Origin of the sequence: Actinoallomurus purpureus (genome assembly GCF_024055795.1) — a bacterium.
GTDB lineage: Bacteria > Actinomycetota > Actinomycetes > Streptosporangiales > Streptosporangiaceae > Actinoallomurus > Actinoallomurus purpureus.
Window position 1 is genome coordinate 171,913 of record NZ_JAMXMY010000009.1, and the last position, 57,671, is coordinate 229,583.

Genomic DNA, 57,671 nt, shown 5'->3' on the forward strand with positions numbered 1-57,671 from the left:
AGACCGCGCGAGGGATCGTTGTAGTACACCTCAGGGCTGCCGGAGTAGGGGCTGCCCGCCCAGTAGGAGCGAGTCGGATCCACCTGGGCGACGACCTTGGGCAGCACCGACAGGTAGTAGGTGTCTCCCCAGGGGCGGCCGTCGAGCCGCTCCTTCCAGTCCCAGTCGGTCCAGCCAAGGAAGGTCTCGTTGTTGCCGTTCCACAGGGCGAGGCTGGCATGGCTCATGAGGCGCTCGACGTTGTCGCGGGCCTCCAGCTCCACCTCGGAGAGCAGCGGCTCGTCCTCACGATAGGGCGCACAGGCGAACAGGAAGTCCTGCCAGACCAGGATGCCGAGCTCGTCGCACGCGGTGTAAAAGTCGTCGCTTTCGTAGATACCCCCGCCCCAGACACGCAGCAGGTTGATGTTGGCGCCCCGAGCCTGTGCGAGCCGCCGGTCGATTCTGGCCCGGTCGACGCGGCTCGGAAAGCAGTCGTCCGGGATCCAGTTGGCGCCGCGGATCGGCACGTCGACGCCGTTGACACGGAAGACGAACGGGATACCGGCGTCGTCAGGTGTGGTGTCGACGGTCAGGGTACGGAAGCCGATCCGCCGTTTCCACGAATCCAGTGGCTCGTGCTCGTCCGAGAGGCCGACTGCGAGGTCGTACAGCGGCTGCGGGCCGAGCTCGGCAGGCCACCACAGCTGCGGGTCGTCGACCTGGACCTCGATCAGGGCGCTGGTCTCGCCGCCGCGTACCGTCGCGGCGGCAGTGATCCCCGCGACGGTCGCCTCGACCCGCAGCGCGGCGGCATCGGAGGTCCGCTCGATGTCGACCTCCACGATGACGCTGCCGCGCCCGTCGGACACCGACACTGTCGGGCGCACGGCGGCCAGCCGTGCGGTCGACCAACGCTCTAGCCGCACCGGTCGCCAGATCCCGGAGGTGACGAGCGCGGGGCCCCAGTCCCAGCCGAAGTTGCAGGCCATCTTCCGCAGGTGGGTGAACGGAGAGTAGACGTCGGGCAGCCCGTCCGCTGCGGCCTGCTCCGACGGGCCCCATGGCGACGCGAACTCGACCGAGAGCACGTTCGTGCCCACCCGGAGATGGCCGGCCACCGGGAACCGGTATCGCCGGTGCATGTTCCGGGTCTGGGCGATTTGCCGCCCGTTGAGCGTGATGCTGCTGAGAGTGTCCAGGCCGTCGAAGACCAGGTCGACCCGCTCGTCGATCGGTCCGCTGACCTCGAACCGCGTGGTGTAACACCAGCCCGTGTGGCCGATCCACTCCAGCTCGGCCTCGTTGCTGTCCAGGTAGGGATCGGGGATCAGCCCGGCCGCCAGCAGGTCGGTATGTGCGGCACCGGGCACCGTCGCGGGAACCGGGAGTGCGTCGAGCACCCGGGCGTCGGAGCCGTCGCCCGGCGCGGTCGCCGTCAGGGTCCATCCGTCGTGCAGGAAGGTCGTGCGCTGCGCCATTGACGTCTCCAAGCCCGCTGCTCATCCAGGTCCACCGAAGACCTTATATAACTTTCTGCAGGAATGAAACCAGATGATGCTCTCCATGCATAGCCTGTGTACTGCAGCTTTCTGGCCTCGCCTCTTGTGGTGAGCTCGCATAAAAGTTGATAACATCAATTAAAGACTACGGCGGCTGCGCTGGCACCGTAGTCTGATCGCCCGCAGGGGGACCTACCTACGCGGGCGCCCCGGTCGTCCCTCAAGACGGCCGGACATCCGTGCGGCAGTGTTGCGGATGGCTCGTGAGAGCCCGGCGTGGGGCTATGCGCGGATCAGCGGTGAACTCGCCGGAGCCGGCGTGCGGGTGCCGCCCAGCAGCGTCCGCGACATCCTCAAACACGCCGGCCTGGGGCCGGCTCCACGTCGCAACGGCCCGAGTTGAGGGCAGTTCCTGAAGGCACAGGCCGAGGGGATCATCGCCTGCGACCTGTTCCACGTCGACACCGTGTTCGGCAAGCGGATCTATGTGCTGTTCTTCATCGAACACGCCACGAGGGTCGTGCACATCGCCGGTGCCACGGCGAACCCGACCGGTGTGTGTCGGGCCCCGAACTCGCCAATATGCGCCAGTTCAGACCGCAGCAGCCCAAGAAGGCTAAATAGTCCTTCATATCGCGGAATAGCCCTTGATCATATTAGGGGAGTTCGATGTCGGCGAGGTGGGCCCGCTAGCGCTCGATCGCGGTCGGCCGGAAGGTCGTCGTATCCCAGCTCGGGCTCGACCGATCCCGCTTCTGTTTGGCTGTTGCTTTGTGAGTCTTTACCTGCGCGGAAGACTCGCAGCACCAAGTGGTAAGTATGCCACGACCTCCCGTGACTACATTCCGTCATGATAAAACTACGGAGTGTGAATGAAGTCAGAATAAAAAGCTAACCTCGCCTCGCCTGGAGTTAGAGCTGAATTTGAGCCAATTCGCCCGGCAATTGCCCGATGGCGACCGTTTTTTAGCGAAAGGAGCAGATGTCCAATGCGCCCACGCTTGGGAACCGATGTGGGTTTTATTGAATTGGAGGATGGGGGTGTGTATGTCCACGGCGATCTGGGGGCGTGCACGATCGTGGGAAAGCACGCCGGTGCGTGGATGTCGCGGTTGGCCTCGTATCTGACGCGCCGCCGCCGCACTCATCCCGGCCGGCGACCCCTTGGCGGGGACAGGCCGGTTCGGTGATGCGTGGTACCGGCTCCAGCAGATCGAGACCGGGCTGGTCATCCACCGTGCCACCCTCGCCGCCACCGCCCTGGGCGCGACCGTCCGCATCCACTCCGAGGCCACCAGCCCCGCCACCGACACCGCCCTCGGCCTGACCGGCACGCCGTGGCGGTCACTGAGCTTTTGCCCACACCAACGTGCCGACGCGAACCACCCTGGCCGCGTCGGCCCGGCCGGGCGGGGCACACCGCCCACCGCCAACTCCAAAACACCCAGAAGGGAGGGAAAACCCATGTCCACCGCCAGCGACCTGAACAACCTGCCTGTCGACTCCATCGACGTGCTGCCCGCGGAATCACTGGAGGCCCTGGAAACCGGTCATGGCATGACCGAGACCGCCGCCTCCTGCGGCGGAATCGTGAACAGCTGCATCAAGGCCGAGTTCGACGAACTGGCCTGACCGGATCACGCACAAGCGGGGACGCCCTGCTGTTACCGGGCGTCCCCGCCCCACGGGGAATCGGGCACGAGCCGATCGAGGGGTCGCATGGAGGTGTTCGGGGTCCGGGTGGCCGGACTGACGGTCGAGGACCTGGGCCGACTGCGATGCGTGAGTGCCTGGGCGCTGGCTGAGGAGCTGATCGGTGAGGAGACATGGCTGGCAGCTGAGGGCTGGGCACTATCGGAGGTGCTGTATGAACTGATCGGGCGCGGAATCCCGCCCGAGGCCAAGGGATCGCTGGTCGCGTTGCGGCGTGCGGTGCACGCGGGGCGGCGGCCACCGAACCAGGCACTGCAGTTCGTGCCGGACCAGATCGCGGCCCGAGTGGGGGCCTGGCTGGTGCGGCTGGAGCGCTGCGAGGAGCTCACGGCACGGCTTCCCGAGGTGCTGGCCGACGACGTGGCCGCCAGCATGCACGCTGCGGGTGTTGGCCGGTGATGAGGGATTTTGGCGTGGTCTGGCGTATGCCAGCCCGTGCCTGCGCGAGGCCGTAACCGTGCGGCTCAACCCGAGCGTGGACAACCGTGAAGGCCGGTGGTGGTTTCTGGGGCCCGGCCCACGCGAGGCCATCACCAGCATCCCGGACTCTCCCGCCGTACGAGAACTCCTCGCCCATGTCGGTGAGTGCGACCGCCTCGGGGCACTGGAGCAGGCCGCAGGCCAGGATCTGGTGCACCGAGCCTCGATGCGGGACTGATCGAGCGGTGCCGCCCGCCGCGTCCCGCGTAACCGGCAACGGATACGACCTCTTCGACGACCCCGGCTTGCCCAGCGATCAGTGCCGGCTCAGGCATGCGACGGCGTCACCCGTTGGGGCCTGTTCGCCCATGTTTCACGAACCATCGGGCGCCCCGGTCTCCATGAGCCGGCCTCCGGAGAGCCGGAGCCAGCGGTTCACCTTGATCTCGGCGAGGAACCGCTCGTCGTGGCTGATCACCACGAACGCGCCTTCGTAGGCGCTGAGCGCGCTCTCCAACTGGCCGACGCTCACCAGATCGAGGTTGTTGGTCGGTTCGTCCAGGAGCAGGAGCTGTGGCGCCGGTTCGGCGTACAGGACGCAGGCGAGGGTGGCCCGCAGGCGCTCGCCGCCCGACAGCACGCCGACCGGAAGGTGGATCCGGGACCCTCGGAAGAGGAAGCGGGCGAGTAGGTTCATCCGCTGCGCCTCGGGCATTCCGGGCGCGAAGTCGGCCAGATTCTGTGCCACGGTGCGGTCGAGGTCGAGCAGGTCCAGCCGTTGGGACAGGTACGCGATCCGGCCGTCGAAGCGCTTGATCGCGGCGCCTTCCGGCTCGATCTCGCCGTTCACCACGCGGAGCAAAGTGGACTTGCCGGCGCCGTTGGGGCCGGTCAGCGCGGTCCGTTCGGGTCCCTGGATCGTCAGGACGGCCCCGTCCCCGGCGAAGACGGCCCGGTCGCCGTGGCGGACCTGGATGCGTTCGCCGCGGAAGACCGTACGTCCGGCCGGGACGTTGGTGCCGGGCAGTTCCAGGGCGATCTTCTGCTCGTCGCGCAGAGCCCGGTCGGCCTTGTCGAGCCGGGCCTTGGCGTCGCTGACCCGTGCGGCGTGCGTCTGGCTCGCCTTGCCCGCAGACTCCTGGGCGCGCCGTTTCATGGTTCCGGCGAAGATCTTCGGCAGCCCCGCGCTGTCGAGGTTGCGTGCGGCGTTGCTCGCCCGCCGCTCGGCCCGCTCACGGGCCTGCTGCATCTCCCGCTTCTCCCGCCTGACCTGCTGCTCGGCGTTGCGGACGGTCTTTTCGGCGGCCTCTTGCTCGGCGCGTACGGCCTCCTGGTAGGCGGTGAAGTTTCCGCTGTAGGACCGGACCTCGCCCTGGTCGAGCTCGGCCATACGGTCCATGCGGTCGAGCAGCGCCCGGTCGTGGCTGACCAGCAGCAGGCAGCCGTTCCAGTCGTCGAGCACGCCGTAGAGCCTGTGGCGGGCGTCGAGGTCGAGGTTGTTGGTCGGTTCGTCCAGCAGCAGGACGTCGGGGCGTTTCAGCAACTGTCCGGCCAGGCCCAGGGAGACGACCTGGCCGCCGCTGAGCGTCTCCAGGCGCCGGGTGAGGGTGACGTCGCCGAGACCGAGCCGGTCGAGTTGGGCCGTGGTGCGCTCCTCGATGTCCCAGTCGTCGCCGATCGTGGTGAAGTGCTCCTCGCTGACGTCTCCGGACTCGACGGCGTCGATCGCCCTGATGATCGGGGCGATTCCCAGCACCTCGGCCACCGTCAGGTCGCCGGTGAGCGGCAGGCTCTGCGGAAGGTAGCCGAGCACGCCGTCGACGGAGACGGTCCCGCCGCTGGGCCGGTACTCACCCGCGATCAGCTTGAGCAGGGTGCTCTTACCGGCACCGTTCGGTGCGACCAGGCCCGTACGGCCTCCGCCGACCGCGCAGGACAGATCTTGAAAGACCGGCGTGTCGTCCGGCCAGGAGAAGGACAGGTTCGAGCAGACGATGAACGCATCGGACATGGGGTGGTCCTCGGGAAATAACGCGAGCGCGCCCAAGGCGCCCGGCAGGGGTTCAAGGGACGGCGAAGAACGGCCACGGCGGCGTCTCGCCTGCCAGCGGCCGATTACCTCCAGGTATCACCCGGAGATGTCGTCGTCACCTGCCATGTCCGGCTCTCCCTTGTTCCCGAGATCGTCCGTTACGGTACCAGCAGCATGCACTCGCCCCGGGCGGAGCGGCCTGCGGACGACAAGGCCCGCCTCGCGGAGATCGCCACAGGGCTCGAGGAACTCGATCCTGAGGCGTTCAGGCATCCGCACTGCTGGTGGGCGATGGTGGTCGCCCGTCGCCGGCGGAAAGCGGGCGCTGTGGACGTGGGAGAGGTTGATGAGCAGGTACGGCAGGACGGCCATGCGCCCGCCGCGCGCCCGGGCCACGATCCCGTTCATCAACGACAGCGCCTGCTCGTAAGCGGCGGGCGAGCCGTCGTGGACGTAGCGTTCGTGCGCGTCCATGGCGCGGTCGCTGAGCCGCGCGGTGTGTTCGTCCAGCGGCCCGTTCACGCCTTCCACACCCACGGCCCGCGTCGGCCTCCCACCGATGCGGTGGGTTCCCGCCGACCGCCGCGGCTCCCGGCAGGTGCGGACGCCATCGCACACGGCTGGCATTTAGTTCGAACGTCCGAAAATCCCCCTCGGGTGCGACGGCCACCCCCGGAAAGTGAGCACCACGGTGAGGGCAGAGCGGAACGGGAAGACCGACGTGCGGTTCCGCCACCAGGGCGAATGCGTCACGCTCGACCTGGCCGACTGCGGGGACCGTACAGCGGCCGACGGGCCGACCGGTTCGCCGACGAGGTGGGCACTGTGGCCGACGCCCTCAGCAAGCGGTGAGCAGTGACCCGGCGGTGCCCGCCGAGGCCATCGACTTCTATCTGCAGCCGAAGCCCGACGGTGTGGGAAAACGAGGTCACGGTGCGTTCCACCCGCGCGGCGCGCATGTACGAGCCCGGGACCTGGATCACGAGAGTCTCACCCACGCCACTGCTCATGGTGGTCGCTCTCAACGACACGGTCACCGTGACCGACCTGGCGCTCGCCGCCTACGAGCGTGCGCTGGAGCCTAAGCGGCCGCACCTGATCCCGGGCGGCCACTTCGACCCGTACACCACCCAGTTCGACCAGGCGAGCGCTGCCGCCCTCGCCTGGTTCCGCGAGCACCTTGCCTGACGAGCGAACCCGCCCCCACGGGCCGCATCGCCGACACGACCGAAGGAAGAACCATGCCCCACCTCACCTACTCCATCGACGATGGCCTCGCCATGCTGGTCCTGAACAACCCCCCGCAGAACCGCATCGATCCGCAGATGGCCACCGAATTCGCCCAGGCCTTGGAGGCGATCGGACGCAGCAGCGCGCGAGCCGTTCTGGTGCGCTCCGAAGGTCCGGACTTCAGCTTCGGCGGTGACGTCGTCGACTGGCCGGACGCGGACGTGCGGGGACTGCGAACCCTCTTCGAGCGCTACATGCAGGTCTTCAATCAGCTTGAGCGGCTGCCGCTGCCGGTGATCGCTGCCGTGCACGGACTGTGCTTCGGCGGCGGTCTGGAACTCGCGTTCCGCGCCGACAATGCCTTGCTGGAAGAAGCGACAGCCTTCGCCCGCAAGACCGCCAAGGGGCCGACTCGCGCGTACGCCGCACACAAGGCCCTGCTGCGCCGCCGGACGCGCCTGCTTCCGTTGCCGAGGTTACGGTGGTGAACAGGAAGGTGGGACACCGGAAATTGGTCTCGCCCGACACTTCTGTGACGGAGGTGACGCGATTGGGGGGCCAGGAGACCCGGGCGGCGCTGGATCGGCACTGGGCGGCGTCCGCTGCTGGAGACCAAGACGCCGAGCACGAGATCTATCACGACGATGTCGTGGTCGACTATCCACAGTCGGGTGAGCGCATCCATGGCCGCCGAAACTTGCAGGCGCTCCGCTCGCACCATCCGGCCAAGCTCGACTTCACCATCCGCCGCATTCTCGGTGTCGGTGATCTTTGGATCACCGAATATGTGATCGACTACGACGGAAAACCGGCATTCACCGTCAGCATCATGGAGTTCCGCGACGGCAAGGTCGCCCGCGAGATCCAGTACTTCGCGGATCCGTTCGCCCCGCCGGCTTGGCGCGCCCAATGGGTCGAGCCGGTGCCCTGACGGCGGATCCGTCTTGTCGGCAGCCGGTTTCAGGGCAGGCCGCCTGGCCGCCGAAAGCTGCCAGGCGGCCCGGCCAACTCGGCAGGACACCTTGACCGGCGGAGCCCAAGAGTCCGGCCCGCCACTGTGGATTCTGATTTTGCCTCTCGTACACCACGCCCATGGACGCAACCCGCGAAGAGCCCCGACGCGTCCGACGAAGCTGGGGGCGTCCGTTCAGGCGCTGGAGCATCCGCAAACTCGCCGACTACCTAGGCAGCGGCGCCGCCCGGCGAGTGCGGATCGGCCGGGAACGGCTCCGGCAGATCGTGCATGAACGCCGGGTCACCTTCGAGCGCGCCCGCACATTGGCTAACCGCTATCCATTAGCTAGCAGTTAGGTACTAGGCTGCCCGCACGATGAACGACACCGCCGCTCGTACGACGGGGCACGACACGCCCCCGCTTACGGCTCATTCCCCCCGACGCCGCCTTGGTGCCGCACTCGCCGTCCTGCTGAGCGCCATGGCCCTGCTGTTCGCCATGAGCCCCCTGGCCGAGGCGGACTCCACCGCCGGCGGCGACGTGCAGGTCGCCCAGACGCTCGGCGACTGGGAGCTGACCGTCATCCTGCGCCGGGTCACCGGTGTGCCCGGACCTCTGCATGTGGACGTGATCACCCACACGGGCACGTCCGTCGGCCGCCTCAAGCTGACGGTGGTACCCACCGGGGTCTCCACGTCCGCGTCCGCCGCCTCGGCGTCGGGCACGGACGTCGACACCGCCGTGGTCACGTTGGGTAGCCGACCGGGGTCCTACCCCGGTGTGCTGGACGTCACCCAGGGCGGCCCGTGGGAGCTGTCACTCAGCGCCGGGAAGAGGACCGCGACGATTCCCTTCGTCGTGTCGAAGCAGACTGCCTCGCCGGCGGAGACCGCTGTCTACGTGGGCTTCAGCGGCGCCGGGGTCCTCCTCCTCGGCACCGTCCTGGTCGGCGTACGCGCGCGGCGCGGCTGGTGGACGCTGGTGCCGGCCGGCGGGATGGTCGCCTGTCTGGCCGTGGCGGTCACCGGCGCGCTGCTGTCGTCCCAGCTGCCGCTGCCGCCGTCGCAGGGTGGCCAGGTCGACGCCACCATCGACGGTGTCGGTGATCCCTACGCCTACGTCGGGCAGCGGACCAGCGACTACTCGCGCCCGCCGGCCACGCTGCTGCTGTCGTCATCCACGGTTCGCGCGGGCAAGGTCGACGATCTGCGGCTGACCCTGTCCGACGCGTCCACCGGCCTGCCCGTGGACGACGTCGTCGCCCACGACGGGGCGCTGCTGCACCTGTTGGTCATCGGCCCCTCGGGACAGCTGTGGCACCTGCACCCTGTAAGGACCAGCGCCGGCGAATTCGAGGTCGCGTTGTCCCTGCCCGAGGCCGGTCATTACGCGGTCTCCGCCGAGTTCGAACGCCGGGGTGGCGGCGTCCAGCAGCTTCGCTCCGCCACCGGCATCGACGCGGTGTCCGTCTCCGGCGCCGCCGCGCGGACCACGTCCGGTGACGCTCCGACGCGCGCGGGGACCGGTTCGCAGACCGTGGCCGGCGTCCGGGTACGGCTGACGGCGTCCTCGACGGTGGCGGGCAAGGCCGCTGCCCTCACCGCCCGCGTGGGGGACACGGCGACCCTGCAGCCCTGGCTCGGCATGCTCGGACACCTGATCGTCGTCGGCCCGGTCTCGCCCGCGGCAGCGGTGGGGACGGCGACGCAGGGCGCCCCGGTGTGGGCCCACTCCCACTCCATGGGCGCGGTGTCGGACGGCGACCACGACACGAGCGGCACCGACGACACGAGCGGCATGAAGGGGATGGCAGGCATGGGGAGGATGGAGACGTACTCGTCCTCGGCATCGCCCTCGTCCTCGGACATGAACTCGATGAGCGGTCTGACCTCCGTCAACGGCGACAGCACAGCCGACGAGACCGTCGCCGCCTACGGCCCCGACATCTCCTTCGTCTACACCTTTCCGACCATCGGCTATTACCGGATCTGGATCCAGGCCGAGCGCGACAGCACCATCCTGACCATCCCCTACCTGCTCCACGTCACCGGCACTTCGGAGAAGACCCGATGAGCGGGCATACGTCGCCGGCCGGCCGGCGGTCCCTGGTAGCCGCGGTGGTCCTGGCGGCAGCCCTGCTCACCGCGCTGGCGATCCATTCCCTGTGGGCGCCGTCGTCGGGCACGGCACAGTCCGCGTCCGACTACGCCCCGGAAGGCGCGGCGTCGCTCACTGGCGGCACCGCCCACGATGTGGTGATCCTGACGGTTTCCGCGCCCGTCACCGGCACCACCGCCGTCGACGTCCGGCTCGTACCGCGACACGGTGCCGCGACCAGCGGGTCATCACCGGTCGTCGCGGTCTCCGCGGTGCTGCCCACCGCGGGCCACGCGGTACCCGACTTCACCGCGGTACGGGCCTCGGACAACCGTTACCACGTTGCCGGCCTCCCGCTGATGATGCCCGGTCGCTGGGAGTTCCTGGTCGTCGTCGATGGCAACGGCCGCCACGACCGGCTCGTCTTCCCGCTCACCATCTCCCGCTGATCGCGCCGCGCCCTTCCGCGCGCCGTCTCCGTACGTCCATCCAGAAAGGTATGCCCGATGGACTCCGTCCACGCGCCCACGCTGACCGGCCCAGGCCAACCGTCCCCGCCCGATCACCCGCCGCGGCCCCAGCCGGCCGGCGCGGCCGGCGCGTACACCGTGCTGGCCGGTACCCTGATGTCGCTGGTCGGCGTCAGCTGGGACGTGCAGTGGCACGTCGACGTCGGCCCGGACACCTTCTTCACCCTCTCCCACCTGATGCTGTATTGCGGCAGCGCCATCGCCGGTATCGCCAGCCTGGTGATGGTGCTGCGTGCCACCTTCGCGGGGCGGGTCGGACGTCCCGCCGACCCCACCGTCGGCGGCAGTCCGGTCCGGGTTTTCGGTGGCACGTTCACCGCGCCCCTGGGGTACCTCGTCGCCGGAACCGGCGCCGCGCTGTTCCTGCTGTACGGCCTGATGGACCTGTGGTGGCACTCCCTGTACGGCTTCGACGCCGTACTGAACTCCCCGCCGCACGTTGCCCTGTTCATCTCCATCAGCCTGACCATGGTCGGCAGCGTCATCGTCTTCGCCGCCGCCCGCGCACAGCGCTGGGGGCGGATCGGGCTCGTCGTCAGCATCCCCGTGCTGATCACGTTCACCCCCATCACCACCAACGCCTTCAACGGAGTGTCCCCGGCCATCGACCCCCAGCTCGCGGGCACCGTCCTCTTCGCCGTCTGCTTCATTCTCATGGGAGGGATCACCCTGCGGCGCCGGGGGGTGGCCCTGTCCATCGCGGCCGTCCTCGGCGTCATGCAGCTCTTTCTCTGGTGGTTCTCGCCGTGGGCCGCGAAGGCCTACGCAGCCCACGTCGGGCTGCCCCTGCGGGACAACCTCCGGCACATGCCCCCTCAACTCCCCTCCGGCATACCGATGTTCATGCTCGCCGCGGCCCTGGTGATCGAGGCGCTGCTCCGGCTGGGGCGCAGGCGCGGCTGGTCGGGCCGCTGGCTGCCCCAGCTCACCGGCGCCGTCGGCGGCGTGGTGCTGAGCTTCTCCATGCTTGTGCAGACGTCGATGCTTCGCGGAGGGGCGGGCGCAGGGCCGATGGGTCCGTCCACCACATCCGCGACCACGGTGCTGACCGACGCGATCCTCGGGCTCGCGTTCGGTGCCCTGGCCGGCTACCTCGCCGCCCGCTTCGCCGTCCTGCTGCACCTCAACGCCCCCGCCACCGACCAGGAAGGCCGCTGACCCGATGCACCTCCGAACGCCGCTCCCGCCACGGCCGCGACCGGCCCGCACCACGCGCCGGCCGCTGAAGCACCGCGCCCGCGTTCTGCTCCTCGCCCTGTGCACCATAGGCGCCACGATTCTGGTCTCGGCCCCATCCGCACAGGCATACGCGCCGGTCGAGATCGTCCACACCGAGCAGGTGCAGGTCGGCCCGTACCACCTGACCGTGGGCTTCTCCAAGTGGCCGCTGCGCGCCATGCAGTCGCTGGACTTCACCTTCGCCCCCGACGGAGGACTGACGGGCAAATCCGGCATCCTCAGCATGACCGGCCCCGGTATGCAGGGGGGAATGCACATGGGGGGCCCGCTGTCCCGCCATCCGCGCAAAAGGGACGTCTGGGGCCTGGACGTTCGGTCGTTGTCCACGGCCGGACAGTGGAGCTTCACCTTCACCATCAACGGTCCCCACGGCCAGGGAACGGGCACTCTCGACAACATCACCATCCTCGCCCAGCCCGGCCCACCGCTGGCACTGAGCTGGACCCTTTGCACCCTGCCCGTCATCGGACTGATCGCCTTCCTGGTCGTCGCCTGGCGACGTCACCGTCCTTCCCGCCATCTCACGGTGGTGGGCATCTGAGACACCAGACGGCTCACGCCTGGCAGTACTCCCGAGCCCAGCAACTCGTCACCCCGCGCGGTGGCGAGATCGTGGTCGAGTACTTCGACATCGACAATCCCGCTGCGGCGGCCGTAGGCCAGCGACCTGTGAGCCTGCCCGTGGACGGAGAGTCGGTGACGAAACCTCCCGTTACTGTCCGTGCTCATGTAGATACCTGCTGTGATAGTGATGGGATCACACACTTCCGAGACACCCGAGAGGGGATCCCTGTGATCAGGCGTCTTCCGCTTACCGGCCTGACGTTGGCCGCCGCCGTGGTGGCCGGTGCTGGCCCGGCCATCGCCAGCGCGGCTCAGCCCCCTGCCCCCGGTTACCGCTGCCACGTGCTGCACCCTCACGGAGACGGCGCCTGGATGGGACGCGGCAACTGCCTCCCGTTCCACGGCGCCCCGCACCGCGGCCCCATCTTCGGCACTTTCACCCTCACCGGCCATTCGCCTGAGGGAGCGGAGAAGACCGTGACCTGCCGGGCGCACGAGGGGCAGCACTCCGGCTTCGCCGAGGTCCCGGTCTGGGTCCGCGGCTTCCGCTGCGACTAGTCGTTCGCCGACGCGCATCTCGGCGCCCGCTACCCCAGACCGCAGGGTGGCGGGTGCCGAGTAGTTGACCAATTGTCGTCGTTGGGGTTCCGGTCAGCGGTCGACTTGTGTGCGGTGGTCAAATCCATCTCGCGCGCTGGCGGAGTCGGGATTGCTCGTCCCGGTCGGCGCACAGCTGTCCGGCGGTGGCGAACCAGGCGGTCGGCTTTGTATGCCCGCCGCACGCCACGGTCCGAAGACACTGGCCAGTACGGTGCCGGGAGGCGGCCAACAGCGCGCCGTAGCCGCGTTCGCCGAGGTGGAGATGCTGGGTGGCCATGGGGGAGCATCGCCTCGGTGAGGCTGACCGTGGCGATGATGGCGGCCAGGCCGCTCACGGCCAGACGCGAGTCTGTACGGAGGCCGGCGTTTTCGAGCTGGATTTCAGGATGCGGGCAGCAACGGTATGGCGGAGGCGCTCCCACCGGACATCCTTGCCGACCTGCGGCTGCTGGTACGCCCGGACACGGTGCTGCGTTGGCACCGTGATCTGATCGGACGTCGGCACGCCGCCCGGTCCAGGCCCAAGCGGCCGGGCCGGCCGCCGACTGTGCGTTCCATCCGTGTTTTGGTGCTGCGGCCTGGTCCGGGAGAACCCTGGGTCGGGCTACCGCCGCGTGCACGGTGAACTCCTCGTGCTCGGGGTGAAGGTGGCCGCCTCGACCGTGGGGGAGATCCTCAAGGACGCCGGTATCGATCCGGCACCCAAACGCGTCTCCAGCACGTGGGCCGCCTTCCTCCGCTCACAAGCAGACACCTTGCTGGCGTGCGACTTCTTCGAAACGCGGCCCCGGCCCGCAGCCGTCGCGCTCTTCGCACCGGGCTGATGAGCACGACGGCTGCGGCTGCCGAATCAGAGATGTGGTGTGGTGTCTGGTGACGGTGGTTACGCGCGCACTGCGGCGAGCGACAGTTCCCACAGGCGGTCGGCGGCGTCCGGGTCGAGCGCGTACGGGGCTACGCCGCCGGGGGAGGATCCCACGGCCTCAGGCGTCAGCGTCTCCGCCTCGTTGTTGTCCTCGAAGTAGCGGCCGCCGATGCCCTCCAGCTGGGGGGAGGTCGCGACCAGCACGCTCGTCGCGGCGCCCTGGGCGATCGTCTTGAACCGGAACGGCGCGCCTTGGATCGAGCCGAGTTCCCCGGCCGCCTCGGCGGCGCGCAGCTGTGCGGCTTGTTCCGGATCCATGTAGCGAGACAGGTTCGTCGACATGATCACGCCGGGGTGGACGGCGTTGGCGGTGATCCCGTCGGTGGCCCAGCGGCTGGTCGCTCCGACCGCGAAGAGAACGTTGGCGGTCTTGGACTGCCCGTAGGCGAGCCACGGGTTGTAGGGGCGGGAGGTGAAGTTGATGTCGTCGAACTCGACGGGCGAGGCGTGGTGGCCGCGGGAGCTCAGCGAAACGATCCGCGCGTTGCCGGCCGCCGCGAGCGCGTCGTGGAGGCCGAGTGCGAGCGCGAAGTGGCCGAGGTGGTTGGAGGCGAACTGGAGTTCCCAGCCGTCCGGTGTGCGCTCGAGTGTGGGCAGTGCCATCACGCCGGCGTTGTTGACGAGGATGTGCAGGGGCCCGGTCCAGGCACTCGTGAAGGCGGCGATCGACGTCTTGTCTGCGAGGTCGAGCCGGCCGACATGGACGGCGTCGTTTCCGGTCGCCTTGCGGATGCCGGTCGCGGTGCGCTCGCCGGCGTCCGTGTCGCGGACCGCGAGGGTGACCGAGGCGCCGACGCTGGCGAGGGCGCGCGCGGTCTCGGCGCCGAGACCCGAGGAGGCGCCGGTGACGACTGCGTGCTTGCCGGTGAGGTCGACGCCTTCGATGACCTCGGCGGCCGTCGACTCCTCTCCGAACGGGGTGTGGATGCGCGGTGTGGTTGTCATTACCTCTGTCCTAGTCATTAGTCGGTTGCTTTTCCCTCATCTGAACAGGTGAGGGAGTCGGTCCGGCGGACCAGTGCAGGTGTCAGGGGACGGGGAGGCTCACGCCTGGTGCTCGAGTGCGGCCCGCTGCCGGGCCACCGTGTCGGCGCCCTCGTGCCAGATGTTGAGGATGCCGGTGGCCAGGGCGATGCGTTCGGTGGACTCGGCCAGCGCGGCGGCGTGGTGCACACTGCTGTTGCCCCCGAGCCAGATCGCGCCGAAGCCGAGATCTTCCAGCTCGGCTGCCGCGTGTCGCCGCTGTTCTTGAAGTACCGGGTCTTCGGAGCGCAGTTCGTGGCTGAAGATTCCGAAGCCGAGCACCCAGCCGATGTTCGAGGCGAAGACGAACATGAGCATTGCCCCGAGCTCCACCAGGAGCGATCCGATCAGGACGGGTCGGCGTCCGACGTGGTCGGACAGGGAACCGGCGACCAGGAGAGCCGCCAGCAGGCCCAGCGCGTAGGACGCGAAGGCGACCGTCAGCATCCAGGCCGGGAAGCGCCACTGCTGCTCGAAGACGACCAGCAGCGGCGTGGGCGCGCCCGCGGCCACATAGAGCGCCGCGAAGACGGCGCCCGACGCGGCGAACGCAGTGGAAGGAGCAAGCAGCCTCCGGGCCCGGGCAGGCTCGGTGCTCACAGGGACCGGGCTGCGGTCAAGTGTTGATTCGATGACGCGGAACACCTCGAAGCCCCCTAAGGCCAGGATCTGTGCGTTACGGGCAGCGTAGACCCAGGGGAGGGTTATTGCCAAATCCCGTGCGTTACCTTGGGGTCCATGACTGCAGAATCGTCCCCGCGGCGCCGCACCGGCGGCCGCAGCGCCGCTGTGCTCGCGTCCATCAAGAAGGCCGTCGAGGAACTGATCGCCGAACGAGGCAGCGATGCCATCACCGTCCCGATGGTCGCGGAGCGGGCCGGGGTGAATCACTCCAGCATCTACCGGCGATGGGGTGATGCGCGGACCATGATCAACGACCTGGCGACCTATCGGCTGGACCCCGAGCGCGGCCTTCCCGACACCGGGGATGTGCGGGCTGACCTGACTGCATGGGCGCAGGAGCTGATCAGCCACTACAGCGTCCCGGTGAACGCTGCCATCCTTCGGGGCGGGGCCGCCGCAGCGGGAGAGAGTGAATCGGACTGCCTGCGCGACCGGCGGGCGGAGGCGGCTGCCTTCGCCTCCCGGTCCGGCGGCGCCTTCAGTGGTGACGACGTCATCGACCGGGTGGTGGCCCCGATCATCTACCGCGTCATCTTCCTGCCCTGGACCCTGTCCGAGGTCGACGTACACGCCTACGTGGACGAACTCTGTGGCCGGCGCCCCTGAGCCCCCTCTCCTTCATCCGCGCTCGATGCGCAGATGTTTGCGTTAAGGAACGCTCAGCGCGCATCGGCCGGCCTGATCATCTCACTGGCTGACCAGCCACTAACGGCCCCAGCGACCCCAGGAAGGAGCACCCCACGGCCCGTGGAACCGCCGCCCACCCGAGCACTCCGGGCGGCCCGCCACGAACCCGTAAACCCCGAACCAGACGAACAGGCATGAACCACCGGCCGACCGAATCGCTTGCCCAACCCGGCCGAGCCGTGAGTCATCGAGGTTGACACTGCATCTAGGTAGACTTTTAATGTCTGCCATACACCCCAGGTGGGCCGAATTCGACTCGGGTGCCCGACGAGCAAAGGCGTCGTCGGTCATGGAGAGCAGTCTGCATGCCGTTGAATAGAGAGCGTCGCTGGCGCGCTACCCGTCTCTCTCCGTGATGGGGCGCATGCTGAACGGATGGATCCCACTGTGCGGCCCCACCGGCGGCACTAGCCGGATCTTCGGTGTCACCTCACGCGAAGCGCGAGTTTCGCGTGGTCGGCCTCGGGGAGCCGGTCGCGCTGTGGTGTGTAGTCCAGCCAGCGCCGGGTGCGGCCCCGTAAACGCAGTTCTGTGCCGCGACAGAACATTAGACACATCAAACGCACTTTAGGTTGATGGCTCGCCCGACCGCAGGCGTAATTGGTTCGACCTGGCGGATGGCATTGCTCCCAATGGCCGTGCGTTTAGCGATCCCTCTGTGAACTGGGCCACATCTTAGCGATCTGGTGCACAGGATTTTGCCTGCTCGGCGTGCACCCACCAAGCCGACGTGCATGGCTCCGACCTGGCTAAATGCTCCTAACGCATGGTCGTTGGCCTGACGAGTAGTTGCGCAATGGCCGTTCACTACGAATCCCGGGAGTTCCCATGCCGCTCCGTCAAGTCCCCGAGCCGGTCGGGAAACTGGCCGACCTGCTGCACGCCCGCAGAAACACCACGCCCGTCGGACCACAGAAATGAGCGGGACGATCTCGGCGGCCGACTACCTCGTCGGCTCCCCTGACCTAGGCGACTCGGCACACCATCGCGGCCTGCCGGAGGTGTTCGCGGCGGCTGTGAAGGCCCACGGCGACGCCCCGGCCGTCCTGGCGGCCGGCGGCGAGCGGTGGACGTGGAACCAGTGGCGGGCCGAGTCGCGGGCGCTGGCGGCCGGTCTGCGCGGGCTGGGCATCGGTGTCGGCGACGTCGTCGGGGTGCATCTGCCGAACTCGTGGGAGTTCCTGGTCGCTCACGTCGCGGTCGCCGAGCTCGGCGCTGTCATGCTTCCCCTGCACATCGCCTACGGTGAGCGGGATCTGGTCGCGTTGGCGCGGCAGGCCGGGGCTCGGCTGCTGATCCTGCCGGCGGCGCACCGGCCTCGTCTGTCTGATGTGGAGTCACTCGAACACGTCGTGGTCGTCGGTGACGTCGACAGCGAATCGGCGGGCCGGCTGTCGTTCGGTTCGTTGGTGCGTGATCACCGTGATGTGGCATCCGTGGCCGTCGAGTCGAACCCGGACCTGCCGTTCGTGGTGTTGCCGTCGTCGGGCACGACGTCGGGCCGCCCCAAGCTGTGCCTGCACAGCCATGGTGCGTTGCTGTCGAACGCGGCGCGGGTGGCGCTGGACGGCCGGGCACGCGGCGACGACACGATTGTGAGTGCCAGCCCGTTCACCCACCTGTTCGGGCTGCTGTCGGTGCACCTGTCGCTGCTCACCGGTGGCCGGCAGGCGCTGCTGCCCCGGTGGGACGTGGCGGCCTGCCACGATCTCGTCGGCCATACCGGCGCGAGCGTGTTGTTCGCGGTGCCGGCGCAGCTGCGCGACCTGGTGCAACGGCTGCGAGGTGACGCGGCGGCCGGGCCGTTGCAGCTACGCGAGGTACGGACTGGTGGCGCGGCCGTACCCGGCTCGCTGGTGGCCGACGTGCGGCAGCTGACCGGGGCGACCACGATCGTGCAGTGGGGCATGTCCGAACTCGGCGCCGGCACGGCGACGCGGCCGGACGACCCGCCCGAGGTCGCGGTACGCAGCATCGGCCGACCGTTCACCGGGAGCGCGGCTCGCGTCGTGGACGAGGCCGGTCGAGCGTGCCCGAACGGCGAGGTCGGGGAACTGCAGTACCGGGGGCCGCATCTGTTCCGGGGCTATCTCGGCGATCCCGAAGGCACCCTGGCGGCGATCACCGCGGACGGCTGGCTACGTACGGGTGATCGGGCCAGCCGCAACGCGGACGGCACCGTCAGCTACGCGGGGCGCGACGCCGAGGTGATCAATGTCGGCGGGCTGAAGTTCAACGCGTCGGAGATCGAGGGACTGCTCAGCGATCTGCCGCAACTGGCAGCGGTGGCCGTCGCGGGCCGTCCGGACGCCCGGCTTGGCCAGTATCCGTGTCTCGTCGCCGCCGTACGCCCCGGCGGGACCGTCGACCTGCCCATGATCCACGCCCACCTCACCGCGAAGGGCACGGCGGAGTACAAGCTGCCGGTGGAGCTGGTCCTGGTGGACGAGCTGCCGCTCACGCCCACCGGCAAGATCGCGCGCGGTGGCCTGGTCGAACTACTCGCCGGCGAGACGCGGGGACCGGCCGATCGGTGGCCGGCCCGGCTGGCGGCGCTGAGCGAGGCGGAACGCGGCCGCGTGGCGTTGGCGTTGGTGCGCGAGCGGCTCGCCGGGCTGTTCCCGGACGACGCCGCCGGGGCCGTGGACCGCACGTTCCGGGAGCTGGGCGTGAGTTCACTCGGCGCGGTGCGTCTCGCGGTGGACCTGGCCGCGGTCACCGGGTTGCCGCTGCCGACGACCGTGCTCTTCGATCATCCGACGCCGGGGGCGCTGGCGCGACACCTGGTGGACCTGGCCGCCGGCGAACACGTGACCGTCGGTCATCCGACGCCATTGGCTCTGGCTGAGCATCTGAAGGTGGAGTCGTTCGGTGGGGGCGCCGCCCTTGCGACACCGCGGAGCCCGGTGGTAGTGGGTGATGCGGTTGCGATTGTGGGGATGAGCTGCCGGTATCCAGGTGGGGTTTCCTCGCCGGAGGATTTGTGGCGGCTTGTTGCCGACGAGGTGGATGCGGTGTCGGAGTTCCCCGATGATCGCGGCTGGAACGTGGAGCGGCTCTACGATCCCGATCCGGATCGTGCGGGGACGTCGTATGTGCGGCGTGGCGGGTTCTTGCATGACGCGGCCGATTTCGATGCTGGTTTCTTCGGGGTTTCGCCGCGTGAGGCGTTGGCGATGGATCCGCAGCAGCGGTTGTTGCTGGAGTCGTCGTGGGAGGTGTTGGAGCGGGCGGGTATCGACCCGGAGTCGCTGCGGGGCAGCGACACGGGTGTTTTCGCCGGGGTGATGTATCACGATTATGCGACGCGGCTGGACCTGGTTCCGGAGGATATGGAGGCGTATCTGGGGCTCGGTAGCGCGGGAAGTGTGGCTTCTGGCCGGATCGCGTACACGTTCGGTTTCGAGGGGCCGGCGGTGTCGGTGGATACGGCTTGTTCGTCGTCGCTGGTGGCGTTGCATCTGGCCGCGCAGTCGCTGCGGTCGGGGGAGTGTTCGCTGGCGTTGGCGGGCGGAGTGGCCGTGATGGCGTCGCCTGCCACCTTTGTGGAGTTTTCGCGGCAGCGGGGATTGTCGCCCGATGGCCGGTGTAAGGCTTTTGCGGCGGGAGCGGATGGCACCGGCTGGGGAGAGGGCGTCGGCGTGCTCTTGCTGGAGCGGCTTTCCGATGCCCGCCGTCATGGGCATCCGGTGCTGGCCGTGGTGCGGGGTTCGGCGGTGAATCAGGATGGTGCGTCGAACGGTCTCACCGCGCCGAGCGGTGTTTCTCAGGAGCGGGTGATTCGGCGGGCTCTTTCCGTTTCCGGTCTTGGTGTGTCCGACGTGGATGTCGTGGAGGCGCATGGGACGGGGACGGTACTGGGAGACCCGATTGAAGCAGGGGCTCTTTTGGCGACATATGGGCGCCGCGATCCGGGCACGCCGTTGTGGCTGGGTTCGTTGAAATCGAATATCGGTCATACGCAGGCCGCGGCCGGCGTCGGCGGGATCATCAAAATGGTCGAGGCGATGCGACGCGGGATCTTGCCGCGGACGTTGCATGTCGACGAGCCGTCTCCGCATGTCGATTGGTCGTCGGGCGCGGTCGAGCTCCTGACCGAACAGCGGCCATGGCCGGAGCTGGGCCGGCCGCGGCGCGCGGCGGTGTCGTCGTTCGGAGTCTCCGGAACCAACGCGCACGTCATCCTCGAGCAGGCGCCGGCCGCCGAGGAGCCAGTCCAAGACCGGTCCGGGTTGCCTGTGGTGCCGTGGCTGCTGTCCGCGCGAAACAGTGCCGCCTTGCGGGCGCAGGCGGAACGGCTCCTGTCCTTCACCGACACACAAACCGACATCGACGCACTCGATATCGGCTACTCCCTCGCCACAACCCGATCCCGGCTCGACCATCGAGCCGTAATTCTCGGCACCAACCGGCAAGAACGCCACACCGCCCTCGAAGCAGTGGCCGGTGGTGCGCCTGCGGCGAAAGTGATCGAGGGAACCGCGGCCGGAGCACCCGCGGTCGCCTTCCTGTTCAGCGGTCAGGGCAGCCAGCGTCCTGGAATGGGCCGTGAACTGTACGACACGTATCCCGTGTTCGCCCGCGCTTTCGACGAGGTGTGCGCGAAGCTCGCCGATCGGCTGCAGAAGAACGTCCGCGACGTGGTGTTCGCCGTCGCGGGCACGGCGGAGGCGAAGTCACTGGACCAGACCGTGTTCACCCAGGCGGCTCTGTTCGCGATCGAGATCGCGCTGTTCCGGCTGGCCGAGTACCTCGGCGTCCGGCCGGCCTACCTGATGGGGCATTCGATCGGTGAGCTCACCGCCGCGCATCTCGCCGGTGTGTTGTCGCTGGACGACGCGGTGGCGCTGGTCGCGGCTCGTGGCCGGTTGATGCAGGCCTTGCCTGCCGGTGGGGCGATGATCGCCGTCGAGGCGGCCGAGGAGGAGGTCCGGCCGCGGCTGCGGGCTGGAGCCGGGATCGCGTCCATCAACGGGCCGAGGTCCGTCGTGCTCTCCGGTGACGAGGACGCGGTGATCGCGATCGCCGGGCAGTTCCGGGCGGAGGGCCGCAAGACGAAGCGGCTTCGGGTCAGTCATGCCTTCCACTCGCCCCTGATGGAGCCGATGCTGGACGAGTTCCGCCGGGTGGCCGAGGAACTGTCGTACCGGCCACCGGTGATCCCCGTGGTGTCGAACCTGACCGGGGCGGTCGTCGACGGGGACGACCTGCGCACGCCGGACTACTGGGTGCGGCACGTGCGCGACGCGGTCCGGTTCAGCGACGGTGTGCGGGCCCTGCGCGCGGCCGGGGTGACCGCGTTCCTCGAGCTGGGCCCGGACGGCGTGCTCACCGCCACGGCGCAGGAGTCGTTGCTCGAACCGTCCGATGTGGACGCTCTCGTGCTCACGTCGGCACTGCGTCGTGACCGGGACGAGAACGTCGCGTTCCTGACCGCGCTGTCCGAGCTGCACGTGCACGGCGTGCCGGTGGACTGGGCCCGGCCGTTCGCGGACCGCGGTGCCCGGAAGGTGGAGCTTCCGACCTACGCCTTCCAACGCCGTCGCTACTGGCTGGAACGCTCCGGGGCGGCCACCGCGGCCGGGCCTGCCGCGTCGCCGGACGCGGCGGAAGACGGAGCACCGGTGCGGTTCGCCGAACTGCCGGAGGCCGAGCGCGGCAGGGCCTTGATCGAACTCGTGCGCGTCCACGCGGCGATCGTCCTCGGACATGACGGGCACGGCGACATCGAGCCCGGGCAGGCGTTCAACGAATCCGGCTTCGACTCGGTGACCGCGGTCCAGCTGCGCAACCGCCTGGTGGCGGCGACCGGAGTGGTCCTGCCGGTGACCGTGCTGTTCGACCATCCGACTCCCTTGGCTCTGGCTGAGCATCTGGGGGTGGAGTTGTCCGGCGGGCGCTCGGCGGAACCCACCCTGGTGACACCGCGGAGTTCGGTGGAGGACGACGCGATCGCGATCGTGGGGATGAGTTGCCGGTTTCCTGGTGGGGTTTCCTCACCGGAGGGTTTGTGGCGGCTCGTCGTCGACGAGGTGGATGCGGTCTCGGAGCTTCCCGAGAATCGCGGCTGGGACGTGGAGCGGCTCTACGATCCCGATCCGGATCGTGCGGGGACGTCGTATGTGCGGCGTGGCGGGTTCTTGCACGACGCGGCCGATTTCGACGCGGGATTCTTCGGAGTCACCCCGCGTGAGGCGGCTGCGATGGATCCGCAGCAGCGCCTGTTGCTGGAGTCGTCGTGGGAAGTGCTCGAGCACGCGGGTATCGATCCGGTGACGCTGCGCGGCAGTAGAACAGGCGTGTTCGTCGGCGTCGTCCACCACGACTACGGCGCCCGGCTCTACGGCAACCTGCCCGAGGCGGCAGAGGGCTACGTCGCCATCGGCAGTGCGGCCAGCGTGGCTTCGGGCCGAATCGCGTACACGCTCGGTTTCGAGGGCCCCGCGGTGACGGTCGACACGGCGTGTTCGTCGTCGCTGGTGGCGTTGCACCTGGCCGCGCAGTCGCTGCGCCAAGGGGAGTGCTCGCTGGCGATCGCCGGCGGCGCGACCGTGATGTCCGCCCCGCTTCCCTTCATCGAATTCAGCAGGCAGCGGGCGTTGTCGCCGGATGGCCGATGCAAGGCCTTCGCCGCGGGGGCGGATGGCACCGGGTGGGGCGAGGGCGCGGGTGTGCTCCTGCTGGAGCGGCTGTCCGATGCCCGCCGTCACGGGCATCCGGTGCTGGCTGTGGTGCGGGGTTCGGCGGTGAATCAGGACGGCGCCTCGAACGGTCTCACCGCGCCGAGTGGTGTTTCCCAGGAGCGGGTGATCCGGCAGGCGCTCGCTGTCTCCGGTCTCGATGTGTCCGATGTGGACGTTGTGGAGGCGCATGGGACCGGCACCAAGCTGGGAGACCCGATCGAAGCGGGAGCGCTCTTGGCGACGTACGGCCGCCGGGATCCGGATAATCCGTTGTGGCTGGGTTCGCTGAAGTCGAATATCGGTCATACGCAGGCCGCGGCCGGCGTCGGCGGGATCATCAAAATGGTGATGGCGATGCGGCACGGCGTACTGCCGAAGACGTTGCATGTCGACGAGCCGTCGCCGCACGTGGATTGGTCATCGGGCGCGGTCGAGCTGCTGACCGAGCAGCGGGAGTGGCCCGAAGCAGGGCGGCCGCGACGGGCGGCGGTGTCGTCGTTCGGCATGAGCGGAACCAACGCACACGTCATCATCGAACAGCCGGAGCCGATCGCCGAGTCCGGCCAGGGGCGGAAGGCACTCTCCGCGATACCGATCGTGGTGAGCGGCCGGGGCGAAGCCGCCCTCTGTGCTCAGGCGGAACGCCTGGTGTCTCATGTGGACACCGATCTTGTCGATCTCGCCTACTCGTCGATCGTGACGAGGTCCGCGTTCGCCGACCGCGCGGTCGTCATCGCCACCGGTACGGACCAGGCGCGGCAGGCATTGAAGGCGCTGGCGGCCGGAGAGCGGCGCGACGATCTCATGCGAGGCACGGCGAGCAGCGACCCGAAGACCGTTTTCGTCTTCCCCGGTCAGGGTCCGCAGTGGTTCGGGATGGCCTCGGAGCTCCTGGAATCTTCGCCGGTGTTCGCGGAGCGGATGGCCGAGTGCGCGGCTGCGCTGGCGCCGTTCGTGGACTGGCGGCTGCACGAGGTCATCGGTGACGAAAACGCTTTGGCGCGAGTGGATGTCGTGCAGCCGGTGCTGTGGGCAGTGATGGTCTCACTCGCCGAGGTATGGCGTTCGTTCGGTGTCGTTCCCGCCGCGGTGGTGGGGCATTCGCAGGGTGAGATCGCGGCGGCCTGTGTCGCGGGAGCGCTCACGCTGGAGGACGGGGCGCGGGTGGTGGCCCTGCGCAGCCAGGCGATCACCGCGCTGGGGGGCAGCGGCGGCATGATGTCGTTGAGCCTGCCCGCCGAGCAGGCCGAGAACCTGGTGGCGCCCTGGGACGGGCGGATCCAGGTCGCCGCGATCAACGGGCCGGCCTCCACCGTGGTGGCCGGAGATCCGGACGCACTTGACGACCTGCTGGCCACCTGCGAGGCCTCGGAAATCCGGGCGCGGCGGATTCCGGTGGACTACGCCTCGCACACCTCGCACGTCGAAGCGATCCGCGACGAGGTTCTGGAGGCACTGGCCGGTGTCAGCCCACGATCGTCCGGAATCGCCTTCTATTCCACGCTGACCGGGCAGCGCATCGACACCGCGGAACTCGGCGCTGGATATTGGTACGACAACCTGCGCGGCACCGTCCAGTTCGAGCAGGCCACCCGGCGGCTGATCGAGGACGGGCATGACCTGTTCGTCGAGACCAGCGCGCATCCGGTACTCACCACCGCGATCCAGGACAGCCTCGACACAGACGGCCTCGATGCGCTGCGCGGCGGGACGGCCGTCGGTTCGCTGCGCCGGGACGAGGGTGGCTGGCAGCGTCTGCTCACCTCGTTCGCGGAAGCGTACGTGCGGGGGGCTCCGGTCGACTGGAGCCTGCTGTTCGCCGGGGCCGGCGCGCGCCGGGTCCAGCTTCCGACCTACGCGTTCCAGCGCGATCGATACTGGCTCGACGCGAGCCCGGCGACCGGCACCGCGTCCGCGGTCGGACAGACCAGCCCGGAACATCCGCTGCTCGGCGCGGCGATCACTCTGGCCGGGGGCGACGGCGTCCTCTTCACGGGCAGGCTGTCGTTGGCGACCCACGCATGGCTCGCGGATCACGGTGTATTCGACATGGTGATCCTGCCCGGCACCGCGTTCCTCGAACTGGCCCTGCGAGCGGCCGAGGAGGTGGGCTCCGACCTGGTCGAAGAGCTGACCATCGAGGCCCCGCTGGTCCTGCCGGAGAACGGTGCCGTGCAGCTGCAGGTCTCGGTCGGTGGTCCGGACCAGGCGGGACGGCGTCCAGTGAACGTGTATTCCCGTCCGGAAGGGGACGCGACCGAGGAGTGGACCCGGCACGCGAGCGGCATGCTCGGCTCGGGTGGCGGTGCGGGCGCGCCGGCGTCCGACACGTGGCCGCCCGCCGGTGCCGAGGAGATCTCCGTCAGCGAGCTTTACGACGACTTCGCCGCGATCGGCTTCGCCTACGGCCCGGTATTCCAGGGCTTGACGGCGGTCTGGCGCCGGGGCGGCGAAGTCTTCGCTGAGGTCGGTCTCGGCCAGGAGGGCCGGAACGAGGCCGCCCGGTTCGGCATCCATCCGGCGTTGCTGGATGCCGTACTGCACGCGACTGTCGCGGGCCGCCTCGTCAATGCCGACGACTCCGGCAGGCTGCCGTTCTCCTGGACCGGAGTGTCCCTTCACGCCGCCGGCGCGTCCGAGCTGAGGGTCCGGCTGACTTCGGCGGGAGACGACGCGATCTCGCTGGCGATCGCCGACGGTACCGGCAGGCCGGTGGCATCGGTCGAATCCCTTGCGGTCCGCCCGGTTTCGCCCGAGCAGCTGACGGCCGCGGGCGGGGCCGCGCACCGGTCGCTGTTCCGCGTGGACTGGGCCAAGACGGCCGTTCCGCCAGTGGACGCCGGAGAACCTCTGACGCCGCACGCGGATCTGACCTCGCTTGGCGATTCGCCGCCTGCCGTCGTCGCGGTGTCCGCTGAGCAGGGCTCCGGCGACCTCGCGGTGCGGGCGCGTTCGGCGACCCAGTGGGCGCTGGCGCTTGTCCAGGAATGGCTCGCCGATGAGCGTTTCGCATCCTCCCGGCTGGTCGTCGTGACGCGCGACGCGGTGGGGACGGACATCGCGGCCGGGCTCGATCCGGCCGGCGCGGCCGTCTGGGGGCTGGTGCGGTCGGCACAGTCGGAGAACCCGGACCGGTTCGTGCTGGTCGACGTCGACACCGACCAGCACGAGGCCGTCCCGCCGGAGCTGCTGTCGGCCGCGGTCGCCACCGGTGAGCCGCAGCTGGCGATCCGCGGGGGCTCGGTGCTGGTGCCGCGGCTGATCCGGCCGGCCGCCGCGGGCACGGAGAAGACGGGCCCGGAGAACCAGCCTTGGGATCCGGGCGGAACGGTGCTGATCACCGGTGGGACCGGCACCCTTGGTGGTTTGATCGCCCGGCATCTCGTCGCCGCGCGGGGCGTTCGTCGGCTGCTGCTGACCAGTCGGCGCGGCGCGGCGGCAGAGGGCGCCGGCGAGCTCGTCGCCGAGCTGACCGAGCTTGGCGCGTCCGTGACCGCCGTGGCCTGCGACGTCTCGGACCGGAACGCGGTCGCGAAGCTGCTGGCCGAACATCCGCCTGCCGCCGTGGTGCACCTGGCCGGGACCCTGGACGACGGAGTGATCTCCGCGCTGACGCCGGACCGCGTCGACGCCGTGCTGCGGCCCAAGGTCGACGCCGCGGTGAACCTGCACGAGCTGACCAGCGGCCTGTCGGCGTTCGTGCTGTTCTCCTCGGTCTCTGGCACCTTTGGCGGTCCCGGCCAGGCGAACTACGCGGCGGCCAACGCGTTCCTCGACGGCCTCGCCTGGCAGCGGCGGGCCGAGGGACTGCCCGCCACGTCGCTGGCCTGGGGGCTGTGGGCGCAGGACAGCGGGATGACCGGTCACCTCGGTGAGCTCGATCTGGCCCGGATGGCCCGCAGCGGGTTCCGGCGGCTGACCTCGGCCGAGGGGCTGGAGCTGTTCGACGTGGCGCTCGGGTTCGGCGACTCCGCTCTGGTCCCGGTCCCGCTCGATACCGCGGCTCTGCGAGCGCAAGGTGATTCGATCCATCCGCTGCTGCGCGGGCTGGTCCGTGTCCCGGCCCGGCGCAAGGCCCAGGACGCCGCTTCCGGGGAAACGCTTGCCCGCCACCTGCGTGGACTGGCCGCGACGGACCGCCGGGAGTTCCTGCTCACGCTGGTGCGCACCGAGGCCGCCGGCGTGCTGGGCCTCGCGGGCCCGGCGCCGGTGCCGGCGGGCGGCACCTTCGCCGCCGCCGGGTTCGACTCGCTCACCGGGGTCGATCTGCGGAACCGGTTGTCGGCGGCGACGGATCTACGGCTGCCCGCGACGTTGATCTTCGACCACCCCAGCCCGGCCGCGCTCGCCGGCTTCCTCCTCGACCTGCTCCTCCCGGACGACGGCGGCGAGGCGGGCGAAGAGGAACGGCCGGACTTGGTCGCCGAAATGGACGCCGAGGACCTGGTCCGGTACGTCCTCGGTGATATCGAAGCCTGATCCCCAACGCCGACTGGAAGAGGAGACCAAAGCCGATGGCCGCGTCCAACGAGCAGCTTGTCCAGGCCTTGAGAAAATCGGTCCAGGACAACGTGCGGTTGCGCGATCTCGTCGCACATTCGACCGAGCCGATCGCCATCATCGGGATGGGGTGCCGGTTTCCCGGTGGCGTGCGGTCACCGGAGGACCTGTGGCAGCTGGTGGCCACCGGCACGGACGCGGTCGGCGGATTCCCCACCGACCGTGGCTGGGATCTTGACCGGCTCTACGATCCGGATCCCGAGCGGCCGGGCACCTGCTATGTCCGTGAGGCCGGTTTCCTCTCCGACGTCGCCGAGTTCGACCCGGTCTTCTTCGGAATCGCGCCGCGCGAGGCGGCGGCGATCGACCCGCAGCAGCGGCTGCTGCTGGAAACCGCATGGGAGGCGGTGGAACGCGCCGGCATCGACGCGCTGTCCCTGCGGGGCAGCCGCACCGGCGTGTTCGCCGGGGTGATGTACGACGACTACGGCTCCCGGCTGTCTCCGGCCATCCCGGAGGATGTCGAGGGCTACGTCGGTATCGGCAGTGCGGGCAGCGTGGCGTCAGGTCGGATCTCGTACACGTTCGGGTTCGAGGGTCCCGCGGTGTCGGTGGACACGGCGTGTTCGTCCTCGTTGGTGGCACTGCATCTGGCTGTGCAGTCGCTGCGGCAGGGGGAGTGTTCGCTGGCGCTCGCCGGCGGTGTCGCGCTGATGGCGACTCCGGGCGTCTTCGTCGAATTCAGCAGGCAACGGGGTTTGGCGCCCGACGGCCGGTGCAAGTCCTTCGCCGAGGGTGCGAACGGCACCAACTGGGGCGAGGGCGCCGGCCTGCTCCTGCTGGAACGGCTCTCCGACGCCCGCCGTCACGGACATCCGGTGCTGGCCGTGGTCCGCGGTTCGGCGGTGAACCAGGACGGGGCGTCGAACGGGCTGACCGCGCCGAACGGCCCTTCCCAGGCCCGGCTGATCCGCTACGCGCTGGCGAACGCCGGACTGACCGCGGCCGAGGTGGACGCGGTCGAGGCACACGGCACCGGAACCGCGCTGGGCGATCCGATCGAGGCACAGGCCCTGCAGGCCACCTACGGCCAGGAGCGGACCGGCGGCAGGCCGCTGTGGCTCGGGTCGCTGAAATCGAACATAGGCCACGCCCAGGCCGCGGCAGGCGTCGGGGGCGTGATCAAGATGGTGCAGGCGATGCGGCACGGTGTGCTGCCACGGACGTTGCATGTGACCGAGCCATCGCGGCAGATCGACTGGTCCGCCGGCGAGGTGGAGCTGCTGACCGAGCCGCAGCCGTGGCCGGAAACGGGCCGGCCGCGCCGCGCCGCGGTGTCGTCCTTCGGGGTCAGCGGCACCAACGCTCACGTCATCGTCGAGCAGGCACCGCCCGAGGACGAAACCGAGCGGTCGGCCGAACGCACGGTCCCGGTGGTGCCGTGGCCGCTTTCGGCGCGCGGGAAGGCCGCGTTGCGCGCGCAGGCGGCAAGCCTGCTGTCCTTTGTGGACGCCGAGGCCGAGCTGAGCCCGCTGGACGTCGGGTATTCACTGGTGACCACGCGCGCCGCGTGGGCGGACCGGGCGGTCGTCGTCGGCACGGACCGCGATGGCCTGCGCGCTGGTCTTGCCGGACTGGCGGCAGGCGAGCCGGCGGAAACGGTGGTCACCGGCACCGCCGACGTCGAGGGCAAGGTCGTGTTCGTCTTTCCCGGCCAGGGCGCGCAGTGGGTGGGCATGGCGGCCGAACTGCTCGAGACCGCACCGGTTTTCGCGGAGCGGATGCAAGAGTGCGCGACGGCCTTGGCGCCGTTCGTGGACTGGGACCTGTTCGTGGTGCTGCACGACGAAGAGGCGTTGCGGCGGGTGGACGTCGTCCAGCCGGTGTGCTGGGCGGTGATGGTCGCCTTGGCCCAGCTGTGGCGCGCGTACGGTGTCGTGCCGTCGGCGGTCGTCGGGCATTCTCAGGGCGAGATCGCGGCGGCCTGCGTCGCCGGGGCACTGTCCCTGGACGACGCGGCGCGGGTGGTCGCGCTGCGGAGCCGGGCGATCCGCGCGCTGGCCGGCACCGGCGGGATGGCTTCGGTGCGGGCGTCGGCGGAGCGGGTCGCGGAGCTGGTCGGTGATCGTGTCGGACAAGTGCGCATCGCCGCCTTCAACGGCCCGTCCGCGACCGCGGTCTCCGGCGAGCCGGACGCGGTGGAGGAGGTGGTGCGCCGGGCCGAGGCCGCCGGGCTCAGGGCGCGTCTGATCGCGGTGGACTACGCGTCGCACTCGCCGCAGGTCGAACGCATCGCGGGTGACCTGCTGACCGCGCTCGACGGCATTCGGCCGATGTCCGCGGAGATCCCGTTCTTCTCCACTGTGGATGAGAAATGGCTCGACACCGCCGCGCTCGACGCCGAGTACTGGTACCGCAACCTCCGCCAGCCGGTGCTGTTCTCCTCCGCCTGCCGTGCCCTCGCCGAAGAGGGCCACAGCGCGTTCGTCGAGGTCAGTCCCGCTCCGGTGCTGACGACCGCGATGGAAGAGGAGCTGGAGGACCTGCCGGTGCCGACCGTGGTGACCGGCACGCTGCACCGGGCCGACGGCGGCTCGGCTCGTTTCCTTGCCTCGCTGGCTCGGCTGCACGTCCGGGGAATCCCTGTCGACTGGCCCGAGGTCTTCGCCGGAACGGGTCCGCGGCGGGCGGACTTGCCGACGTACGCCTTCCAACGCCGGCGTTACTGGTTGGACGCGGCGCGATCGGTGGCCGATCGCGCGTCGGATCACCCGCTGCTGGACGCACCGATCAGGCTCGCGGGTGGGGACCGCGTGGTGATCACCGGCCGCTTGTCCGCCCAGGCGTCGTACGGCTCCGCGGTGTTCATCGAGCTGGCTGTGCGTGCCGGTGACGAAGTGGGCTGTGACCTCCTCGAGGAGCTGACGATCTCCGAACCGCTGGTGCTGCCGGAGGACGAGGGGCGGCACCTCCAGGTGGCCGTCGCGGAGCCGGATGCGCGGGGCAGGCGAGTCGTCACCATCCACTCGTCTCCCGCGGGTGACGACACCTGCTGGACCACGCACGCCACCGGGATGCTCGCCACTGGAAAGCCGGGCGAGCCGACCTCAGCGCAGGGCGAGCGGCTCGCCGAAGTATCGCTGCCCGAGGCCATGGTGGCCGAGGCCGGCCGGTTCGGTCTCCATCCGGCGTTGCTGGACGCCGCACTGCGCGCCGTGACCGACACGGAGTACGCCGTTTCCTGGCGAGGCTTCTCCCTGCTCGCGACCGGGGCGACGATGCTGAAGGCCCGAGCGTTCCCAGCCGGACCCGGTGCGGTGTCCCTGCTGCTGTCCGACGGCGCCGGCTTGCCGGTGGCCGTCGCGGAAGCGGTGGTCCCGGGGCAGGCTCCGCCTCGGCGCCGTGAGCCGGACGCATCGGGTCCGCGTGCTCGCGCGTCGGCCAGGCGGGCAGCGCAGTCCACTGAGGACAGTGAGGCCGGCGCCGAACGGCTGCGTGGACTGCCCGCCGAGGAGCGGCATCGGGCGCTGGTCGAGCTGGTCCGGGCCACCGCGGCGAAGGTGTTCGGGCACGCCGGCATCGAGGAGCTCCAGGCGGCCAGTTCGCTTTCCGAATTCGGCCTCGACTCACTGTTGTCCGCCGAGCTGCGTGACCGGCTGGCCGCGGCGACCGGGCTTCGACTTCCCCTTGCCGCCATCTTCGGCAACGACACCCCCACCGCGCTCGCCGGTTTCCTGGCCAGGCAGCTGGAGGGTGAGAGGACGGACGCCGCGGTCGACTTCGAGGCCGAAGTACGGCTGGCCTACGACGTGCGGCCGGCGGCGGAGATCGTGCGGAGCGCCGCCGACCCCGAACACGTCCTTCTCACCGGCTCTACGGGCTTTCTCGGCGCGTTCTTGTTGCGCGACCTCATGCGGGAGACCGCGGCGACCGTGCACTGCTTGGTGCGTGCGGAATCGGAGTCCGCCGCCATGGACCGGCTCCGGGCCAACCTCCAGTGGTACGAGCTCGCGGACGCCGTGGACTTCGGTCGCGTTTCGGTTGTCCGCGGTGATCTCGGCCTGCCGGGACTCGGACTGTCCACTGAGGACTACGACGTCCTGGCACGCACCGTCGACGCCGTCTACCACGCGGGCTCCGTCGTCAACCATCTGCAGCCCTATCACCTGCTGAAGCAGATCAACGTCATCGGCACCGAAGAGGTGCTACGCCTGGCCGCGAGGCACCGCAGTGTGCCGGTGCACTACGTGTCGACCATGGGCGTCTTTGCGCACAGGGTGTCCGACGGCTCGCCACTTCGCACGAGTTCCGTGACCGGCCCGGCCGCCGCCCTGAAGACCGGGTATCAGCAGAGCAAGTGGGTCGCGGAGGAGATCGTCCGGCTGGCCGCCGAGCGTGGCTTGCCGGTGAGCGTCTATCGCCCCGACTTGGTGTCCGGCGATCGGACCACCGGTGCGTGCCAGACCAGCAACTTCGTCTGGCGGAGCTTGAAGGGCTGTCTGCAAGCGGGCGCCGTGCCGGAGGACGCGGCGGCGCTGTTCCCCGTGACGCCGGTGGACTACATCAGCGCGGCGATTGTGGCGCTCTCCCGCAGGCCACGGTCCTGCGGTACCACCTACCATCTGAACAACCCGAACCCGCTGAGCCTGCGCGCCATGGTGGAGCGGCTGCGCTTGCTCGGGTATCGCCTCGACGAGCTGCCGAGGCAAGCCTGGAACGCACTCGTCGAGTCGGACCGGGACAATGCGGCCTTCCCGCTCCTGGATGTTTTCAACGAGCTCACAAGCGCAGGCGAGGTTCAACGTCGCATAGTGGACGTCACCGAAACCGAGCGGGCTTTGGCGGGCACTGGCGTCGGCAGCCTGCCTGCCGCCGAGGAACTGTTCGACGTTTGCGCCAGGTTCTTCGTGCGGATCGGTTACTTTCCCGGGTCGGGCCTGGGGTATTCACCACTTAAAGCCTGATTGAGCACCGTCGTGACCGGTAACCGTGCGTACGCGGGCCCGGCTTGAGGTCGGCGGTACCGAGACACCTGGATCCACGCAGAAACGCAGCGGTCACTCCCGTTCGCTTGGCATGCTCATCACTTGGGTCTGGCCACCTCCCCTGGTCGCCTCAAGCACGGAATCCGAAGGCACGCTCCGCACGCATTGCCTGCCCATTGGTCTTCGGTGAGCCCCGCTACGGTGACGCTATGGACGCGGGTCCGTCGGCCGTCCTAGATTCGTCCTAGTGCGAGGTCGGCCGGGGGATCGGCGCTGATCGTCAAGTGCCGGGGGGAACATGAGATTCGGCGTGCTGGGGCCGTTACACGCCCAGATCACCGGGCGCGAGGTCCGGCTCGACGGACCGCGGCAGGCCAAGATGCTGGCCGCGCTTCTGGTCGATGCCAACAACCTCGTCGCCATGGAACGGCTCGTCGCCGTGATGTGGGACGGGAAAGCACCCGCCACCGCGGTCCGTCAGGTCCAGGACGCTCTCTCCGGGCTGCGCCGCAACCTCGCCGCGTGCGGAGCACTCGGCTCCTTGATCAGCACGCGGCGCGGCGGCTACCAGATCCACCTGACCCCGGATCAGCTCGACCTACTGGAGTTCGACCACGAGCGGCACCTCGCCGAACGACACAAGGCCCCGTTCGAGACAGCTGTCGCGCTGCGGCGCGCGCTGACCTGCTGGCGCGGTAACGCCCTGGTCGACATCTCCAGCCGGGTCCTGGAGCTCGATGCGGCACGGCTGAACGAGAAGCGCGCGGCCACGCACAAACTGTGCCTGAGCATCGAACTCGACCTGGGGCGTCATCGTGAGGTCATCGAGGAGCTGACCGCCCTGCTACGCGAGCACCCCTACGACGAGCAAGTCGCAGAACACTTGATGGTCGCCCTCTACCGGTGCCGGCGACAAGGCGAGGCGCTGCAGGTGTACGAGCGGCTGCGCCGGACGCTGGCAGGCGAACTCGGCGTCGACCCCACCCCGCCGATCCAGGCGTTGCATCTGCGCATCCTGGCCGCCGATCCCGCCCTGGCGGTCCCTGTCCCGGTGAGCGGTCCCTCGGACACGCGACCGGAAAGTCCTGGCACGGCGGCCACCGAACCGGTTATGGCGATGCCGGTGCGCCAACTGCCGCTCGATGTACCCGACTTCGTGGGTCGAGCCGACGCGCTGGCCGAGGTCGCCCGATTGCTCGACGGGTCGGCGCCGAACCGGGCCCCGGTGGCCGTCATCGTGGGCGGTCCCGGTGTCGGCAAGTCCTGTCTGGTGACGCACGCCGCGCGGCTGGCGAGCGCCACCTTCCCCGACGGCCAGCTCTACCTCAACCTCGCCGCGACATCGGACGAGCCTCGAGACCCGGCGCTGATGCTGGCCGAGGCGCTGCGTGCACTTTCGATCGCCGGCAGCGCGATCCCGAACGGCCTGTCTGAACGGGCGGCGCTCTACCGTTCGTTGCTGGTGGACCGCCGGATGCTCGTGGTGCTGGACGATGCCGGTCACGCCGATCAAGTGCTGCCGTTGCTGCCCGGGGCCGACGGCTGTGCCGTGTTGATCACCAGTCGCACTCTGCTGACGCAACTTCCCGGCGCCCGGCACATCGACCTGGACGTGCTGAGCCCGGCAGAGGCGCGGGAGTTGTTCACCGGCATCGTCGGGCGGCGGCGGGTCGAGCGGGAACCGGCGGAGGCCGACGCGATCCTCGACTGCTGCGGCAACCTGCCGCTGGCGATCCGGATCGCCAGCGCCAAACTCACCGGCCGCCCGGCCTGGTCGCTGCGGGTGCTGCGGGAACGGATCGAGGATGAGTCCCGGCGGCTGGCCGAGCTGAGGATCGGGGATCTCAGCGTGCGAACCAGCGTCGAACTGAGCTTGCGGCTGCTGCCGGCCGACGCGGTGCGCGCGCTGAGCCTGCTGGGTCTGCTCGGCGCCTACACCCTGCCCGGCTGGGTGGTCGGCCCACTGCTGGACCGCTCGGACGCCGAGGAGGTGCTGGACACCCTCGTCGACGCCAGCCTGGTGCGGCTCACCGCCACCGACGCCATCGGCCAGCCGCGCTACCGGCTGCACGACCTGATCAGGACCTGTGCAGTGGAGATCGCCGCCCAGCTGCCGGCGACGGACAAGCGGGACGCGATTGTCCGGGTGCTGTCAGCCTGGCTCGATCTGGCCGGGCGCGGCACCGATCGGCTGCCGGCCGGGCTGCTGGTCGGCGAGCCCGGTTCGGCGCCGCGCCTGTCGCTGCCCAACGCGGTCGTGGACCGGCTGATGGCCGACCCCGTCGGCTGGTTCGACGCGGAACGCGACACCCTGCTCGGCGCGGTGAAACTGGCCGTGGACTGGGGACTGGACGAGTTGGCCTGGGAGCTGGCGGCCAGCCCGGTGACCTACTACGACCACCGGTGCCTGTATCAGGACTGGGAGCACGGGCACCGGCTCGCGTTGGACGCGGCCGAGGCCGCTGGCAACGTGCGCGGCGCATCGGTGCTGCTGCGCGGTCTTGGCCAGCTGCACATCTACCGAGACGAGTTCGACGGGGCGACCCGTGCCCTGGAGTCCTCCGTCGGGCTGTGCCAGGACGGGGAGGACAAGCGCGGCGAGGCGTTGTCGGTGGCGATGCTGGGCACGGTCAGCCGGGTGCAGGGCCGTGACGACGAAGCCGTCGAGCGTGTCGAGCAGGCGCTGGCCATCGCGGTCGGTGAGGGCGACCGGCACCTCGAAGCGCAGCTGTCCTGTTCGATGGCCGTGATGCGGCTCATGCAGGGCGAACTCGACGAGGCGGAGTCCTGGTTCGGCGAGGCCTTGCGCCTGGCCAGGGCGCTCGACGACGGGCATCGGGTGGCGGTCGTGCTGCGGCGGTTCAGCCGGCTGCACGATCGGCGCGGTGATCCGGACGAGGCGCTGCGCTGCCTGTGGCAGGCGTTGGCCACCTTCGAGAAACTGGCCGACGAGCGGTGCGCCGCGTACACGCTGCTGGAAGTCGGCCGCGTGTACGCCGGTCAGCACGACCGGGACCGGGCGAGCCCGGCGTTGGAGCGCGCGGCGGACCTGTTCCACCGGCACGGCGACCGTCAGGACGAGGCCGCGTGCTGGCAACTGATCGGCGACCTGGACGCCGCCGCCGGCGTCTACGACCTGGCGCGCCAGCACCGCGGGCGGGCGCGGCGGCTGTGGCAGACGATCGGCGACATGAACCAGACGAAGGCTCCAGCGCGACCATCATCGCCGTGACCTAGCTGACGCTGCCGGCACCGACCTGGGCCGCAAGTACCCCCAAGCCGTCAAGGTATTCGAGGACGCCTGGGACCGCTTCCCGGCTACTCACCCCAGCTCAACCCTGATGAATGGGTGTGGAAGAACGTGAAGCACGACCGGATCGGCAAGACCGGCGTCACCAGCAAAGACGACCTCAAATCCAAGGCCATCTGAGCGCTCCGCCGGCTGCAGAAACTCCCACGCCTGGTCCGCGGCGGATTTCCCGCCGACCCGCACCTGAGCTACATCACGGCCTGATCAACTCAGTCGACCTACTAACGACCGCTTGGTAATCCATAGGTTCTGGGTTCGAGCCCCAGGCGCACTACCAGCCCTGACCTGTGGTTTTGCCTGCCCGGGCGGAACCGTAAGCATGGTGGTGGGGCCACGGTATGACCGTGGTGGGCCGGCCAATCTCCGCCCACCGGCCGCGGTTCACCAGTCGCGACAGCGCCGTTAGCCAGAGCCGGTCGGTATGATCCCACCGCGGCTTCTGCCCGACCTGGCGGCGCAGCACCTGGTTCTCCTGACGCAGCACGAGTAACTCGACGTCCTTGCGGGTCTTCAACACAAGATCATCTTCACACGCTGGATCCGCAAGATCATCTTCTTGGCCCACGCTCCTACTGGGAGATTAGGGGCGGTAGGCGGCTTCGAGGCCGCCGGCCGCAGCGAGCAGCGTCTGCCCGCAGGTGGTGCGTGCGCCGATCAGGGCGACTCCACCGTAGGTCCCCGACAGGTTGCGGAATGCATCGGCAGGGCGCCTCGGGGCCGCCGCCGCTGCGCGCGGGGTTTTGATCGGGATCCGTGGGCGCTACCGCAGTTGGTCGCGGCGGCGGGTCAGGTAGGCGGTCTCGGCGGTGTTGCCCGCCAGTTCGATGGCTTTGTCGTAGGCCGCGCGTGACTGCTGACTGCGGCCCAGCCGGCGCAGCAGGTCGGCGCGGGTGGCGTGGTAGGCGTGGTAGCCGGCCAGCTTGTCTTCAAGGCGGTCGACGGCTGCCAGTGCCACGTCCGGGCCGTCGAGTTCGGCGACCGCGATGGCCCGGTTGAGGGCGATGATCGGGGAGGTGTCGAGGCGGATGAGCTGGTCGTAGAGGGCGAGGACCTGCGACCAGTCGGTGTCGCGTATGTCGCGGGCGGAGGTGTGCACGGCGTTGATCGCCGCGAGAATCTGGTAGCGGCCCGGAGCGACCCCGGCGGCGGCAGCGGCGAGGCGCTCGCGCACCAGCCGATGCCCCTCGGCGATCAGCGCCGCGTCCCAGGCCCCACGGTCCTGCTCGTCGAGCGTGACCAGTTCGCCGCCGGCCGAGACCCGGGCGGGGCGGCGGGCCTCGATGAGGAGCATCAGCGCCAGCAGCCCGGCCACCTCACCGTCGCCCGGCATCAGGGAACGGATCAGGCGGGTGAGCCGGATCGCCTCGGCGGTCAGGCCGGGACGCACCGGGTCGGTGTCGGGGCCGGTCGCCAGGTAGCCCTCGTTGAACACCAGGTACAGGACGGCGAGCACGCCGGACACGCGCGCCGGGAGATCCTCGGCGGACGGCACCCGATAGGGGATGCGAGCCGCTTTGATTTTGGCCTTCGCGCGGGTGATCCGCTGCCCCATGGTGCTCTCGGCCACCAGGAAGGCGCGGGCGATCTCGGGCACGGTCAGACCGGCGACCATGCGCAGCGTCAGCGCCACGCGGGTCTGCATCGCCAGCGCCGGGTGACAGCAGGTGAAGATCAGCCGGAGTCGGTCGTCGTCGATGGCGTCGACAGGCTCGGGCGGGTCGTCGTCGTACAACAGTTGAGCCTCCTTCTGCTTGTCGTCGCGCTTGTTCTCGCGCCGGATCCGGTCGATGGCCTTGCGGCCCGCGGTGGTGGTCAGCCAGGCGCCGGGGTTGGGGGGTACGCCGTCGGCCGGCCACCGCTCGACGGCGGTCGCGAACGCCTCGGCCGCCGCCTCCTCGGCGATGCCGAGGTCACCGAAACGCCTGGTCAGGGCGGCGACCACCCGGGCCCACTCCTCGTGGTGGGCCCGGGTGACCGCCTCGCGGACGTCGACCCTGTTCACTGGAACGGCCGCACCTCGATCTTCCGATCGCAGACCTTCGACGCCTCGGCGGCGAGCTTGAGCGCCACATCCAGATCGGGGGCCTCCCACACCCAGACGCCGGCGAGGTACTCCTTCGACTCCACGAAAGGCCCGTCGCTGAACACCGCCTCCCCGCCCCGGTTGTCGATGACCGTGGCCGCGTCGGGCGAGGCGAGGCCGCCCGCGAAAACCCAGTAGCCCTCGGCGATCAGTCGTTCGTTGAACGCGCTGATGGCAGGCTGCCTGTCCGTGCTGCCGGGATTGCTCTTGTCATCGATCACGGAAACCAGGTACTGCATCTGAAGATCATCTCCTGTGGTGTCAAGACAGCGTGGTTCGCGCCGCGCCGCAGACCTGAGTCATGGTCGTCAGCTTCATGATCGCGGTTCCCTACCTTGGCGCCGCCCCTTGTGGGCGGCCTCACCCCTGCTACGAACACCACCGCCCCGATCCGACACCGCCGACCGGCGTAGGTCACGACGTCGGCGGTTCCGGGCCGCAAGCGAATTCATGCTGCACGCGTGGCGTCCCGGTTCGCATCATCTGGCCCGACGGCGCGCGGCACGGTTGAGACGCACATACACGAGCAAAGCGGGCACCGGCCGTCGTACGGACCTGGTTGGATGATCGAGCCTCGGTCCTGGGGACCGAACGACAAGTGCCGTCAGGGAGGGCGCTGGATGGGGATTCGCAATGGGTTGGGCCGGTTTGGGGCTCGGCGGCGTCTTCAGCGGACGGCGAGGGAGGTCTTCGACTGGCGGCGGCTGCGGCCCGGGCAGACGGAGGCGATGCAGTCCCTCCTTGAGGGGCACGACGTACTCGTCGTCATGCCGACCGGCAGCGGCAAGTCCGCGACCTATCAGGTCCCGGCCCAGTTGCTCGACGGCCCGACCATCGTGATCTCGCCGTTGATCGCGCTGCAGCGGGACCAGATGCTCTCGCTCGCGGAGCGGAACGCGGGCGGCGCCGTCGTCGTCAACTCCGCGCAGCGCGCGGGCTCGAGCGAGGCCTCTCTGGAGCAGATCCGGGCCGGTAAGGCCGAGTACGTCTTCCTCTCCCCCGAGCAGCTCGCCAAGCCCGATGTCGTGGACCGGCTCGCCGCGGCGCGACCCTCGCTGATCGCGATCGACGAGGCGCACTGCGTCTCGGCCTGGGGGCATGACTTCCGGCCCGACTACCTCGGGCTCGGCCGGGTCATCGAACGCCTCGGCCACCCCCCGGTGATCGCGCTGACCGCGACCGCGTCGCCGCCCGTACGCGAGGACATCGTGGAGGTGCTCGGCCTCCGCGACGTCCACCAGGTCATCCGGGGCTTCGACCGGCCCAACATCGCGCTGCGGGTCCGCCGGTTCGCCGAGGAGAGCACCAAGAGGCGCGCGCTCGTCGCGGACGCCGCCGGACGGTCCGGGCTCGGCCTGGTGTACGTCGCGACACGCCGCGACGCCACGGCGTACGCCAAAGAGCTGACCGAGGCCGGGCTGCACGCGGAGGCCTATCACGCGGGGATGAAGGCGTCCGAACGCGAGCGGGTGCACACGTTGTTCTCCGAGGACGGGCTCGACGTCGTCGTGGCGACCTCCGCCTTCGGTATGGGGATCGACAAGCCGAATGTGCGCTACGTCCTGCACAGTGCCCCGCCCGAGTCGCCGGACTCCTACTACCAGGAGATCGGCCGGGCCGGCCGCGACGGCGAGCCGGCCGACGCGGTCCTGTACTACCGGTCGGAGGACCTCGGCCTGCGCCGGTTCTTCGCTGGCGGCCGGCCGGACGAGGAGATGCTGCTCCGGCTCGCCGTCCTGCTCCACGAGCACGGCGGCACCGTGAAGCCCCGCGCCGTACGCGACACGCTGGGCATCGGCCCGTCCAAGCTGACGTCTCTCGTGAACCTGCTCCAGCACACCAAGGCGGTGGAGGTGAGCGGCCGGGGAGACCTGCGGTACGCCGAGCGGGGGCCCGCTCCCAAGCAGGCCGCGGCCGACGCGATGGAGCTGGACGAGAGCCGCCGCCGGGTGGACGACTCGCGCATCGACATGATGCGCGGCTACGCCGAGACCACCGGGTGCCGCCGCCGCTATCTGCTGGAGTACTTCGGCGAGCCCCGTACGACGAAAACCTGCGACAACTGCGACAACTGCGTCGCGGGGGCGGTCGACACGACGCGGGTCGACAGTCCATTCCCGGTCCACTCCGAGGTGGTGCACAAGTCGTGGGGTCCGGGGACGGTCATGCGCGCCGAACCCGACCGGATCACCGTGCTGTTCGAGGAGATCGGCTACAAGACACTTTCCCTGGACGCGATCAAGCGCGACTCCCTGCTGACACTCGCACCGGAGAGCGGCACCGAACAGTGAGCAGCCCGCCTACGGGACCCCTCCCGCGTGCGCGTTTCGGGATCGACGCGGGCTCGGACGAGGATGATGGTGTGCAGTGCCCTGTTGAGCTGGCGGTCGCCGCTGCGGTTGAGCCGATGCCGGTTGGTCAGGCCAGAAGATGCCGGGATCGGAGCGGTGCCGGCGAACGCTGCGAAGGCGGCCTCAGACCGGAACCGCCCGGGATGTGACCAGCTCACCAGGATCTGCGCCGCGCTGACGGCGCCGATTCCGACCTGCTCCAGCAGCTCGGGTTTGATTGCACTGACCAGGGCGGTGATCTCCTCCTCCAACGCCTTGGCCTCGGCGCGCAGCGTCTGGATGCGCTGGGCGGTGGAGCGCAGGACACGGATGGTCATCCGGTGCTCCAGCGACTGGGCGGGCCGGTCGCGCAGCTTGGCGCAGTAAGCGACCTGGGCATTGCTGCCCAGGGCACGGATCTCAGCGCGCAGGTCATCGGGGGCCGAGACGACCAGGGCCTTGAGATGGTTGATCGCCGCGGTCGTCGCCTCGACGGCGCCCTGACGGGTGGCGAGCAGAACGCGCAGCGCTTCGCGTTCGCCTCGGCGGCGCGGGTGGATGAGGTGCTCGCTGGTGAGCGCCTCAGGCTCGGCGACCTCGCGCGCCACCTGGAGCCATAACTCGGGGACCTGCGACCTACAAGGCCAGGCCCGAAGCCGATATCCGGGTGGGTTGACCATGCGCCGCACGAACTGTCGCGGCGAGGCCACCCAGGACCGCACTCTTCCCGGATCGGCTCCCGAAGGAGTGGATCCACGTCGGCAATGAGCCGTGGGACTGCCCGGACGGCTCTGGCCGACACGCCGAGCCCGAGACCACGGGAGTGACATGACCGCCGACATTCGCCCATCGACCGAGGCGACCGTGAAGGGGCTACGTCTCGCACCTGCTGGTCAAGTGTGCTGCGACAACCGCACCTGGGCGGGGCTCCTGGGCACGAGGCCGGGGTCACGATATAGCTGGGAAGCTGCTCTCGACGGTGAGCCCGCCCTCGGGATGCGCGTGGGCCGTGAGCACGGCGCCGTGGGCGACGGCGATCGCCCGCACTATCGACAGGCCCAGCCCGTGGTGGTCGTCGGCCACCCGCCGCATGCGCTGGAACGGCTCGAACAACCGGTCCACCTCCTCGGGTGGTACCACCGGACCGGTATTCGAGACGACCAGGAGCGCCTGATCCGCGGCGCGACGGGTGCTCACCTCGACCACGCCGCCGGGAACGTTGTAGTGCACGGCGTTGTCGCACAGGTTGGCCACCAGCCGTCCGATCAGCGCCGGATCGCCGCTCAGCGTGGCCGGCCGGATCATCGCCTTGACCCGCAGCCCGTGCCGGTCGAGCTCGGCCGCCCGGTCGCGCACCGCCTGCTCGGCCAGCCCGGCGAGGTCGATCGGCTCGGCCCGGCCCCGGCCGTGCTCGCTGCCGGCGAGGGTCAGCAGCGACTCGAGCAGCCGGCCCCGCGCCCGGTTGACCGCGATCAGACTCTCGAAGTTGGCCCGGTACCTCTCGACGGTCGCGTCCGGGGCGACGAGCGGCTCCTCGAGCAGGGCGTGCTCGACGGTCAGCGGCGTACGCAGTTCGTGCGCGGCGTTGGCGACGAATCGTTTGTGGCCGTCAAGCGCGGTCTCCAACCGGCCGAGCAGCTCGTCGACGGTGTCGGCGAGATCCTTCAACTCGTCGCGCGGACCCGCCATCGCGAGCCGCTCGTGCACGTTACGGCCGGAGATCTGCCGCAGTCGCCCGGTCATCGTGCGCACGGGGCGCAGGATCCGGCCGGCGATCAACCAGCCCACCGCCAGCGATAGCACGGCCATGATGGCTAGCGCGACGCCCGGCAGGAGCAGGATGTCCGACCGGTAGGTCTTGAGGTCGACCGGTAGGGAGTCGGGCAGGTGTCCCGGCTCGACGGAGACGCCCTCCGGCGCCGGCGCGTCGGCCGGCGGCAGGCTGCGGGACAGCAACGTGATGATGAGGAGCAGCACGACGCCGGAGGCGACCGACGCCGCGCAGTACAGCAGGGTGAGGCGCCGCCGGAGCCGGTTGACCCGCATGTCAGATGCGGTAGCCGGCGCGCGCGACCGTCACGATCAACGGCGGATCGCCGAGCTTGGCCCGCAGCCGGTTCATCGTTGCCTTGACCGTCGTGGTGAACGGGTCGGCGGCCTGGTCCCACACCCGGTCGAGCAGTTCCTCCGCGGAGACCAGCCGGCCCTGGGCGGTGAGCAGGTGCTCGAGGACCGCGAACTCCTTCGGGCTCAGCGCGAGCTGCGCCCCGGCTCGGGTGGCGATCCGCCGTGCCGGGTCGAGCCGCAGGTCGCCGTGCAGGAGGACCGGCGGGGTGGCCGGCTTGGAGCGCCGGCCGACCGCGCGGATCCGGGCCACCAGCTCGGCGTACGCGAACGGTTTGGGCAGGTAGTCGTCGGCGCCCAGGCCGAGGCCCTCGACCCGCTCCGCGACGGTGCCCGAGGCGGTCAGCATCAGCACCCGGCTGGACGACTCCCGGGCGACCAGCGTGCGACACACCTGGTCGCCGTGCACGCCGGGCAGATCGCGGTCGAGCACGACGACGTCGTAGTCGAGCACGGCGGTGCGCTGGAGCGCGGCGGCGCCGTCATACACCACATCGACCGCCATCCCCTCGTAGCGCAGAGCCCGCGCCACCGAGTCGGCGAGTACCACCTGATCCTCGACCACGAGCACCCTCATCGGGCGAGGTTATCCGCACAACGGTCACGGTGCGGTCACACCCTGACCGTGCCGTGACCGCCGGCTGGCTAGAACTGGCCCCCACATCCATTCGAGATAGGGGATCGCTCCGTGACCACAGCAACAACGCCGGTCATCGAGACCGGGGGGCTCGGCAAACGGTACGGCCGCACCACCGCCCTGGCCGACTGCACCCTGCACGTACCGGCCGGGCGGATCGTCGGCCTGGTCGGCCCCAACGGCGCCGGCAAGTCCACGCTGCTCGGGCTGACCTGCGGGGTGATCGCGCCCACGACGGGCAGCATCAAGGTGCTCGGCAACCGCCCGGGAGGCAGCGCGGCCCAGTTGGCCAAGGTCGGGTTCGTCGCGCAGGACGCCCCGGTCTACCGCGGCCTGTCGGTCGCCGACCACCTGCGACTCGGCGCCCGGCTCAACCCCCGCTGGGACCAGCCGCTGGCCGAGCGCCGGGTGAAGCGGCTCGGCCTCGACCCCGCGCAGAAGGCCGGCGGGCTCTCCGGCGGGCAGCGGGCCCAGCTCGCCCTCACCGTCGCCGCCGCCAAACGCGCCGAACTGCTGATTCTCGACGAGCCGGTTGCTTCGCTCGACCCGCTGGCCCGCCACGCGTTCCTGCGCGACCTGCTCGATTTCGTCGCCGAGCTCGGGGTCAGCGTGGTGCTGTCCTCACATCTGCTCGGTGACCTGGAACAGGTCTGCGACCACCTGATCGTGCTGGCCGCGGGCCGGGTGCAGCTGGCGGGCGACGTGGACGACCTGCTGGCCGTGCACCACCGGGTGGCCGGTGCCCTACCAACTGGCGCCGAGCGCATCCACGAGGACGTCGTGCGCTCCGACGCCGTGCTGCCGGGCGCGCAGCCGGTCGACCTCGAGGACCTGGGCATGGCGTACATGACCCGCGCCGCGGTCGCGTCGATCGGCGGTGCGGCATGATCTGGCTGACCTGGCGGCAGTTCCGCACCCAGGCCCTGGTCGTCGCCGCTGCCCTGGCCGCGATCGCGATCTACCTGGTGTACCTCGGCTCCCGCATCCGCGACGACTATGCCAGCGTCCTGGGCTGCCAACCCAGCGACTGCGCCACCGCCCGGCACGCCTTCGACGAGTCGTACACCGGCCCGCTGTCGATCGTCGGCCTCCTGCTCATCGCCGTCCCCGCCGTCATCGGCATCTTCTGGGGCGCGCCCCTGATAGCCCGGGAGCTGGAGGAGCGGACCGACCGCCTGGTCTGGAACCAGAGCGTGACCCGCACCCGCTGGCTGGCGACCAAGCTGGTGCTCCTCACGCTCGCCGGCGCCGCGGTCACCGGCCTGTTCAGCCTCCTGCTCACCTGGAACGCGAGCCGCTACGACCAGTTCATCGGCGACCGCTTCGGCGCGGTGAACTTCGCCTCCCGCAATGTCGTCCCCCTCGGCTACGCCGCATTCGCGTTCGTCCTCGGCACCGTCGTCGGCCTCGTCGCGCGCCGCACGCTGGTGGCCATGGCGCTGACCCTGGCCGTGTTCGCCATCGTCCAACTGCTCGTGCCCACCGTGGTCCGCGAGCACCTCATGGCGCCCGTGACGACCACCGTGGCGTTCGACGAGGACGCGATGAGCCGATCGGACGCCTTCGGCATCAACGACCGCGGCGCCACGATCGTGGGCTACACCATGGCGGGCACCTGGTCCCTGACGGATGACGCCAAGGTACTCAACGCCGACGGCACCCCGTACACCCTCCAGCAGGCGAAGGCGTGCGAGAAGGGCTCGCAGGCGGAGAATACGGCCTGCATGGCCGGCCAGAACCTGCACTTCAGCTACACATACCAGCCGGCCGGCCGCTACTGGCCGTTCCAGTGGATCGAGCTCTCCGCGTATCTCGGAGTCACCCTCCTGCTGGCCGCCTTCGGCTTCTGGTGGATCCGGCACCGCTCCAGCTGACGCGTCTGCGCCCGTCCCCGCTTCCCGGGGGCGGGCTCAGGGCTTGCGGTACACCGACATGTGGCTCTTACTCGACGGGCCGAACGGCTCGCGTCCCGAGTCCGCGTAGCGGGCCTCGAGGCGCAGGCCGGGGGCCTCGGTGGCCAAGGCGTCGATCTGCTCGGGCCAGCGGTAGTCCATCCCGAACGGCTGGAGGCGGACGCCGACCTCGCTGAACGCGACGGTCTACCGGACGAGACTTTGGGCCGCGCGGTTGTATTGGTACATCGGACGGTCACCGAATCCTGGGTCACCGACCGCACCTGCACCTACCCAGAAGAACAGGTAGTTGACCGTGTGGGTGCCGGATACTGTGTCAGCTCATGCGACCTGAGCGTATTCGGGGAGGAGGCCGCCGAGCCGGTCTCGTCGGGTGACCTTGATGTCGGCGTCGACGGGATCGGGCAGTGCCCGCAGAGGGCTGGCCTGGTTCAGGGTCCGGTGCGGCCGATGCATGTTGAAGTGGGCCTCGTACTCGGTGAGGGTTTTGCGTAGGTGGCGTTCGTTCATGATGAGGATCCGGTCGAGGAGTTCACGGCGTATGCTGCCCACCCACCGTTCCATGATCGCGTTCATCCGAGGGGCCTGGGGAGCAGTGAGCATCACGCGGATGCCATCGGTTGTGAACACCTGATCGAACGGCGTGGTGAACTTGCTGTCTCGATCCCTGATCAAGAATCGGAAGTCGCTGGCGCGATTGCCCAGGTCGAGCATCAGGTTGCGGGCTTGTTGGGTGACCCAGCCGGCCGTCGGGTTCGCTGTGACTCCCAGCACGTGGACGTGGCGCGTGGCGCGTGGCGCGTGGCGTGTTGGCCTACTGCGAAGCAGTACAGCCGGGCGAGAGTGATCGTCTCCACGCTGAAGAAGTCGCAGGCCAGGATGCCGGACGTTTGGGCCTTGAGGAACTGTGCCCAGGTCAGGTCACCGCGCTGAGGTGCTGGATCGAACCCGGCCTTCTTCAAGATGGCCCAGACGGTGGCCGGGGAGATCTTCCGGCCCAGACCGGCGATCTCGCCGGCGATGCGGCGATATCCCCAGGTCGGGTTCTCGGTCGCTAACCGCAGGATCAGGTCCCGGATCGTGGGCGGGATCGATGGTCGTCCCGGCCCGCGCTTGGGGTCGGTCCAGCGTCGCTTCATCAGGTCAGCGTGCCACCGCAGGAGCGCCCGCGGGGTGACGAACAGGTGGTGCCGACGGTGCCGGGGGAGTAGACGCGCGAGCGCGGAAAGGATCGCCCGGTTCCGCGTCCTGGGCGCCACCGCGCACCCGACCGCCTCGTGGGTGACCCAAGCCGCCCGGAACCTGGTCATGGACCTTCAAGACGCCGGATGCCGAGCGCGATATCTGATCCGGGACCGGGACGGGACGTTCCCCGACCTGTTCGACGCTGTCCTGGCCGATGCCGGGATCAAGGTGGTGCTCACCGGTGTGCGGATGCCACGGATGAACGCGATCATGGAGCGGTGGGTGCAGACCTGCCGACGCGAACTGCTCGACCGCACCTTGATCTGGAACCAACACCACCTGCTGCACGCACTGCGTGAGTTCGAAGACTTCTACAACACCCACCGGCCCCACCGCAGCTTGAACGGCGCGCCGCTACGGCCGGCCCCCGAGCCGCTCACCGAACCACGCCGACTCGATCAGCTTGACATCCTTCGACGAGACCGGCTCGGCGGTGTCCTCCGTGAGTACCAACATGCCGCATGACCTGCATGGACGTAATAATCGGCACCCGCAACCTTGGACGTCTGTGATCGGGCGAGCAGCGCGATCCAGCCGAACATCCGTAAGACGATCAAGTACAACAACCGCAGAGCCATCCTGTGATCCTGCCGGAGCCGAACCGCCGACCACAGCGAAACCCCAGATCAAACCCTGTGACACGATATTCGGCACTCATACGCTCACGACGAGCAGGATGCTGGACATCGCGGCCCTTCGCAGGGGCGTCGGGCCCGGGGCCGGGCATGGGTTGCGGTGAACGAGGTCGCTGTGCGCGGCTTTCGCGATCAGCGCCCACGACGTCGATTGACCGGTCACCGAACGTGATCCGAAGGCGTCGTCTGCCCGCCCGCGCCCACTGGGGATCGTGGGCGGGCAGACGACCCGTCTTTCAGCGTTGTTTCAGTGTTGCCTGGCGCGACGCTTCCGGGTCACGTACACGAGTGCCGCGCCCGCACCGATCAAATCAAGTCGTGTCCACTAGTTTGTGGCGGAGTACCGATGTTCCGGATGTCGCGTCTCACAACGATGCGTTTGCGGTCACGCTGGGTGTCAAGTTCATGGCGTCGATGAGCGGGACCGTGACGGGTATCCGGTTCTACAAGGGTTCGCTGAACACGGGGACTCCGTGGGAAGTTTGTGGAGTGCGAGCGGGACGTTGCTGGCGAGTGCGACCTTCACCGGCGAGTCGGCGTCGGGCTGGCAGCAGGTGAATTTCTCCACCCCGGTGGCGGTGACGGCGAACACTACGTATGTCGCGTCTTATTTCACGTCGTCGGGTAATTATTCTGTGACGCGGCAGTATTTCACCAGTGCGTACATCAACGCTCCTTTGACCGCGCCGGCGAGCGCTGATTCCGGCGGGAACGGTGTGTATGCCTACGGCGCCACGAACACGTTCCCCACGGGGAGCTACCAGTCCACCAACTACTGGGTCGACGTGGTGTTCACAGGATCGAGCTAAATGTGCTGTCCGGGAACGTTGGTGACAGGCGACACGCCTGGGGTGGTCCTGGAACGAGGAGAGGGCCTTCTGGGTTCGGTGTGGATTGCGACATCTGCACCGACGTCCAGGAGGCCCTCGTGTCCCACTGAAACGCCCCGCGGACCCCGACTTGGTCGCCTTCGTCTGGCCCGGTGTGTCGTGGAGGATGGCTGGCCGCTGCGCAGGGCCGCCGAACGCTTCGGCGTCAGCCGCACCACTGCGGCACGTGATCGTGCGGTACCGACGTAGGTCGCCAACCCTGACCGAGGTTTTCGGGCCCCACAGGCTCTGGTCAGGATGACGGAACACCGCGGTGCATCACTGGTGAATCGGTGCGACCCAGCGGGGCCGACGATGCCCCGCACCTGGCCGTCGGCCACCTATCGGGGCTGCGTTTGGCAAGATCGTGGCATCCGAGCAACCGGCGAGCAACCATGGCCGTCAGGCGGCGTTGATCGCCCGAATCGCGGGGGTGGTGGCGAACGGCGAGGTCGCGGCCGGGGCGGTGGTGGTCGGCCAGGGCATCTGCTTGCTCTCCGGCCGGGTGTTACGTACAATTTCTTGTACGTACGGGAGGTGGACGATGAAGACGATGACCTACTCGGAGTCGCGTGCGAAGTATGCCGAGACTCTCAACGCGGTCGTTGAAGATCGCGAGGAGGTCGTCATCACCCGGGCCGGTCACGACCCGGTGGTGATGGTCGCGCTCGACGACTACGAGTCCCTGAAGGAGGCCGCGTACCTTCTTCGGAGTCCGGAGAACGCCCGCAGGCTCCTTGCCTCGATCGACCGGCTCGAGCACGGCCAGGGGATCGAGCGGGAACTCGCTGAATGAAGCTGGTATGGGACGAGCGTTCCTGGGATGACTATGTGTGGTGGCAAACGCAGGACCGTAAAGTCCTTAAGCGGATCAATGCGTTGATCAAGGATGTGGAGCGCAACGGTAACGAGGGGATGGGCAAGCCTGAACCCCTCAAGCATGGGTTCCATGGCTACTGGTCCCGCCGGATCACCGACGAGCATCGACTCGTCTACAAGATCAGCGACGATGAGATCCGTATAGCCGCGTGCCGTTACCATTATGGAAGTTGACTTCGAAGTCGGCGTTGCGATAGAGGCCGGTAGCGACAGCGTGTGAGTGCCGAATACGGCGTGAAAGAAATCGCAGGCCAGAATCCCGGACGCCTGAGCACGCAAGAACTCGCCCCAGCCCGGTCCGGACCGTCGCGGAGCCGGATCGATGCCGGCCTTGTGCAGGATCCTCCAGACCGTGGCAGCGCCCACGTTCCGGCCCAGGGCGGCCGTCGGCCGCTGTGGGCCCCTCGGCAACCGCCGATTGGGGTTCCCTCGACTTCCGGACTGACCGTGGTGACCGCGATCGGCTGTTCTCGAGGATCTGCAGGTCACACGACATGGATGAGGTTTTCGGCACCCGCACGCATCGGACGCTTGCCCAGGCCAGTCCGCTGACCAAGCTCCCTGAGCCCGCGAACCTAGATCAATTCAAGGTCGGGCGGCGTGACCGTCTCGGCGGCATCATCCACGAGTACTCCCAGGTCGCATGACGTGGATGACATTTTCGGCACGCACAGGAGCGCTGGGAGGAAACAGAGCGGCCTGTCGCCGTCCACCGTCGCGGCCGAAATCGCACTGGGGTGTTCTACCGTGCCTGCGATCACGTCCGCACGGGGGCGTAGGGCGCTGGCTGGGGTTGTGTTTTGGCAAGATCGTGGCATCCGAGCAACCACTACCCCAAAACGGACACTGGGCGTTCCCGATTGTAATCGAGAACGCCCAGGTCAGGACGGGTGCGCCGCCAGGGACTTGAACCCCGAACCCGCGGATTAAGAGTCCGCTGCTCTCGTATCAGATCAGTGCTCTCACTGACAGTCTATGCCGGTTCGTCCGCGACTCCAACGGTTCTGGTGCCGGTTCGTGCCGCCCGCTGACGTGCTGTTTCGTGGCATCCGAGCAACCACGGAGCAACCATGGTTGGGGGTGATCGCGTGACTGTGCGTGCCGACTGTGATTTCCGGGCGGTCGACTCAGTTCGCTGGTGACAATGTCTGTGGCGCGCCGGCGTGGATGTTCGGGGTGGTGGACAGGTCCGAGACGGTGTAGGCCGTGGCGACGCCCGCCGGGGTCGCGGTCCACAGTCCGGGTGTGCCGTTGGTGGCGAAGTCGGCTGCCTGGAAGGTGGAGAAGGTCGCGCCCGTGTTCCAGTTCTCGGCGATCTTGTACTGGGTGTAGGTGATGGTCCCGGTGGTGTCGCCGTTGTCGTGCGTAGTGAGGCTTTCCCACAGGTACAGATCGCCGGTGGACGGCTTCCATAGGTACATCGCGGTACCCGACGCGACCCGGGTGGTGGTCATCCGCCAGTTCTGCCAGTCGGGTGTGCCGTCCGGGGTATTCGTGGAGATCCTGAACTGCGGCGCATATATGCCGCCGAACGATCGGCATTCGTAATAGTTGAGGTAGTACCCGTTCGTCGCGTCACCCGAGATCGCGATCAGATCGTCTCCGGATCCATTCGATCCCATGGAGTTGTACGCGTTGGCGAACGCCAGGGGATTATCCCCGTTGTAGTCGGTGAGGCCGTCCCCGACGTTCTGCTGATTGCCGGAGACCGGTTCAAGCGTGGAGCCGTCACCGCTGCCGCCCAGCAGCACCGCCGTGCCGCTCTCCAGACCCGAGGTGAAGTACACGATGAAGTCCTGGAAGCCGTCACCGAAGTAGTTTCCGACGACGACCTGCCCGCCGTTGAAGTCCGCCGGGTTCGGCTCGGTGTTGAACCCCGCGCCTAGGGCACCGATGTCCTTGGCGGGAATGCGTATCCGGCCACCCGAGGCTCCCGAGGCGAGCCAGAGCCCAGAAGGTAGTCCGGGAGTGTCGCCGATGGTGACCAGATCGGGTTTCCCGTCGCCGTCGATGTCCTGATCTGCTGCGGGTGGGTTGCTGATGCCGATGAACTTCTCGGTGATCTTGGGACTGTCGGTGCCGTCCGCCGCCACGGCCGTAACGTTCAGCGTGCCGTTACGGCCGGTCGGAACGATCTGGATGTTCGCCGTTCCCGACGTCGACTCCACTGTGTGGATTCGGCCATCGTTGACCTGGTACTGATATCGGGTCGGTGTAGCGCCTGTGCCTGGGGTGAGCGTCAGGTCAATGGGGGTCCCGGTCGGGAACGGGCCAGGTACCAGTCCGTTGGAGTCGGCGGGCCAGTTCGGCCCGGATATCGTCGGCGGCCCGACGACGGTGTCCGCTCGAGCCACCGATGCGGTCGCGATCGAAAGCGCCAGGGCGGCTGTCACTGAATATATACGCCTGTCCATAGGAGATCCTTTTGGATTGCGGTTCTGGTGAGGGACGTGGGCTTTGATCAAGTCATCTGATGGCGGGCCGTCGGCTATCTATCCGCAAAGACATGAAGCGGCGCGTGCGGTGGTATGTGCTCTGCCGCCCGGCGTACGGGTAGTGGGGGCTGTTGACGGTCAATGGGGCGTGGGGGACGGGGGTCGAGGTCCCCACCTATGTCGACATCGTCGCTTCGTCCTCGATAGCGGCTGGTCGCCGACCGCACGAATCCAGGTTTCGGCATCTCGTGATTGAGGTCCAATTTCTTGGCGTTCTTGGCGACCGGCCGATCCGACCGGCGGCTCCAACGCCACCGCGTGAGCCCCGAAATCTGCTGGGTACTTGAAGGTTCCTAACGCGGCCTCCTCTCCCTGACCACTCATGATCCATGCCTTGGTGTGTCCAAGATCAAGGCTGAAGCGCGCCGGCCCTGCGCGCGGTCATTGCTTGAGGCGGGCAGGGCCGGAAGTTGGTCCGTACGCGTTAGATCAGGGGGTATGCCAGTCCTGTTCGTTCGCGTAGTCGCAGTCGTAGATGATGAGTTGAGTTCCCGGTGTTAGTGAAGATCCAGGGTCGGTAAGGCATCTTCCGGAATTGGGGTTCCAGAGTTGCCCGTCGGACTCGATGTGCCACTTCTGGGCGGGGTCGGTCGGGATGCAGTTCCATAGGATGATGGGGGTGTTGTTCGTCTTATTGGTGCCCGAGACCGCTAGGCATTTGCCGTTGTTAGTGGGGTCTCCGATGGAGATGGTGTAGTCCAAGTTGTTGGCGTCCGGAGTTACGGTCCATTGTTGGGCGCCGCTTCCGTTGCAAGTGTAGATTTGGATTGCGTTGCCGTTAGTGGTGCTGCTGCCTTTGTTGTCGATACATAGACCGCTGGACAATTGTGAAGTGATCGTGCCGGTGATCGCTTTGGGAACGTTGTACGATGCGACCTGGGGAGGAGTTAGGTACTGGTTGTAATAGATGACATTGGCGATGTTTCCGGTGAAGTAGCTGGCGCGGTTCTGGGTAGTGGTGCCTGGGGCGTTGACCCAGGTCTTGGAGGAGGTGTTGGCGGGGAACACTCCGGCACCGATGAAGTTCTGGGGGTCTTCGTTCTTGATGAGGGGGCTGCCGGCCATGCCGATACGCACGTCGTCGTCCAGGAAGAGGCTTTGGTCATAGCCGTCGGCGGTGAGGGTGACGGTGTGCCACTGGCCGTCGTCCACGCGTTCGGGGGAGACCATCGGCCGGATGTAGCCGTTCCAGAACTGGGCGTATAGCCGTTCATCGGTTCCGATGTACATCACCGGCATCGTTGCTGTTTTCAGTGCCGAGGGGACATCGTGTCCGGTCGAGACCAAGATTCCGGTCTTGCCGGGCTGTTCCTGGAAGGACAGCGACACGGTCAGTGATGTGGAGGTCTGGATTAGTCCGTCCGGAGGCTTGAGGTAGCCGCTTGTGCCGTCCAGGGAGATGACGGGGCGTTGGAGGAATCCGTCTGGATGCCATTCGGTGCCGGTCGGGGACAGTTGCACTGGTGCGCCGCCGCGGGAGTCGGTGGCGGTGGTGGCGGTGTCGCCATCAGTGAGTGGCCATTCGTGGGTGGGGCCGAGCAGGTTGTTGGTGGCCTCTTGGGTCGCGGTCGTGCCGGAGAGGGTGTAGGCGGTGGCGCTGAAGCCGGAGCCGGTCCACAACTCGATGGCGCCGGCGGTATTGATGTCCGCCGACACCAGTTGCGGGGTGCTGGTCCAGGGGACTGACAGGGGGGCCGCGGTCCAGGATCCGGGGCTGCCGATCAGGGCATCGCTCCTTTGATCTGGATTCGTGGACTCATACAGCTTCCCGCTCGTGGTGTTCAGCGCGAACAGGACCGTCTGCCCGCCGGGCTGAGCGGTGGCCAAGGCGTAGTTCTCCCAGCTCGTGCCGTCGGGGGTCTGGTTCTTGCCGGCCAGGGGCTCGTCGTATCGGTAGTCGCCGAACAGGCCCAAGGTGCTGGTCTCGAGATCGAGCTCATAGCCGTTGGTGGCGTCTCCGGCGATGGCGATCATGTCGGGGAGGGGGTTGCCTTGCAGACTGGCGTTTCCGGCGGCGACCAGTTGGGTGGGGTCGTCGCCGTCGGGATTGATATTGGTGTCGGCGAGGTGGGGCGCCGCGATGCGTTGCTGGTCGCCGACGTAGGGGCTGAGCGGGGTGGTGTCGCCGTTACCGAACAGCAGCATGGCGTTGCCGGTACTGGGGTAGTAGGCGACGATGTCCTGGGCGTGATTGCCGGTGAAGTCGCCGTGCAATATCTGCGCGCTGTTCCAGTCGGCGGGGGTTCCTGGGCTGTTGAGGCCGGTGCCGAGAGTGCCGATGTCCGTTGGGCTGGTCAGGGTTCCGTGGCCATCGCTGGTCGCCAGCCATAGGCCGGCGTTTCCGGCATGGTTGGTGACGAAGTCAGGGTTGGCGTCCCCGTCGATGTCGCCGTCCGGGTATGGGGTGGAAGGGCCGTCGACGTTGAAGGTCACCGATGCGATTGGGCCGGGGTTCCCTCCGGCGGACAACCCGGAGACGGTGAGCAGGTTCGGCCCGACGTGGTGTAGCGGGATGGTGAGCGTCTGTATGCCCCCGGTGGCGGTCACCGACAGCGTGGCGGTCTCGTTGACCTGGTACACATACCGGCTCGGCGCGGTTCCAGTGCAGGTGACCGGCGGGCTGGCGAGCGCGTCCCTGCACGGTGCGAGGGTCACGGTGGCCTGCCCGCCCAGGATGAGAGACCCGCTCGGTTCTTGTAGGCCGGGTTGTTCTGGTGCGTTGGGGTCGTAGGTGAAGTTGCAGGGTTTCGAGCTGGTGCCGAGACCGCTGGTGGGGCTGTTGAGTATCCCGTCGGTGGTGCTGACGTACCAGGAATAGGCGTGTGCCGTGGTAGCCCCGTCGGTGTGCCATTTCTTGATCTGATCAGCTGCGATCAGCAGGCGTGCCGGCGTTCCGGAGGCGGTGGCCACCGAGCCCGTCTGAGTGCCGGTGGGGAATACCACAGCGCCGTTGTAGTCCTTGACCACGAATTTTGTGGTGAGATTCGACTTTCCATCCGGATCATTAGGGACGACAGAAAAGGTGATTCCGTCGTTGCCTATGACCATTGAGGAAGGAGAGCCGGTTTGGCACAGACCACCGGGCGAGGTGGACGGCAGCTGGCCTAGGCCCGGCGGGCGATCGTATTCGGTGGACATCGTGGCTTCGCCGCCGCCGCTGTAGAACTCCTCCCATTGGGTTTCGGTGCTCTCGTCCGGTGCGCGTAGTCCGAACGACATGTCCGTGGTTCCGGAGGTGCCGTTTTGCTGCATGAAGGAGGTTACGTCGAAATCGACGCTGTGGTTGGGGCAGTTGTCGGCGGTTGTGGATGCGACCTTGCTCTTCCAGGATGGCTGGTTGCTCCAGGAAATCGATTTGGAGATTCCTCCGGTCAACCACAGATCCGTTTCACTAGAGGCGTGACAGTACTCGTCCCCGTCGTTGTCGATGGTGAACTTGACATCGGAGGAGTGGATCGTGGCGTCTTTGAGCACCGAGGAGACACCGAAGCGGATGAAGGAGCGGGAGGTGAAGCCGTTGACGTGACCGACCTGCAGCACGTTGGCGTTGGGATCGAAGGAGTTGTCGTACTCGGTGGCATCCAATGCGCTGGACACTGATGCCCAGGCTTGGCGGGAGCCGCCCGCGGGGTTCCAGGTCGGGTCGATGAACAGTGGGAACACCGTCGAGGAGGCCGACAGCATGCCGGCGTCGGGGCTGAGCGTGATGGTGGAGTCGCTACCGCCGGTGTCTTGGGCCGTCCGTCGCGCAGTCTGGGTTCGCGTTGGCGTCGATGTGGCCGGCGTGACGGTGGTTTTGATCGCTGCGATGTGCGCGCCGGACCCTGGCTCGCTGACGCCGGGGGCGGCGGGCAGGTCTGGAGGCGCCACCGGTCCGGTGGCCGCCGCATTGGTGGCCGAGTCCCACATCACGGCGGTTTTGGCGGCAAAGATCGGTACCCCGTTCGGGCTGGTCGAGGCGGACAGGTAGCCCTGGGCGTCCGCGGACACGCTCACCCCCTCTCCGTGCGCCTGCACCACCAGATCGGCCAGGGCCGGGTTGGCCGCCGCGGCTTTGGTCTTGACCACCAGGACGTGACTGAACCCACCCTGGGGAGTGGCAGTGACCACCAGGTCCACATCGGGCAACACATCGGCGTAGGTGGCCGAGGCGCCGTTCAAGGCCGGTGTGGGCAGGCTGGCCGACCAGGACAGTGACAGCCGCACACCCCCGTCGATCATCGTGGCCAGCGGGCGGGTTCCGCCTCCGGAGAGCACCAGGCCGGTGCTGGTGGCGTTCGGGGACACCGTTCCGTCGCTGTTGCGCTGCAAGGTGGCGTCCAGGTCGACCCACGAACCGCCCCGCCTGACCCGGGTGGGCTGCAGCGTGTCGGTGACCACGAACGTGCCCTGCGGTGTCGCCGTCGTTGCCGACGTTGCGGTGGTCAGCGCCTCCACCCTGACCGGTTTACCGGTCGCCTTCGCGCGTGCGGACGCCTGCGCGGTCTGCCGGCCCAAATCCGCCGTCGCGCTCGTCCTTGCGTGGGAGTGAGGTCGGTCGGCGGCCAGCGCAGGCCCAGTCGATAGGCGGGGAATGGCGAGGTACATCGCTGCGATGGTCACGGCCGCGAACGCGCGCACGGTACGCGGCGCGGGGGAGCGCCGCGCACCCGAGCGGAAGCGCCGGATGCGGCCCGGCGACCCGGGTGGAGCTGACATGCGCACGGCGGCGGATCCCTTCACTGGCCATGGGAACGGCCTGGTGATGATCAGCCAGGCCGCCCAGGAGCATTGCACGCTCCTCCCCAGTCCAGGCATGCCACCAATGGTAAAGAGAGAGTAAAGTGTCGTGTTTGGGCATGTTGAGGTGTTTGCGAGGTCTGTGGCCGGATGTGGCATCTAGGCAACTGCGGATGATCTATGGCACAGTTCGGCCGATCGATCTTCGCTCCACGCCTCCCGCCGCCACCGGACGTATCCCTTGGGGTTCGCCCATGCCGCGAGTCGCGCCGGTTCTGAAGACGCCGTTGATGGGATCCGCCCGGCCGGGTGAGATCACTGTGGTGAAGGTGGGCGCATGCGCGGTGGGTGGATACGTCAAGGCTGGGTCGCGCAGGTGCGCCGCTCCCGGCTGGCGATCGGACTGATCGCGGTCGCTCTGCTGGCCACGCTCGTACCGGCCGTGTACCTCGCGGTGTCAGGTCAGGACGCTCCGGCGGTGCCCAAGACACAGGCGGTTCACGGCGTACGGACTTTCAAGCCCAAGAAACCGGTCCGATCCAAGAATGCCGCTGCTCGTCCCTACCGGCCCGGGAAGGTGGCGTGGCCGTCGGCTGGTTCCGGGCAGGCGGCACTCGACACCCGCCGGGCAACACGCGTCGAGGGGACACCGATCTCGGTGCGGGCGTTGCCTCCGGCCAAGGGCGCCTACCACGGTCCCTCGTCAGTGTCGGTGAACGTGGCCTCTCATGAGGCCGCGGTCAATGCGGGCGTTAACGGGCTGCTGTTCACTGCCGCCGCGCGTGGTGGATCCGGCCAGGCGGCCGGTCAGGTTGAGGTGGGGGTCGACTATCGGGCGTTCGCCCACGCGTACGGCGGGAACTTCGGGTCGCGGCTGGGCTTGGTGTCGCTTCCGGACTGTGCGCTGACCAGTCCTCAGGACCCGGTGTGCCGTACCCGGACGCCACTTCGGAGTGGTAACGATCCGCAGGCGGGCACGGTGTACGCCGCGATGTCGGCGAGCATGGCGCGGCCGATGGTGCTCGCGGCCACCACCTCCGGCAGTGGCGAAGGTGACGGTGGCGGCCCTGCCGGAAGTTACCAGGCGACCGAGTTGAAGGCTTCGGGGTCGTGGTCGGCCGGTGGTTCCAACGGGTCGTTCACCTACGACTATCCGATCGCGTTGCCGCCGGCGGCGTCCGCGCTCGCACCCAAGCTCGATCTGGCCTATGACTCCGGGGGGCTGGACGGGCAGACCGCCGCGACTCAGACTCAGGCCGGCTGGGCGGGCGACGGCTGGTCGACGCCGCGTTCGTTCATCGAGCGGTCGTTCGCGCAGTGCTCCGATTCCCCGGAGGGCTCGGCATCGCCGAAGTCGACGTCGGACCAGTGCTGGGACGGAGAGATCCTGACGCTGTCGCTGAACGGCAGCTCGACCCAGTTGGTGTACGACGCGAGCAAGAAGACCTTCGAGCCGGCGGACGGTAACGGTGACGCGGTCACCCATGTCACCAACTCCGGCAACGGGTCCGGCACCTACAACACCGACTACTGGAAGGTCACCGACCGCAAGGGCACCGAGTTCTACTTCGGCCGTAACCAGCTGCCGGGCTGGACCTCGGGTGCCGCGACGACTAATTCAGTCGACTCCGAGCCGGTGTTCTCCGCGCATTCAGGGGATCCGTGTTACGACGCGGCGGGTTTCTCTTCCTCGGTGTGCACGATGGCGTATCGGTGGAACCTGGACTACGTCAAGGATGTCCACAGTAACGCGATGGCGTACTACTACAAGCAGGACACCAATGCGTATGCCAAGAACACCGAAACAACCAAGGCGACCGGTTACGTCCGTGACTCCCACCTCGATCACATCGACTACGGATTCACCGACGGCAATGCCTACACCGTCAACGGCGGCCACGCCCCCGACCAGGTGTTCTTCACGACCGGCGACCGCTGTCTGTCGGGCACCTGTGACCCACTGAACAAGACCAACGCGGTGAACTGGCCGGACGTGCCGTACGACTTGAACTGCACCGCCGGTTCGTCGTGTCAGGTGGTGGCACCCTCGCACTGGTCGACAGTGCGGTTGACCGGGATCAAGA

41 protein-coding genes and 2 pseudogenes (2 of these 43 only partly in view) are annotated in these 57,671 nt (G+C 68.6%); 27 read left to right on the plus strand and 16 right to left on the minus strand.

The window, feature by feature from the left end; translation table 11 throughout:
• Positions 1 to 1,460, minus strand: partial view of a glycoside hydrolase family 2 protein gene (locus NE236_RS18550; RefSeq protein ID WP_252843275.1) — the 5' portion only. 997 nt of this gene lie to the left of the window's left edge; the window shows 1,460 of its 2,457 coding nt (coding positions 1-1,460); it begins with the start codon at positions 1,458 to 1,460; its stop codon lies beyond the left edge, outside the window.
• A gap of 1,185 nt (positions 1,461 to 2,645) precedes the next feature.
• Here NE236_RS18550 and NE236_RS18555 point away from each other — a divergent pair.
• The 3 genes from NE236_RS18555 (at position 2,646) to NE236_RS18565 (ending at position 3,852) form a co-directional block, all read left to right on the plus strand.
• The gene (locus NE236_RS18555; RefSeq protein ID WP_252843276.1) at positions 2,646 to 3,113 is read left to right on the plus strand and encodes a hypothetical protein; all 468 of its coding nucleotides are present in this window, start codon (positions 2,646 to 2,648) and stop codon (positions 3,111 to 3,113) included.
• 87 nt (positions 3,114 to 3,200) lie between these two features.
• Positions 3,201 to 3,593, plus strand: a complete 393-nt coding sequence (locus NE236_RS18560) for a hypothetical protein (RefSeq protein ID WP_252843277.1) — start codon at positions 3,201 to 3,203, stop codon at positions 3,591 to 3,593.
• A 76-nt stretch (positions 3,594 to 3,669) separates the two neighbouring features.
• Positions 3,670 to 3,852, plus strand: a complete 183-nt coding sequence (locus NE236_RS18565) for a hypothetical protein (protein WP_252843278.1) — start codon at positions 3,670 to 3,672, stop codon at positions 3,850 to 3,852.
• 135 nt (positions 3,853 to 3,987) lie between these two features.
• On the opposite strand, the gene abc-f is transcribed toward NE236_RS18565, so the two are convergent.
• The gene (gene abc-f / locus NE236_RS18570) at positions 3,988 to 5,625 is read right to left on the minus strand and encodes a ribosomal protection-like ABC-F family protein (protein ID WP_252843279.1); all 1,638 of its coding nucleotides are present in this window, start codon (positions 5,623 to 5,625) and stop codon (positions 3,988 to 3,990) included.
• A 117-nt stretch (positions 5,626 to 5,742) separates the two neighbouring features.
• Positions 5,743 to 6,168, minus strand: coding sequence for a hypothetical protein (locus NE236_RS18575; RefSeq protein ID WP_252843280.1), 426 nt, complete (start codon positions 6,166 to 6,168; stop codon positions 5,743 to 5,745).
• A 157-nt stretch (positions 6,169 to 6,325) separates the two neighbouring features.
• On the opposite strand from NE236_RS18575, the gene NE236_RS18580 reads away from it, so the two are divergent.
• The 10 genes from NE236_RS18580 to NE236_RS18625 all read left to right on the plus strand — a co-directional run bounded on the left by NE236_RS18580 (position 6,326) and on the right by NE236_RS18625 (position 13,685).
• The gene (locus NE236_RS18580; RefSeq protein ID WP_252843281.1) at positions 6,326 to 6,505 is read left to right on the plus strand and encodes a hypothetical protein; all 180 of its coding nucleotides are present in this window, start codon (positions 6,326 to 6,328) and stop codon (positions 6,503 to 6,505) included.
• 74 nt (positions 6,506 to 6,579) lie between these two features.
• Entirely contained in the window at positions 6,580 to 6,834 is a 255-nt protein-coding gene (locus NE236_RS18585) for an alpha/beta hydrolase family protein (RefSeq protein ID WP_252843282.1), read from the plus strand.
• Between the two features lie 53 nt (positions 6,835 to 6,887).
• A complete protein-coding gene (locus tag NE236_RS18590) occupies positions 6,888 to 7,364 on the plus strand; it encodes an enoyl-CoA hydratase/isomerase family protein (RefSeq protein ID WP_252843283.1) in 477 nt (158 codons plus the stop codon).
• Complete coding sequence (locus tag NE236_RS18595; RefSeq protein ID WP_252843284.1) at positions 7,361 to 7,807, plus strand: nuclear transport factor 2 family protein; 447 nt, start codon at positions 7,361 to 7,363, stop codon at positions 7,805 to 7,807. Before NE236_RS18590 ends, NE236_RS18595 begins: the two co-directional genes overlap by 4 nt.
• Before the next feature lie 399 nt (positions 7,808 to 8,206).
• Complete coding sequence (locus NE236_RS18600) at positions 8,207 to 9,904, plus strand: DUF8832 domain-containing protein (protein ID WP_252843285.1); 1,698 nt, start codon at positions 8,207 to 8,209, stop codon at positions 9,902 to 9,904.
• Positions 9,901 to 10,377, plus strand: coding sequence for a hypothetical protein (locus tag NE236_RS18605; protein WP_252843286.1), 477 nt, complete (start codon positions 9,901 to 9,903; stop codon positions 10,375 to 10,377). The genes NE236_RS18600 and NE236_RS18605 overlap by 4 nt, the downstream gene beginning before the upstream one ends.
• Before the next feature lie 57 nt (positions 10,378 to 10,434).
• A complete protein-coding gene (locus tag NE236_RS18610; RefSeq protein ID WP_252843287.1) occupies positions 10,435 to 11,616 on the plus strand; it encodes a hypothetical protein in 1,182 nt (393 codons plus the stop codon).
• Positions 11,617 to 11,620: 4 nt separating this feature from the next.
• The gene (locus tag NE236_RS18615; protein ID WP_252843288.1) at positions 11,621 to 12,238 is read left to right on the plus strand and encodes a hypothetical protein; all 618 of its coding nucleotides are present in this window, start codon (positions 11,621 to 11,623) and stop codon (positions 12,236 to 12,238) included.
• A gap of 251 nt (positions 12,239 to 12,489) precedes the next feature.
• Positions 12,490 to 12,819: a hypothetical protein gene (locus tag NE236_RS18620; protein WP_252843289.1), complete on the plus strand. Its 330-nt coding sequence runs from the start codon at positions 12,490 to 12,492 to the stop codon at positions 12,817 to 12,819.
• A 656-nt stretch (positions 12,820 to 13,475) separates the two neighbouring features.
• The gene (locus NE236_RS18625) at positions 13,476 to 13,685 is read left to right on the plus strand and encodes a ubiquitin-like domain-containing protein (RefSeq protein ID WP_252843290.1); all 210 of its coding nucleotides are present in this window, start codon (positions 13,476 to 13,478) and stop codon (positions 13,683 to 13,685) included.
• Positions 13,686 to 13,744: 59 nt separating this feature from the next.
• On the opposite strand, the gene NE236_RS18630 is transcribed toward NE236_RS18625, so the two are convergent.
• Both NE236_RS18630 and NE236_RS18635 read right to left on the minus strand, forming a co-directional pair.
• Positions 13,745 to 14,731: an SDR family NAD(P)-dependent oxidoreductase gene (locus NE236_RS18630; protein ID WP_252843291.1), complete on the minus strand. Its 987-nt coding sequence runs from the start codon at positions 14,729 to 14,731 to the stop codon at positions 13,745 to 13,747.
• Positions 14,732 to 14,830: 99 nt separating this feature from the next.
• Positions 14,831 to 15,409, minus strand: a complete 579-nt coding sequence (locus NE236_RS18635; protein WP_252843292.1) for an LLM class oxidoreductase — start codon at positions 15,407 to 15,409, stop codon at positions 14,831 to 14,833.
• 138 nt (positions 15,410 to 15,547) lie between these two features.
• Between NE236_RS18635 and NE236_RS18640 the strand changes: the two genes are divergently transcribed.
• From NE236_RS18640 to NE236_RS18660, 4 genes are all read left to right on the plus strand, one after another.
• Entirely contained in the window at positions 15,548 to 16,099 is a 552-nt protein-coding gene (locus NE236_RS18640; RefSeq protein ID WP_252843293.1) for a TetR/AcrR family transcriptional regulator, read from the plus strand.
• Positions 16,100 to 17,097: 998 nt separating this feature from the next.
• A complete protein-coding gene (locus NE236_RS18645; RefSeq protein ID WP_289850579.1) occupies positions 17,098 to 27,342 on the plus strand; it encodes a type I polyketide synthase in 10,245 nt (3,414 codons plus the stop codon).
• 35 nt (positions 27,343 to 27,377) lie between these two features.
• On the plus strand, positions 27,378 to 32,327 hold the full coding sequence (locus tag NE236_RS18655) for a type I polyketide synthase (RefSeq protein WP_252843294.1): 4,950 nt from the start codon (positions 27,378 to 27,380) through the stop codon (positions 32,325 to 32,327).
• Positions 32,328 to 32,658: 331 nt separating this feature from the next.
• Entirely contained in the window at positions 32,659 to 35,580 is a 2,922-nt protein-coding gene (locus NE236_RS18660; protein WP_252843295.1) for an AfsR/SARP family transcriptional regulator, read from the plus strand.
• Positions 35,581 to 35,929: 349 nt separating this feature from the next.
• Here NE236_RS18660 and NE236_RS18665 read toward each other — a convergent pair whose 3' ends face one another.
• The 3 genes from NE236_RS18665 to NE236_RS18675 form a co-directional block, all read right to left on the minus strand.
• On the minus strand, positions 35,930 to 36,172 hold the full coding sequence (locus NE236_RS18665) for a hypothetical protein (RefSeq protein WP_252843296.1): 243 nt from the start codon (positions 36,170 to 36,172) through the stop codon (positions 35,930 to 35,932).
• Between the two features lie 246 nt (positions 36,173 to 36,418).
• A complete protein-coding gene (locus NE236_RS18670) occupies positions 36,419 to 37,660 on the minus strand; it encodes an RNA polymerase sigma factor (protein WP_252843297.1) in 1,242 nt (413 codons plus the stop codon).
• Positions 37,657 to 37,980 (minus strand): YciI family protein, encoded by a 324-nt coding sequence (locus NE236_RS18675; protein ID WP_252843298.1) that lies wholly within the window; start codon positions 37,978 to 37,980, stop codon positions 37,657 to 37,659. Before NE236_RS18675 ends, NE236_RS18670 begins: the two co-directional genes overlap by 4 nt.
• 381 nt (positions 37,981 to 38,361) lie before the next feature.
• Between NE236_RS18675 and NE236_RS18680 the strand changes: the two genes are divergently transcribed.
• Entirely contained in the window at positions 38,362 to 40,032 is a 1,671-nt protein-coding gene (locus NE236_RS18680; protein ID WP_252843299.1) for a RecQ family ATP-dependent DNA helicase, read from the plus strand.
• Here NE236_RS18680 and NE236_RS45090 read toward each other — a convergent pair.
• The 3 genes from NE236_RS45090 to NE236_RS18695 form a co-directional block, all read right to left on the minus strand.
• A complete protein-coding gene (locus NE236_RS45090) occupies positions 39,954 to 40,751 on the minus strand; it encodes a transposase (protein ID WP_372494383.1) in 798 nt (265 codons plus the stop codon). The genes NE236_RS18680 and NE236_RS45090 overlap by 79 nt on opposite strands.
• A gap of 268 nt (positions 40,752 to 41,019) precedes the next feature.
• Positions 41,020 to 42,117: a sensor histidine kinase gene (locus tag NE236_RS18690; protein ID WP_252843300.1), complete on the minus strand. Its 1,098-nt coding sequence runs from the start codon at positions 42,115 to 42,117 to the stop codon at positions 41,020 to 41,022.
• A gap of 1 nt (position 42,118) precedes the next feature.
• Positions 42,119 to 42,772 carry a response regulator transcription factor gene (locus NE236_RS18695; RefSeq protein WP_252843301.1) on the minus strand — a complete coding sequence of 218 codons (654 nt, stop codon included), beginning with the start codon at positions 42,770 to 42,772 and terminating at the stop codon, positions 42,119 to 42,121.
• A 111-nt stretch (positions 42,773 to 42,883) separates the two neighbouring features.
• Here NE236_RS18695 and NE236_RS18700 point away from each other — a divergent pair, with 111 nt between their 5' ends.
• Together NE236_RS18700 and NE236_RS18705 are read left to right on the plus strand one after the other, a co-directional pair.
• On the plus strand, positions 42,884 to 43,720 hold the full coding sequence (locus NE236_RS18700) for an ABC transporter ATP-binding protein (protein ID WP_252843302.1): 837 nt from the start codon (positions 42,884 to 42,886) through the stop codon (positions 43,718 to 43,720).
• Entirely contained in the window at positions 43,717 to 44,706 is a 990-nt protein-coding gene (locus NE236_RS18705; RefSeq protein ID WP_252843303.1) for an ABC-2 membrane transporter-related protein, read from the plus strand. Before NE236_RS18700 ends, NE236_RS18705 begins: the two co-directional genes overlap by 4 nt.
• 36 nt (positions 44,707 to 44,742) lie before the next feature.
• On the opposite strand, the gene NE236_RS18710 is transcribed toward NE236_RS18705, so the two are convergent.
• From NE236_RS18710 to NE236_RS18720, 3 genes are all read right to left on the minus strand, one after another.
• Positions 44,743 to 44,886 (minus strand): hypothetical protein, encoded by a 144-nt coding sequence (locus tag NE236_RS18710; RefSeq protein ID WP_252843304.1) that lies wholly within the window; start codon positions 44,884 to 44,886, stop codon positions 44,743 to 44,745.
• A 180-nt stretch (positions 44,887 to 45,066) separates the two neighbouring features.
• Positions 45,067 to 45,459, minus strand: coding sequence for an integrase core domain-containing protein (locus NE236_RS18715; RefSeq protein ID WP_252843305.1), 393 nt, complete (start codon positions 45,457 to 45,459; stop codon positions 45,067 to 45,069).
• The gene (locus tag NE236_RS18720; protein ID WP_252843306.1) at positions 45,459 to 45,884 is read right to left on the minus strand and encodes a helix-turn-helix domain-containing protein; all 426 of its coding nucleotides are present in this window, start codon (positions 45,882 to 45,884) and stop codon (positions 45,459 to 45,461) included. Before NE236_RS18720 ends, NE236_RS18715 begins: the two co-directional genes overlap by 1 nt.
• Positions 45,885 to 46,053: 169 nt before the next feature.
• Between NE236_RS18720 and NE236_RS18725 the strand changes: the two genes are divergently transcribed.
• The 6 genes and pseudogenes from NE236_RS18725 (at position 46,054) to NE236_RS18750 (ending at position 49,020) form a co-directional block, all read left to right on the plus strand.
• Entirely contained in the window at positions 46,054 to 46,455 is a 402-nt protein-coding gene (locus NE236_RS18725; protein WP_252843307.1) for an integrase core domain-containing protein, read from the plus strand.
• A 575-nt stretch (positions 46,456 to 47,030) separates the two neighbouring features.
• A pseudogene (locus NE236_RS18730) lies at positions 47,031 to 47,434 on the plus strand (DUF4082 domain-containing protein).
• Positions 47,435 to 47,587: 153 nt separating this feature from the next.
• Positions 47,588 to 47,683: pseudogene (locus NE236_RS18735) on the plus strand (helix-turn-helix domain-containing protein); the annotation flags it as partial.
• A gap of 355 nt (positions 47,684 to 48,038) precedes the next feature.
• A complete protein-coding gene (locus NE236_RS18740) occupies positions 48,039 to 48,290 on the plus strand; it encodes a type II toxin-antitoxin system Phd/YefM family antitoxin (protein WP_252843308.1) in 252 nt (83 codons plus the stop codon).
• Complete coding sequence (locus tag NE236_RS18745) at positions 48,287 to 48,547, plus strand: Txe/YoeB family addiction module toxin (protein WP_252843309.1); 261 nt, start codon at positions 48,287 to 48,289, stop codon at positions 48,545 to 48,547. Before NE236_RS18740 ends, NE236_RS18745 begins: the two co-directional genes overlap by 4 nt.
• 320 nt (positions 48,548 to 48,867) lie before the next feature.
• Positions 48,868 to 49,020 (plus strand): hypothetical protein, encoded by a 153-nt coding sequence (locus NE236_RS18750; protein ID WP_252843310.1) that lies wholly within the window; start codon positions 48,868 to 48,870, stop codon positions 49,018 to 49,020.
• A gap of 480 nt (positions 49,021 to 49,500) precedes the next feature.
• Here the strand turns inward: NE236_RS18750 and NE236_RS18755 are convergent, their stop codons facing one another.
• Both NE236_RS18755 and NE236_RS18760 read right to left on the minus strand, forming a co-directional pair.
• Positions 49,501 to 50,541 carry a VCBS repeat-containing protein gene (locus NE236_RS18755; protein WP_252843311.1) on the minus strand — a complete coding sequence of 347 codons (1,041 nt, stop codon included), beginning with the start codon at positions 50,539 to 50,541 and terminating at the stop codon, positions 49,501 to 49,503.
• Positions 50,542 to 51,297: 756 nt separating this feature from the next.
• A complete protein-coding gene (locus tag NE236_RS18760) occupies positions 51,298 to 55,665 on the minus strand; it encodes a ricin-type beta-trefoil lectin domain protein (RefSeq protein WP_252843312.1) in 4,368 nt (1,455 codons plus the stop codon).
• Positions 55,666 to 55,924: 259 nt separating this feature from the next.
• Here NE236_RS18760 and NE236_RS18765 point away from each other — a divergent pair, with 259 nt between their 5' ends.
• A protein-coding gene (locus tag NE236_RS18765) for an RHS repeat-associated core domain-containing protein (protein WP_252843313.1) crosses the window boundary here: on the plus strand, positions 55,925 to 57,671 show its 5' portion. It continues 5,456 nt past the right edge of the window; the window shows 1,747 of its 7,203 coding nt (coding positions 1-1,747); the start codon lies at positions 55,925 to 55,927; its stop codon lies beyond the right edge, outside the window.

Excerpts from the sequence above, each read along its gene's own strand:
- NE236_RS18560 (WP_252843277.1), top strand. The coding sequence starts at position 3,201 with ATGGAGGTGTTCGGGGTCCGGGTGGCCGGACTGACGGTCGAGGACCTG.
- abc-f (WP_252843279.1), bottom strand. The coding sequence starts at position 5,625 with ATGTCCGATGCGTTCATCGTCTGCTCGAACCTGTCCTTCTCCTGGCCG.
- NE236_RS18590 (WP_252843283.1), top strand. The coding sequence starts at position 6,888 with ATGCCCCACCTCACCTACTCCATCGACGATGGCCTCGCCATGCTGGTC.
- NE236_RS18600 (WP_252843285.1), top strand. The coding sequence starts at position 8,207 with ATGAACGACACCGCCGCTCGTACGACGGGGCACGACACGCCCCCGCTT.
- NE236_RS18605 (WP_252843286.1), top strand. The coding sequence starts at position 9,901 with ATGAGCGGGCATACGTCGCCGGCCGGCCGGCGGTCCCTGGTAGCCGCG.
- NE236_RS18610 (WP_252843287.1), top strand. The coding sequence starts at position 10,435 with ATGGACTCCGTCCACGCGCCCACGCTGACCGGCCCAGGCCAACCGTCC.
- NE236_RS18615 (WP_252843288.1), top strand. The coding sequence starts at position 11,621 with ATGCACCTCCGAACGCCGCTCCCGCCACGGCCGCGACCGGCCCGCACC.
- NE236_RS18630 (WP_252843291.1), bottom strand. The coding sequence starts at position 14,731 with ATGACAACCACACCGCGCATCCACACCCCGTTCGGAGAGGAGTCGACG.
- NE236_RS18640 (WP_252843293.1), top strand. The coding sequence starts at position 15,548 with ATGACTGCAGAATCGTCCCCGCGGCGCCGCACCGGCGGCCGCAGCGCC.
- NE236_RS18645 (WP_289850579.1), top strand. The coding sequence starts at position 17,098 with ATGAGCGGGACGATCTCGGCGGCCGACTACCTCGTCGGCTCCCCTGAC.
- NE236_RS18655 (WP_252843294.1), top strand. The coding sequence starts at position 27,378 with ATGGCCGCGTCCAACGAGCAGCTTGTCCAGGCCTTGAGAAAATCGGTC.
- NE236_RS18675 (WP_252843298.1), bottom strand. The coding sequence starts at position 37,980 with ATGCAGTACCTGGTTTCCGTGATCGATGACAAGAGCAATCCCGGCAGC.
- NE236_RS18680 (WP_252843299.1), top strand. The coding sequence starts at position 38,362 with ATGGGGATTCGCAATGGGTTGGGCCGGTTTGGGGCTCGGCGGCGTCTT.
- NE236_RS45090 (WP_372494383.1), bottom strand. The coding sequence starts at position 40,751 with ATGGTCAACCCACCCGGATATCGGCTTCGGGCCTGGCCTTGTAGGTCG.
- NE236_RS18690 (WP_252843300.1), bottom strand. The coding sequence starts at position 42,117 with ATGCGGGTCAACCGGCTCCGGCGGCGCCTCACCCTGCTGTACTGCGCG.
- NE236_RS18695 (WP_252843301.1), bottom strand. The coding sequence starts at position 42,772 with ATGAGGGTGCTCGTGGTCGAGGATCAGGTGGTACTCGCCGACTCGGTG.
- NE236_RS18705 (WP_252843303.1), top strand. The coding sequence starts at position 43,717 with ATGATCTGGCTGACCTGGCGGCAGTTCCGCACCCAGGCCCTGGTCGTC.
- NE236_RS18710 (WP_252843304.1), bottom strand. The coding sequence starts at position 44,886 with ATGGACTACCGCTGGCCCGAGCAGATCGACGCCTTGGCCACCGAGGCC.
- NE236_RS18715 (WP_252843305.1), bottom strand. The coding sequence starts at position 45,459 with ATGCTCGACCTGGGCAATCGCGCCAGCGACTTCCGATTCTTGATCAGG.
- NE236_RS18720 (WP_252843306.1), bottom strand. The coding sequence starts at position 45,884 with ATGAAGCGACGCTGGACCGACCCCAAGCGCGGGCCGGGACGACCATCG.
- NE236_RS18725 (WP_252843307.1), top strand. The coding sequence starts at position 46,054 with ATGGACCTTCAAGACGCCGGATGCCGAGCGCGATATCTGATCCGGGAC.
- NE236_RS18740 (WP_252843308.1), top strand. The coding sequence starts at position 48,039 with ATGAAGACGATGACCTACTCGGAGTCGCGTGCGAAGTATGCCGAGACT.
- NE236_RS18745 (WP_252843309.1), top strand. The coding sequence starts at position 48,287 with ATGAAGCTGGTATGGGACGAGCGTTCCTGGGATGACTATGTGTGGTGG.
- NE236_RS18750 (WP_252843310.1), top strand. The coding sequence starts at position 48,868 with ATGGATGAGGTTTTCGGCACCCGCACGCATCGGACGCTTGCCCAGGCC.
- NE236_RS18760 (WP_252843312.1), bottom strand. The coding sequence starts at position 55,665 with ATGCCTGGACTGGGGAGGAGCGTGCAATGCTCCTGGGCGGCCTGGCTG.